General features: G+C 64.5%; 55 protein-coding genes and 1 riboswitch (2 of these 56 only partly in view). Of the genes, 33 read left to right on the top strand and 22 right to left on the bottom strand.

Annotated elements, in window-relative coordinates:
- Together BM374_RS11095 and cobJ are read left to right on the top strand one after the other, a co-directional pair.
- Window positions 1–420, top strand: the 3' portion of a protein-coding gene (locus BM374_RS11095; RefSeq protein WP_092291776.1) for a precorrin-2 C(20)-methyltransferase. It extends 312 nt beyond the left edge of the window; the window shows 420 of its 732 coding nt (coding positions 313–732); its start codon lies off the left edge, out of view; the stop codon is at window positions 418–420.
- Window positions 417–1,151: a precorrin-3B C(17)-methyltransferase gene (gene cobJ, locus BM374_RS11090; RefSeq protein ID WP_092291774.1), complete on the top strand. Its 735-nt coding sequence runs from the start codon at window positions 417–419 to the stop codon at window positions 1,149–1,151. Before BM374_RS11095 ends, cobJ begins: the two co-directional genes overlap by 4 nt.
- Here cobJ and BM374_RS11085 read toward each other — a convergent pair.
- Complete coding sequence (locus tag BM374_RS11085) at window positions 1,127–1,873, bottom strand: cobalt-precorrin-6A reductase (RefSeq protein ID WP_092291772.1); 747 nt, start codon at window positions 1,871–1,873, stop codon at window positions 1,127–1,129. The two genes, cobJ and BM374_RS11085, sit on opposite strands and share 25 nt — an antisense overlap.
- On the opposite strand from BM374_RS11085, the gene cbiE reads away from it, so the two are divergent.
- The 7 genes from cbiE to cobT are packed head-to-tail and all read left to right on the top strand — an operon-like array spanning window position 1,872 to window position 8,044.
- Window positions 1,872–3,053, top strand: a complete 1,182-nt coding sequence (gene cbiE, locus BM374_RS11080; RefSeq protein ID WP_092291770.1) for a precorrin-6y C5,15-methyltransferase (decarboxylating) subunit CbiE — start codon at window positions 1,872–1,874, stop codon at window positions 3,051–3,053. The genes BM374_RS11085 and cbiE overlap by 2 nt on opposite strands.
- Window positions 3,050–3,418, top strand: a complete 369-nt coding sequence (locus tag BM374_RS11075; RefSeq protein WP_177248217.1) for a cobalamin biosynthesis protein — start codon at window positions 3,050–3,052, stop codon at window positions 3,416–3,418. The genes cbiE and BM374_RS11075 overlap by 4 nt, the downstream gene beginning before the upstream one ends.
- On the top strand, window positions 3,415–4,197 hold the full coding sequence (gene cobM / locus BM374_RS11070; RefSeq protein ID WP_092291766.1) for a precorrin-4 C(11)-methyltransferase: 783 nt from the start codon (window positions 3,415–3,417) through the stop codon (window positions 4,195–4,197). The genes BM374_RS11075 and cobM overlap by 4 nt, the downstream gene beginning before the upstream one ends.
- Window positions 4,197–5,507: a cobyrinic acid a,c-diamide synthase CobB gene (locus tag BM374_RS11065; RefSeq protein ID WP_092291764.1), complete on the top strand. Its 1,311-nt coding sequence runs from the start codon at window positions 4,197–4,199 to the stop codon at window positions 5,505–5,507. The genes cobM and BM374_RS11065 overlap by 1 nt, the downstream gene beginning before the upstream one ends.
- Window positions 5,504–6,235 carry a uroporphyrinogen-III C-methyltransferase gene (gene cobA / locus BM374_RS11060; RefSeq protein WP_092291762.1) on the top strand — a complete coding sequence of 244 codons (732 nt, stop codon included), beginning with the start codon at window positions 5,504–5,506 and terminating at the stop codon, window positions 6,233–6,235. Before BM374_RS11065 ends, cobA begins: the two co-directional genes overlap by 4 nt.
- Entirely contained in the window at window positions 6,232–6,981 is a 750-nt protein-coding gene (gene cobF, locus BM374_RS11055; RefSeq protein ID WP_092291760.1) for a precorrin-6A synthase (deacetylating), read from the top strand. Before cobA ends, cobF begins: the two co-directional genes overlap by 4 nt.
- Window positions 6,982–6,991: 10 nt before the next feature.
- Window positions 6,992–8,044, top strand: a complete 1,053-nt coding sequence (gene cobT, locus BM374_RS11050) for a nicotinate-nucleotide--dimethylbenzimidazole phosphoribosyltransferase (RefSeq protein WP_092291758.1) — start codon at window positions 6,992–6,994, stop codon at window positions 8,042–8,044.
- Here the strand turns inward: cobT and BM374_RS11045 are convergent.
- Complete coding sequence (locus BM374_RS11045; protein ID WP_092291755.1) at window positions 8,037–8,609, bottom strand: histidine phosphatase family protein; 573 nt, start codon at window positions 8,607–8,609, stop codon at window positions 8,037–8,039. The genes cobT and BM374_RS11045 overlap by 8 nt on opposite strands.
- A 72-nt stretch (window positions 8,610–8,681) precedes the next feature.
- Window positions 8,682–8,882, top strand: a riboswitch (cobalamin riboswitch).
- Window positions 8,883–8,995: 113 nt separating this feature from the next.
- On the opposite strand from BM374_RS11045, the gene BM374_RS38535 reads away from it, so the two are divergent.
- The 3 genes from BM374_RS38535 to BM374_RS11030 all read left to right on the top strand — a co-directional run bounded on the left by BM374_RS38535 (window position 8,996) and on the right by BM374_RS11030 (window position 14,361).
- Window positions 8,996–11,347, top strand: a complete 2,352-nt coding sequence (locus BM374_RS38535) for a TonB-dependent receptor (RefSeq protein ID WP_177248216.1) — start codon at window positions 8,996–8,998, stop codon at window positions 11,345–11,347.
- 10 nt (window positions 11,348–11,357) lie between these two features.
- Window positions 11,358–12,791, top strand: coding sequence for a PepSY domain-containing protein (locus tag BM374_RS11035; RefSeq protein WP_092291753.1), 1,434 nt, complete (start codon window positions 11,358–11,360; stop codon window positions 12,789–12,791).
- A gap of 136 nt (window positions 12,792–12,927) precedes the next feature.
- A complete protein-coding gene (locus BM374_RS11030; RefSeq protein ID WP_092291751.1) occupies window positions 12,928–14,361 on the top strand; it encodes an NAD-dependent succinate-semialdehyde dehydrogenase in 1,434 nt (477 codons plus the stop codon).
- Between the two features lie 54 nt (window positions 14,362–14,415).
- Here BM374_RS11030 and BM374_RS11025 read toward each other — a convergent pair whose 3' ends face one another.
- Window positions 14,416–15,549, bottom strand: a complete 1,134-nt coding sequence (locus BM374_RS11025; protein WP_092291748.1) for an MFS transporter — start codon at window positions 15,547–15,549, stop codon at window positions 14,416–14,418.
- Between the two features lie 388 nt (window positions 15,550–15,937).
- Here BM374_RS11025 and BM374_RS11020 point away from each other — a divergent pair, with 388 nt between their 5' ends.
- From BM374_RS11020 to BM374_RS10985, 8 genes are all read left to right on the top strand, one after another.
- Entirely contained in the window at window positions 15,938–16,870 is a 933-nt protein-coding gene (locus BM374_RS11020) for an N-carbamoyl-D-amino-acid hydrolase (protein WP_092291745.1), read from the top strand.
- A 60-nt stretch (window positions 16,871–16,930) separates the two neighbouring features.
- Window positions 16,931–18,400 (top strand): dihydropyrimidinase, encoded by a 1,470-nt coding sequence (hydA, locus tag BM374_RS11015; protein WP_092291968.1) that lies wholly within the window; start codon window positions 16,931–16,933, stop codon window positions 18,398–18,400.
- Window positions 18,401–18,630: 230 nt separating this feature from the next.
- On the top strand, window positions 18,631–20,232 hold the full coding sequence (locus tag BM374_RS11010; RefSeq protein ID WP_092291743.1) for an ABC transporter substrate-binding protein: 1,602 nt from the start codon (window positions 18,631–18,633) through the stop codon (window positions 20,230–20,232).
- A gap of 17 nt (window positions 20,233–20,249) precedes the next feature.
- The gene (locus tag BM374_RS11005; RefSeq protein ID WP_092291741.1) at window positions 20,250–21,191 is read left to right on the top strand and encodes an ABC transporter permease; all 942 of its coding nucleotides are present in this window, start codon (window positions 20,250–20,252) and stop codon (window positions 21,189–21,191) included.
- Window positions 21,188–22,111, top strand: coding sequence for an ABC transporter permease (locus BM374_RS11000; protein WP_092291739.1), 924 nt, complete (start codon window positions 21,188–21,190; stop codon window positions 22,109–22,111). Before BM374_RS11005 ends, BM374_RS11000 begins: the two co-directional genes overlap by 4 nt.
- A gap of 19 nt (window positions 22,112–22,130) precedes the next feature.
- Entirely contained in the window at window positions 22,131–23,120 is a 990-nt protein-coding gene (locus BM374_RS10995; protein ID WP_177248215.1) for an ABC transporter ATP-binding protein, read from the top strand.
- Window positions 23,117–24,100 carry an ABC transporter ATP-binding protein gene (locus BM374_RS10990; RefSeq protein ID WP_092291737.1) on the top strand — a complete coding sequence of 328 codons (984 nt, stop codon included), beginning with the start codon at window positions 23,117–23,119 and terminating at the stop codon, window positions 24,098–24,100. The genes BM374_RS10995 and BM374_RS10990 overlap by 4 nt, the downstream gene beginning before the upstream one ends.
- Window positions 24,101–24,208: 108 nt before the next feature.
- Window positions 24,209–24,664 carry an RbsD/FucU family protein gene (locus BM374_RS10985; protein ID WP_092291735.1) on the top strand — a complete coding sequence of 152 codons (456 nt, stop codon included), beginning with the start codon at window positions 24,209–24,211 and terminating at the stop codon, window positions 24,662–24,664.
- Window positions 24,665–24,675: 11 nt separating this feature from the next.
- Here the strand turns inward: BM374_RS10985 and BM374_RS10980 are convergent, their stop codons facing one another.
- The 5 genes from BM374_RS10980 to BM374_RS10960 form a co-directional block, all read right to left on the bottom strand.
- A complete protein-coding gene (locus BM374_RS10980; RefSeq protein WP_349509988.1) occupies window positions 24,676–25,734 on the bottom strand; it encodes a DUF305 domain-containing protein in 1,059 nt (352 codons plus the stop codon).
- 107 nt (window positions 25,735–25,841) lie between these two features.
- Window positions 25,842–26,021: a CsbD family protein gene (locus BM374_RS10975; RefSeq protein ID WP_092291731.1), complete on the bottom strand. Its 180-nt coding sequence runs from the start codon at window positions 26,019–26,021 to the stop codon at window positions 25,842–25,844.
- Window positions 26,022–26,165: 144 nt separating this feature from the next.
- Window positions 26,166–27,770 carry an alpha-amylase family glycosyl hydrolase gene (locus BM374_RS10970; protein WP_092291729.1) on the bottom strand — a complete coding sequence of 535 codons (1,605 nt, stop codon included), beginning with the start codon at window positions 27,768–27,770 and terminating at the stop codon, window positions 26,166–26,168.
- 31 nt (window positions 27,771–27,801) lie between these two features.
- Window positions 27,802–28,335 (bottom strand): hypothetical protein, encoded by a 534-nt coding sequence (locus BM374_RS10965; RefSeq protein ID WP_092291727.1) that lies wholly within the window; start codon window positions 28,333–28,335, stop codon window positions 27,802–27,804.
- A gap of 11 nt (window positions 28,336–28,346) precedes the next feature.
- On the bottom strand, window positions 28,347–29,522 hold the full coding sequence (locus tag BM374_RS10960) for a zinc-dependent alcohol dehydrogenase (RefSeq protein ID WP_092291725.1): 1,176 nt from the start codon (window positions 29,520–29,522) through the stop codon (window positions 28,347–28,349).
- Between the two features lie 162 nt (window positions 29,523–29,684).
- Between BM374_RS10960 and BM374_RS10955 the strand changes: the two genes are divergently transcribed.
- Window positions 29,685–30,467 (top strand): SDR family NAD(P)-dependent oxidoreductase, encoded by a 783-nt coding sequence (locus BM374_RS10955; protein WP_092291723.1) that lies wholly within the window; start codon window positions 29,685–29,687, stop codon window positions 30,465–30,467.
- 59 nt (window positions 30,468–30,526) lie between these two features.
- On the opposite strand, the gene BM374_RS10950 is transcribed toward BM374_RS10955, so the two are convergent.
- From BM374_RS10950 to BM374_RS10930, 5 genes are all read right to left on the bottom strand, one after another.
- Window positions 30,527–31,087 (bottom strand): TIGR02281 family clan AA aspartic protease, encoded by a 561-nt coding sequence (locus BM374_RS10950; RefSeq protein ID WP_092291720.1) that lies wholly within the window; start codon window positions 31,085–31,087, stop codon window positions 30,527–30,529.
- Window positions 31,088–31,115: 28 nt separating this feature from the next.
- Complete coding sequence (locus BM374_RS10945; protein ID WP_092291719.1) at window positions 31,116–31,319, bottom strand: DUF1289 domain-containing protein; 204 nt, start codon at window positions 31,317–31,319, stop codon at window positions 31,116–31,118.
- A gap of 44 nt (window positions 31,320–31,363) precedes the next feature.
- Window positions 31,364–32,959 (bottom strand): sensor histidine kinase, encoded by a 1,596-nt coding sequence (locus BM374_RS10940; RefSeq protein WP_092291717.1) that lies wholly within the window; start codon window positions 32,957–32,959, stop codon window positions 31,364–31,366.
- 140 nt (window positions 32,960–33,099) lie between these two features.
- Window positions 33,100–34,377: a sodium:proton antiporter NhaD gene (gene nhaD / locus BM374_RS10935; protein WP_092291715.1), complete on the bottom strand. Its 1,278-nt coding sequence runs from the start codon at window positions 34,375–34,377 to the stop codon at window positions 33,100–33,102.
- A 23-nt stretch (window positions 34,378–34,400) separates the two neighbouring features.
- On the bottom strand, window positions 34,401–35,333 hold the full coding sequence (locus BM374_RS10930; protein WP_283807077.1) for an NAD(P)-dependent oxidoreductase: 933 nt from the start codon (window positions 35,331–35,333) through the stop codon (window positions 34,401–34,403).
- Window positions 35,334–35,463: 130 nt separating this feature from the next.
- Between BM374_RS10930 and BM374_RS10925 the strand changes: the two genes are divergently transcribed.
- The 5 genes from BM374_RS10925 (at window position 35,464) to BM374_RS10905 (ending at window position 40,359) form a co-directional block, all read left to right on the top strand.
- The gene (locus BM374_RS10925; RefSeq protein ID WP_092291711.1) at window positions 35,464–35,901 is read left to right on the top strand and encodes a VOC family protein; all 438 of its coding nucleotides are present in this window, start codon (window positions 35,464–35,466) and stop codon (window positions 35,899–35,901) included.
- 109 nt (window positions 35,902–36,010) lie between these two features.
- The gene (locus tag BM374_RS10920; protein WP_177248214.1) at window positions 36,011–37,150 is read left to right on the top strand and encodes an Mrp/NBP35 family ATP-binding protein; all 1,140 of its coding nucleotides are present in this window, start codon (window positions 36,011–36,013) and stop codon (window positions 37,148–37,150) included.
- A 193-nt stretch (window positions 37,151–37,343) separates the two neighbouring features.
- Entirely contained in the window at window positions 37,344–38,435 is a 1,092-nt protein-coding gene (locus BM374_RS10915; RefSeq protein WP_092291707.1) for a TRAP transporter substrate-binding protein, read from the top strand.
- A 403-nt stretch (window positions 38,436–38,838) separates the two neighbouring features.
- Entirely contained in the window at window positions 38,839–39,927 is a 1,089-nt protein-coding gene (locus tag BM374_RS10910; protein WP_092291705.1) for a TRAP transporter substrate-binding protein, read from the top strand.
- Between the two features lie 81 nt (window positions 39,928–40,008).
- On the top strand, window positions 40,009–40,359 hold the full coding sequence (locus tag BM374_RS10905; RefSeq protein WP_092291964.1) for a YunG family protein: 351 nt from the start codon (window positions 40,009–40,011) through the stop codon (window positions 40,357–40,359).
- A 65-nt stretch (window positions 40,360–40,424) separates the two neighbouring features.
- Here the strand turns inward: BM374_RS10905 and BM374_RS10900 are convergent, their stop codons facing one another.
- Window positions 40,425–41,423, bottom strand: a complete 999-nt coding sequence (locus tag BM374_RS10900) for an ABC transporter substrate-binding protein (RefSeq protein WP_177248213.1) — start codon at window positions 41,421–41,423, stop codon at window positions 40,425–40,427.
- Window positions 41,424–41,734: 311 nt separating this feature from the next.
- Between BM374_RS10900 and BM374_RS10895 the strand changes: the two genes are divergently transcribed.
- The 4 genes from BM374_RS10895 (at window position 41,735) to BM374_RS10880 (ending at window position 44,549) form a co-directional block, all read left to right on the top strand.
- Window positions 41,735–41,914, top strand: a complete 180-nt coding sequence (locus BM374_RS10895) for a hypothetical protein (RefSeq protein WP_092291701.1) — start codon at window positions 41,735–41,737, stop codon at window positions 41,912–41,914.
- A gap of 51 nt (window positions 41,915–41,965) precedes the next feature.
- On the top strand, window positions 41,966–42,193 hold the full coding sequence (locus BM374_RS10890; protein WP_092291699.1) for a hypothetical protein: 228 nt from the start codon (window positions 41,966–41,968) through the stop codon (window positions 42,191–42,193).
- A 300-nt stretch (window positions 42,194–42,493) separates the two neighbouring features.
- Window positions 42,494–43,168, top strand: coding sequence for a response regulator transcription factor (locus BM374_RS10885; RefSeq protein WP_092291962.1), 675 nt, complete (start codon window positions 42,494–42,496; stop codon window positions 43,166–43,168).
- A 1-nt stretch (window position 43,169) separates the two neighbouring features.
- On the top strand, window positions 43,170–44,549 hold the full coding sequence (locus tag BM374_RS10880) for a sensor histidine kinase (RefSeq protein WP_177248212.1): 1,380 nt from the start codon (window positions 43,170–43,172) through the stop codon (window positions 44,547–44,549).
- A 3-nt stretch (window positions 44,550–44,552) separates the two neighbouring features.
- On the opposite strand, the gene BM374_RS10875 is transcribed toward BM374_RS10880, so the two are convergent.
- The 6 genes from BM374_RS10875 to BM374_RS10850 form a co-directional block, all read right to left on the bottom strand.
- The gene (locus BM374_RS10875; protein ID WP_502689423.1) at window positions 44,553–45,842 is read right to left on the bottom strand and encodes a M20/M25/M40 family metallo-hydrolase; all 1,290 of its coding nucleotides are present in this window, start codon (window positions 45,840–45,842) and stop codon (window positions 44,553–44,555) included.
- Between the two features lie 242 nt (window positions 45,843–46,084).
- Window positions 46,085–47,740: a TRAP transporter large permease gene (locus BM374_RS10870; protein ID WP_092291694.1), complete on the bottom strand. Its 1,656-nt coding sequence runs from the start codon at window positions 47,738–47,740 to the stop codon at window positions 46,085–46,087.
- A 26-nt stretch (window positions 47,741–47,766) separates the two neighbouring features.
- A complete protein-coding gene (locus tag BM374_RS10865; protein ID WP_092291693.1) occupies window positions 47,767–48,348 on the bottom strand; it encodes a TRAP transporter small permease subunit in 582 nt (193 codons plus the stop codon).
- A gap of 169 nt (window positions 48,349–48,517) precedes the next feature.
- Entirely contained in the window at window positions 48,518–49,552 is a 1,035-nt protein-coding gene (gene moaA / locus BM374_RS10860; RefSeq protein WP_092291691.1) for a GTP 3',8-cyclase MoaA, read from the bottom strand.
- A gap of 108 nt (window positions 49,553–49,660) precedes the next feature.
- On the bottom strand, window positions 49,661–50,143 hold the full coding sequence (locus tag BM374_RS10855) for a hypothetical protein (protein WP_092291960.1): 483 nt from the start codon (window positions 50,141–50,143) through the stop codon (window positions 49,661–49,663).
- 155 nt (window positions 50,144–50,298) lie between these two features.
- On the bottom strand, window positions 50,299–50,973 hold the full coding sequence (locus BM374_RS10850) for an HAD family hydrolase (RefSeq protein ID WP_092291689.1): 675 nt from the start codon (window positions 50,971–50,973) through the stop codon (window positions 50,299–50,301).
- 163 nt (window positions 50,974–51,136) lie between these two features.
- Between BM374_RS10850 and rpiA the strand changes: the two genes are divergently transcribed.
- The 3 genes from rpiA to gor are packed head-to-tail and all read left to right on the top strand — an operon-like array spanning window position 51,137 to window position 53,810.
- Window positions 51,137–51,850 (top strand): ribose-5-phosphate isomerase RpiA, encoded by a 714-nt coding sequence (gene rpiA, locus BM374_RS10845; RefSeq protein WP_092291687.1) that lies wholly within the window; start codon window positions 51,137–51,139, stop codon window positions 51,848–51,850.
- Window positions 51,851–51,852: 2 nt separating this feature from the next.
- A complete protein-coding gene (locus BM374_RS10840) occupies window positions 51,853–52,374 on the top strand; it encodes a DUF2059 domain-containing protein (protein WP_092291685.1) in 522 nt (173 codons plus the stop codon).
- Between the two features lie 47 nt (window positions 52,375–52,421).
- Window positions 52,422–53,810: a glutathione-disulfide reductase gene (gene gor / locus BM374_RS10835; RefSeq protein ID WP_092291683.1), complete on the top strand. Its 1,389-nt coding sequence runs from the start codon at window positions 52,422–52,424 to the stop codon at window positions 53,808–53,810.
- Window positions 53,811–53,858: 48 nt separating this feature from the next.
- On the opposite strand, the gene BM374_RS10830 is transcribed toward gor, so the two are convergent.
- Entirely contained in the window at window positions 53,859–55,493 is a 1,635-nt protein-coding gene (locus tag BM374_RS10830) for a porin (RefSeq protein ID WP_092291681.1), read from the bottom strand.
- Between the two features lie 227 nt (window positions 55,494–55,720).
- A protein-coding gene (locus BM374_RS39175) for a hypothetical protein (protein ID WP_143270171.1) crosses the window boundary here: on the bottom strand, window positions 55,721–55,815 show its 3' portion. The gene runs 139 nt beyond the window's last position; the window shows 95 of its 234 coding nt (coding positions 140–234); the start codon falls outside the window, past its right edge; its stop codon occupies window positions 55,721–55,723.

Below are 55,815 nucleotides of genomic sequence, written 5' to 3'. Positions count from 1 at the left end.
GGCGATCCCTATTTCTACGGCTCCTTCATGCATCTGCACGCGCGCCTGCAGGGTCGCGTCGAGATCGAGGTGATCGCCGGCATTCCCGGCATGGTCGGCTGCTGGAACGGCGTCGGCCAGCCGATCGCGCTCGGCGACGACGTCACGACGGTGCTGATGGGCACGCTTCCCGAAGCCGAGCTCGAACGCCGCATGCGCGATTCCGATGCGCTCGTCGTCATGAAGACCGGCCGCAATCTCGCAAAAGTGCGCCGCGCGCTCGCATCCGCAGACCGGCTCGACGATGCCTGGCTGGTCGAGCGCGGCACCATGCCGGGCGAGCGCGTGGCGCGGCTCGCCGAGATCGATGCCGCCGATTGTCCCTATTTTGCGATCGTGCTGGTTCACGGCAAGGGCCGGCATCCGGGCGCTGCCGAATGACGGGCACGCTGACCATCGCGGGCCTCGGCCCGGGTAGCGAGGCGCTGGTGACGCCGGAGGTTTCCGTCGCGTTGGCCGCTGCGACCGATATCCTGGGCTATGCGCCTTATGTGGCACGCATCGCGCCGCGGCCGGAACTCACGCTGCATCCGTCCGACAATCGCGAGGAGTTGCAGCGCGCGCGTGAGGCGCTGCGCCTAGCCGCCGAAGGCGGGCAGGTTGTGGTCGTCTCTTCCGGCGATCCCGGCGTCTTCGCCATGGCGTCGGCCGTGTTCGAGGCGCTCGAACAGGCGCCGCATCTTCAGGACCTGCCGATCCGCGTGCTGCCTGGCATCACCGCGATGCTGGCCGCCGCCGCGCGCGCCGGTGCGCCGCTCGGCCATGACTTCTGCGCCATCAATCTCTCCGACAATCTCAAGCCGTGGGCGGTGATCGAGAAGCGCCTGCGGCTCGCGGCGGAAGCGGATTTTTCGATTGCGATGTACAATCCACGTTCGGCGAGCCGGCCGGAGGGATTTGGCCGCGCGCTTGCGGTATTGAAGGAAGCCGGCTGCGGCGAACGGCTCGTGATCTTCGCCCGTGCCGTCAGCGCTGCCGACGAGAAGATCGTCAGCGTGAGGCTGAACGAAGCGGCGCCCGAGATGGCCGACATGCGCACGCTGGTGATCGTCGGCAATTCGCAGACGCGCCGCGTCGGTCGTTGGGTTTACGCACCGAGGCAGGTCCGATGACCGAGCCACTGCATCACCTCAGTGACGCTCTCCACGCGCGGCCTTTCGGGCAGCTCTGGCCGGGAGATCATGATCACTGGCAGGCCGAGCAGGCGAGCAGCATCGATCTTGGCGCGCGCGCCGTCGCCGCCGGAATTGCGGGCCACGATCCAGGCGATCTTGCGCGCGCGCAGCATCTCCAGTTCGCCGTCGAGCGTGAACGGCCCGCGCGAAACGATGACATCGGCGGCGAAGGGCAGCGCCCCTTCAGGCGGATCGACGAACCGCAGCGTGTAGGCATGTTGCGGCCTGCTTGCGAACGGCGCGATGTGCTGGCGGCCAATGGCGAGGAACACGTTCGCGGGCGCTTCGGACAGCGCGGCGGCCGCTGCGTCGACATCAGCCGCGTCGATCCAGCTATCGCCGGGCGCCTTTGTCCAAGGCGCGCGCTCCAGCGCGATCAGCGGCGTGCCGGTTTGGGCGCAGGCCTCGATCGCGTTGCGGCTCATCTCGACCGCAAAAGGATGAGTCGCGTCGATCACATGCGTGATGCCGTCGCGCCTGATGGTATCGGCAAGCCCGCTCACGCCGCCGAAGCCGCCGCTACGCGTCGGCAGCGGTTGATCGGCAGGAGCGCGGGTACGGCCGCCATAGGAATAGACGGCATCGATGCCTGCGCGCGCGATCTCCACGGCGAGCACGTTCGCGTCGGCAATTCCGCCCAGAATGAGGGCGCGCATCATGTCTGATCCCTGGCTGACCATCATCGGTATCGGCGAAGATGGCCTTGCCGGGCTGTCGGACGCAAGCCGAAAGGCGCTCGCCAATGCGGAAACCGTCTTCGGCGGCGAGCGGCATCTCGCGCTTGCAGACGTCGGAAGCCGTGGCCGGGCGTGGCCCGTCCCGTTCGATGCTGAAATCGTGTTGAGCTGCCGCGGACGACCGACGGCGGTGCTCGCCTCCGGCGATCCGTTCTGGCACGGCGCCGGTGCAGGTCTTGCCGAGAAGCTGGGTGGCGGCGAGTGGATCGCGTATCCCGCGCCATCGGCCTTCTCACTCGCTGCGGGGCGGCTTGGCTGGCGGCTCGAAGCAACCACATGCCTTGGCCTCCATGCCGCACCATTCGAGCGTCTCGTCCCCCATCTGGCGCAAGATGCGCGCATCATTTGCCTGCTGCGCGACGGGAAGGCCGCCGGCGATCTCGCCAAATGGCTGACGCAGCGCGGATGGGGTGCCTCCCTCGTGTGGACTCTCGAGGCGCTTGGCGGGCCGCGCGAATATATTGATCAGCACCGCGCCGATCTGTTTGCTCAGGATATTGCCGGGAAGCTGGTTGCGGTGGCGGTGCAGGCGCGGGGAGGCCAGGGTATTCCCCGAAGCTCCGGATTGCCGGACGATCTCTTCGTTCATGACGGCCAGATCACCAAGCGGCCGGTGCGCGCGCTCGCGCTCTCGGCACTCGCGCCGCGTCCGGGCGAACGGTTGTGGGATATCGGTGCCGGTTCGGGCTCGATCTCGGTAGAGTGGGCGCTCTGCGGGGGAACTGCGATCGCGGTCGAGGCGCGCGAGGATCGCGCTGCGAACATCCACAGCAATGCGGCGGCGTTCGGGTCGGCGCACCGGATCATTGTCGTCACAGGACAAGCGCCGGAAGCGCTGGCGACGTTGGATTTGCCTGACGCGGTCTTCATCGGTGGCGGCCTCGATCGTGCGATGTTCGATGCGATCTGGTCGCGCCTGTCGCCGGGCGCGCGACTGGTCGCGCATTCCGTGACGCTGGAGACGGAAGGATTGCTCGCCGAATTGCATCGGCAGCACGGCGGCGATCTGCTTCGGGTGGAGATCGCGCATGCCGCCCCGCTCGGCCGTTACCGCTCGTGGGAGCCGGTGCGGCCGGTGGTGCAGTGGAGTGTGGTCCGATGAAGGTCGCCGGGCTCGGATTCAGAAAAGACGTGACGCTCGCCTCGTTGCGAGAGGCGCTTGCAGCTGCCGGCGGTCCGGAGGGCCTTGGGGCCGTTGCTACGGTCAGCGACAAGGCCGATGCGGAGGCGCTGCAGCAGCTCGCGCGCGAGTGCGGCGTGCCGATCAGGGCGGTATCGGCCGATGAACTCGCGCGGATCGACACGCCGACGCAGTCGGAGCTCGTCGTCGGAAAGTACTGCACCGGCTCCGTTGCCGAAGCGGCGGCGCTTGCAGCAGCCGGCGCTCGTGCGCGGATCATCGCGACGCGTGTGGTCTCGCAGGATCGCACCGCGACCGCGGCAATCGCCGAAGGAGATGGCCCATGACGGTGCATTTCATCGGCGCCGGGCCCGGCGCACCTGACTTGCTGACCTTGCGCGGGCGCGATTTGATCGCCGCTTGCCCGGTCTGTCTCTATGCGGGATCGTTGGTGCCCGAAGGCGTGTTGGCGCATTGTCCGCCGGGTGCGCGCATCGTCAACACCGCGCCGCTGTCGCTTGACGAAATCATCGCGGAGATTGCCGCCGCGCATGCCGAGGGCAAGGACGTCGCGCGGCTGCATTCCGGCGATGTCTCGGTCTGGTCGGCGATGGGCGAGCAGCTTCGCCGCCTGCGCGCGCTCGACATTCGCTTCACGGTGACGCCGGGCGTGCCATCCTTCTCCGCGGCAGCGGCCGCGCTTGAGGCCGAGCTGACATTGCCCGGCCTTGCGCAAACAGTTGTGCTGACGCGCACGCCGGGCCGCGCCAGCGCGATGCCAGAAGGCGAGAAGCTCGCGGCATTCGCCGCGACCGGCGCGGTGCTCGCCATCCATCTGTCGATCCATTTGCTCGACAAGGTCGTCGCCGAGCTCACGCCGCACTATGGCGCGGACTGCCCGGTTGCCATCGTCTGGCGCGCGAGCTGGCCAGACCAGCGCATCGTTCGCGCGACGCTCGGCACTCTCGATGCGGCTGTGGGCAGCGAAATGGAGCGCACCGCGCTGATCCTGGTCGGCAAATCGCTGGACGCTACGGATTTCGACGAGAGCCGACTCTATGCCGCCGACTACGATCGCCGCTACCGGCCTGTTGGTGCCGAGCCGCGTTTTCCGGAGGCATCGTGATGCCGGCAGGCCTCGTCATCTCCGCGCCGGCCTCGGGCGTCGGCAAGACCACGCTGACGCTGGCGCTCGCGCGCGCCTGGCGCAATCGCGGCTTGAACGTGCAGTGCTTCAAGAGCGGCCCCGACTATATCGATCCTGCCTTCCATGCCGCGGCCACGGGGCGCGCTTCGGTCAATGTCGACAGCTGGGCGATGGATCGCGCGACGATCGCGCATCTCATCAGCCGCGGTACGGATGCCGATATCGTGCTGGCCGAGGGCTCGATGGGCCTGTTCGATGGCGTCGCCGCGCGCGGTGTCTCCGGCACCGGTGCGACCGCCGACATTGCAGAGATGCTGGGCTGGCCGGTGGTTCTGGTGATCGATCCCTCCGGGCAGGCGCAGACGGCAGCGGCCATCGCCGCGGGCCTGCGTGATTATCGCGCCGGCGTACGCCTTGCCGGGGTCGTGCTCAACCGCGTCGCCAGCCCACGCCACGAAGACCTGGTGCGGCGTGCGCTCAATGACGCCGGCATTGCCGTGTTCGGCGCGCTGCCGCGCCATGCCGAGATCAGCCTGCCGAAGCGGCATCTCGGTCTGGTGCAGGCCGAGGAGCAGGCCGAGATCGGCAAGCTGATCGACGAGGCCGCGCGCTTTATCGCCGAGCATGTCGATCTCGACGCGGTGCTGCGGGCGGCCGCGACATGGTCGCCGCAAGCTGCGTCGAACGGCCTGAACGTGACGCCGCCCGGCCAGCGCATCGCGTTGGCCCGCGACGCTGCGTTTTCCTTCGTCTATCCTCATATGCTGGAAGCCTGGCGTGCGGCCGGCGCGGAGATCTCGACATTCTCGCCGCTGGCCGATGAGACGCCCGATGCAAGCGCCGATGTGTGCTGGCTGCCCGGCGGCTATCCGGAGCTTCATGCCGGCGGGATCGCCGCGAATGCGCGCTTCCGCAGCGGCCTGCGCGCCTTTGCCGAGAGGCGACCTGTGCACGGCGAATGCGGGGGGTATATGGTGCTGGGCACAGCTTTGATCGACGCCGACGGTATCAGGCACGAGATGACGGGCCTGCTTGGCCTCGAGACCAGCTTTGCCAGGCGTCGCATGCATCTGGGCTATCGTCTCGCCAGGTTGGCTGCGCCGATGCCGGGACACGCGACCGGCGCACGCCTGCGCGGGCATGAGTTTCACTATTCGACCATCGTCGCGCAGCCCGATACGCCGCTGGCGGTCGTGCACGATGCAACGGGCGCGGTCATCGCCGAGACCGGCTCGCGGCGCGGGCACGCCACCGGCACGTTCTTCCATCTGATCGCGGAGGACCGGTGAGCGGTTTTGTCTCCTTCGTCTCCGCCGGCCCCGGCGATCCCGAGCTTCTCACCCTCAAGGGCGCCGCGCGGCTGCGCGAGGCAGACGTCGTGCTGTATGACGATCTCGCCTCAGGTGCGATCCTCGATCTCGCCCGGCCCGGTGCCAATCTCGTCGCTGTCGGGAAACGGGCAGGGCGTCCCTCGACAAAGCAGCACCACGTCAACCGCCTCTTGGTCGACTACGCCACGACGGGCGCGCGGGTCGTGCGGCTGAAGTCGGGCGATGCCGGTATCTTTGGCCGGCTCGAGGAAGAGCTCGAGACGCTGCGCGAAGCCGGCATCGCCTACGAGATCATTCCCGGCGTCACCTCGGCCTGCGTCGCCGCCGCGCAGGCCGGCATCCCGCTGACGCGTCGCCACACCTCGCGCCGGGTGCAATTCGTCACCGGCGCCGATGTCACCGGCGAACTGCCGCCAAATCTAAACTGGACGGCGCTGGCCGATGCCGACGCGACGACGGTGGTCTATATGGGCCGGCGGACGTTTCCGGCGCTCGTCGCCAAACTGATCGAGCACGGTCTCTCACCGGGCACTCCGGCGCTGTTCGCGGAATCCCTCGGCCGTGCCGACGAGCGGCTGGTCCGCACGACGATTGCCGAGCTCGCCGAGCAGGTGGCGCGGGGCGGCGCTGCCTCCACGGCCGCCGTCATCATGTTCGGCGCGCTCGCGGAGGGCGGATCGTCATGATGACGCTTTCCCTGATCGGTATTGGTTGCGGCGATCCGGAGCAGCTGACGCGCGCCGCGGTTCAAGCGATCAATGCCGCTGATCTCGTGCTCATCCCGCGCAAAGGGACGGCAAAATCCGATCTCGCCGATCTCAGGCGGACCATCTGCGCCGATGTGCTGACGAGCAAAAACACGCGCATCGCCGAATTCGATCTTCCGGTGCGCGACGCGGGCGAAGCGGATTATCGCAAGGGCGTGGACGATTGGCACGATGCGGTGGCCGCGGCCTGGTCGCAGGCGATCGCTGACCATATCGGCGGAGAGGGCAAGGTCGCACTTCTGATCTGGGGCGATCCCTCGCTCTACGATTCCTCGCTACGCATCGCGCGGCGGCTCAATCCGCTGCCTGAGATCGAGGTCGTGCCCGGCATCACCTCGATCCAGGCGCTGTGCGCGGCCCATGCGCTGCCGCTCAATGACATCGGGGAGCCCTTCTTGGTCACGACGGGGCGGCGCCTGCGCGAAGGCGGCTGGCCAGAGGGCGTCGATACAGTCGTTGTGATGCTCGACGGCGGCACGGCGTTCCAGTCGCTCGATCCGGAAGGTCTTCACATCTGGTGGGGTGCCTATCTCGGCATGCCAGACCAAGCCATCATGTCAGGGACGCTAGCCGAGCTGGGGCCGCGCATCGTCGCCGCGCGGCAGGACGCACGCGAACGGCACGGCTGGATCATGGACAGTTACATTCTCAAGCGCAGGCCATAAGCGAGGCAGCATGTTCCCTGAATGGGTCACCCAGAAATGCCCGGAGACTTCCGCGGTTCATCACGAAGCAGCAATCGCGCGGCAGGCGCAACTGACAAAGCCGACCGGTGCGCTCGGCCGGCTCGAGCAGCTCGCGATCGAGCTTGCCGGCCTGCAGGCGACCGAACAACCGCGTGCGACACGCGTGCCGATCATCGTCTTCGCCGGCGATCACGGCATCGTCGCACAAGGCGTATCGGCGTATCCACAAGCGGTCACCATCGCGATGATGGCGAATTTTGCTGCCGGCGGTGCTGCGATCTCGGTGCTGGCGCGCCAGCTTGGTTCCACCCTTGAAGTCGTCGACGCTGGAACGCTGGCGCAGGAAGAGATGCCGGGCATTGTCGCGGACAAGCCGCGCCACGGCACGCGCGATTTCAGCATTGAGCCTGCGCTCACACCTGCGGAGCTGGCCTTCGCCTTCGAGGCCGGCCGGCGCGCCGTGACGCGGGCGGAGGCCAACCAGCCCGACCTCCTGATCTTTGGCGAGATGGGCATCGGAAACACCACGACGTCTGCGGCGATCGCGGCAAGCCTGCTCGGTATCAGCGCGGAAGAGATCGCGGGTCATGGCACCGGTGTCGATGCGGCCGGCCGCGCCCACAAGGCGCGTGTGGTGGACGCCGCGATTGGGCGTCACGGCTTGGCGGGTGCTTCACCCGAAAAGATCCTGTGCGCTGTTGGCGGCCTCGAGATCGCGGCCATCTCCGGCGCGATCATCGCGGCTGCGCAGGCGCGCATTCCCGTGCTGATCGACGGTTTCATCGTGTCGGTTGCCGCACTCGCCGCGGTGCGGGTGAACCCATCGTGCCGGCCGTTCTTGCTGCCGTCGCATCAATCGGCGGAGCAGGGGCATCGGCTGGTGCTGCGCGCGCTGAACGTGCAGCCGCTGATCAGCCTCGATCTCAGGCTCGGGGAGGGATCGGGGGCTGCGATCGCGCTGCCGCTGGTGCGGGCGGCCTGCGCCCTTCACAACGAGATGGCGACTTTTGCGCAGGCCAATGTGCCCGACAGACCTAGCTGACCTGCTGATTGACCGACACGACGCGCCAGCCAGTCGCGAGCCGGTCGATCCGGGTCAGCGACAGCGGATCAATGACGAAGCGCAAGGCTACCTGCGGCGTCAGATCGAGCGCGATGCAGAGTGCGGCACGAATGGTGCCGGAATGAACGACGAGCGTTGCTGAGCCCGCACCAATCCGCGCGAGGCCGAGCCTGACGCGCGCGATCTGGTCTTCAAAGCTCTCTCCATCGGGCGGCCGGCCGCGTGCCGGGTCGCTCCAGAATTGCGCATAGGTCTCGCCACCGACCGCGGCGAGCTCGTCATGCCGCCGACCCGTCCAGTCGCCAAAGTCCTGCTCGCCGAATTCGGGCACCAGCCCAGGTTCCAGCCCCAGCGCTCGTGCGGTCTCCACCGTGCGTCGCGACGGGCTGGCATAGCTCGCCGCATCCCGCGGCAAGCGCTGGCGCAGTGCCTCCAGCTGCGTGCGATCGGCAAGATCGGCCGGCGCATCAGCCGCGTGGATGGTGCCCGCGACGCCCTCGACGGGGGCATGCCGTATCAACCAAAGGAAGGTCTCGCCTTCCATGCAGATCTCCCAGGGAAGTTGCCCGCTGTGGCTTATCGCCGCGTCTGGCACATTGACTCCATCTTCGCCGTAATCCTAGATGGCGATGACGGTTTCCCCGAAAGGGGATGAAAAGGGAATGCGGTGCGGGGATGTTTCCCCAATGCCGTAGCTGCCCCCGCAACTGTGAGCGGTGAATCCTTCGTCACAAGCCACTGGGTCCTCGGTCCCGGGAAGGCGACGAAGTGGTCACGACCCGCGAGCCAGGAGACCTGCCGTCAGCCGTGGTCACACGCGAAGATGTCGGTCGGGGAGTACAGACATTCGGCTTCATCGGACGGCTGACAGCCTGATGATGGACCTCGGTTCGCGGTGACGTGCCACTGACGTCACACCGAGGTCTAACCGTGTTTTCCGCTCGTATTCTACGACCACGCCGCCTTCTGCTGGCGTCCGCCGCCCTCATATTGCTTCCAGTGTTCGACGTGCCGGCTGCGTTGGCGCAGCAGGCCCGCGAGGCGCTGCCGCCCGTGGAAGTGTCGGCGCCGCCATCGCGCAAGCAGGCAAAACCGGCCGGCCGGGACGCGGCGAGCGCACGAGGCGCAGCAGCGCGCAGGCCTGCCGCGATGGCGGCCGCGTCCAAGCCAGTCATGCCGAATGCTCAGACCCCTCTCAACAGCAACGCCGTCGCCGAGAGCGCCTCGCGCCTCGGCCTGACTGTGCGCGAGACACCGGCCACGGTCGAGGTGATCTCCGCCGAGACCATCCGCGAGCAGGGCTACCGCACGGTCTCCGACGTGGCGCAGGGCGCTGTCGGCGTCACCGCCGGCGATAATCCCGCCGAGCCGTCGGCGTTCTCGATCCGCGGCTTCACCAACAGCCAGATCAACACGCTCTACAACGGCATCAAGATCGGGCCGCAGAACATGACCTCGCGGATCATGGACACCGCCAATCTCGAGGCTGTGGAAATCCTCAAAGGCCCGGCCTCGCTGATCTCGGGCGAGGGTGCCGCCGGCGGCGCGATCAATTTTGTCACCAAGCAGCCGCACTCCGGGCTGGTTCGGAACGAAGCAGAGTTCTCGTATGACTTCCTGAATTCGTTCCGCGCCCATTACGGCTCGGGCGGCAGCACCAATGTCCAGGGGCTGGACTATCGCTTCGACGTCAGCCGTTCCTCGCTCAACGGCTTCGCCGACGACACCAACACCAAAACGCTCGACGTCTCCGGCCAGCTCAATTACCGCATCTCCGACAGCCTCGAGGTCTGGGGCGCCGTCGAATATCGCGAGGATCGCGGCAAGGCCTATTGGGGCGCGCCACTGGTGCCCGTCGCGTTCAGTGGCTCGCATGCGACAGCGGGCATCGTCTCCGGAAGTTACGTCTCGAACTTCAACGGGACCAGTCTCGGGCCGGTAACCATTGACGATCGCACCTTCAACACCAACTACAACGTCCTGGATAACAGCAACGTGGCGCAGGAACTCTGGCTGCGCGGCGGCTTCGAGCTCAAGCTGGCGCCCGACCTGACGCTGAAAAGCCAGGCTTATGCATATGGAGCCGAGCGCAGCTGGTTCAATAACGAGATCGAGGCGTTCAATACGGCCACGAACACGGTCGATCGCAGCCGCTTCTACGTCGCGCACAGCCAGCGCTTGGTCGGCAACATCACCGATCTGACGTGGGATGCCGACATCGCGGGCTTCGACAACAGGCTCGTTACGACGCTGTCGTCGAGCTATCTCGATTTTGTCCGGCCGGGCGCCGCCAATTTCCCCGGCGATTCCGTTGATCTCGTCAATCCCGACCGCGGCTTCTACGGCCTGCTCACGACCAGGCAGCAGACCGCGCGGATCGACAACGAGGCGCTGTCGTTCGAGGACCGGCTGAAGCTGACGCGGACGTTTGCGCTGATTGGCGGCCTGCGCATCGAGCATATCGGGCTCGACCGCAATTCGACCGACGTCAATGGCCTCGAGAAGGCGAACTTCCCCTTCACGAAAGACTGGGCGCCGGTCACGGGGCGGATCGGCTACACCTGGGAAGCCGTGCCCGGTTTGACATTCTTCAGCCAGTGCGCCACCGGCGCCGATGTCTCGGCCAACAACGTCTTCCTGCTGGCGCCGACCCAGAAGCTGGATCTGACCACGGCGCGCACTTATGAGACGGGCGTCAAGCACGTGCTATGGGACAACAGGGCGGAGTGGTCGTTTTCGGCTTACGATATCCTGCGCAAGAACGTCTATGCGGCGGCGGGTGGCCAGACCCTCAACGTGGCGGGGCGGCAGGAGTCCAGGGGCATCGAGCTTGCCGGCTCGATCCGACCGATCGAGCCGCTGCGGCTATGGGGCAACATCGCCTATGTCGATGCGCGCTATGCCGATTATGATTTCGTCGGCGGTTCCTTCTCGGGCAACACGCCGCCGAACGTGCCGCGTGTCGTCGCCAATGCCGGTGCATCCTGGCACTTCTTCACGCCCTGGCCGGTCGAGATCGGCATCACCGGCCGCCATGTCGGCGACCGCTACAACAGTGACGCCAACACCGTGACGATGAACGCCTACACCGTCGGTGATCTCTATGCCTTCGTCGACGTCCCCAAGACGGTCTTCAATGCGGTTGACCAGGCGCGCCTGACGTTCCGGGTGCGTAACTTCACCGACAAGCGCTACGCGATCTGGGGCGATCCGTTCTATCCCGACCAGATCCTCTTGGGCTCGCCGCGGACCTACGAGATCTCGGCCGCGTTCAAATGGTAGGGAGTGCTCCATGATGGGCGCGCTCGTCCTCCTGCACCGCTGGCTTGGAATCGCGTTCTGTCTCCTGTTCGCCATGTGGTTCGCGAGTGGAATCGTGATGCACTTCGTCCCGTTTCCGTCGTTGACGGAAGCGGAGCGCTTTGCCGGGCTCGCACCGGTGCAGCCCGGAGAGGCGATCATCGCGGTCGGCGACGCGATGGTCGCGAGCGGGATCCCCGACGCCACGCGCGCTCGCCTGATCCAGCGCAGCGACGGGCCGGTCTATGTCGTGTCGGGATCGTCGCGTATGCGGGCGGTCCATGCATCAGACGGGGCTGACGCATCGGTGCAATCGGCCGAAGTCGTGCTCGCCATTGCGCGGGCGCATGCCGATCGCCGCGGACTCGATGCCGTACGTGCCACGATCGTTGCGCGCGCCGATTACGATCAATGGGGCGTGCCGGATGGCTTTGATCGCCATCGGCCTCTTTTTCGTGTGGCGCTCGGCGATGCGGCTGGGACGGAAGTCTATGTTTCGTCGCGCACGGGCGAGGTGGTTCTGGATACGACGCGGTCGGAGCGGGGCTGGAATCTCGCCGGCAGCGTGCTGCACTGGATCTATCCGACGGTCCTAAGAAGCAACTGGGCGCTGTGGGATCGGGTGGTCTGGACGCTTTCGCTGCTGGCGCTGGTCGCAGCGGTGATGGGCGCGGTGCTCGGAATTGTGCGGATCAGACGGCGAGGAGGGCTGATCGGCTCGCCCTATCGCGGCTGGCATGCTCTGCATCACATCATCGGTCTCGGATCGACTGTCATCGTGCTGACCTGGATCTTCAGCGGCTGGCTCTCCATGGACCACGGCAGGTTGTTCTCGCGCGGGCAACTCACGGCGGCAGAAGCGGGCGTTACCAATGCCGTGCCGGACTGGCGCGGTGTCCCGCCGCTGAACGAGCAGTCGCTTTCGACCGGAGCCCGGGAAGTTGAATGGTTTGCTTTCAACGGGAGTGCCTACCGGCGCGACAGGACCGGTCTTGACAGCCAGACCTTGACTAGGGCGGGCGAACCGGCGCGAGATCGTCGGATGATGTTCCTGGACGCGCAGGACGTCATCAGCCTCACCACGCGCCTTGGGGGCCGCTGTGACGCAGCCTCCGTCCTCGCCGACAGCGATGAATATCCCGCTCGCTCCAGCGTCCCCGGGGCACCGGTGTATCGCTCGCGCTGCGATGACGTCTGGTTCGATATCGATGCCGCCGGCGGCAGCGTGCTGCAACGGCTGGATTCGTCGCGGCGAGCCTATCGCTGGGCCTACAGCGCGTTGCACACGCTCGATGTCCTGGTCCTGATGGCGCATCCGCGCCTGCGCGATGTCCTGATCGTTGGGTTCTGCGCGCTCGGGCTGGTGTTCTCCGTCACCGGCATCGTGATCGGCTGGCGGCGCCTGCAATCGAAATTTGCAACCTGAGCCTCGGGAAGGTCAGCGATGCGCCCCTGGGGCGGCTTTGATCTCTTTCCGCCGGCCGCCTTTCAGTGTAGCTCTGCACCCACCTAAGCGGCGGCCGAAAGTCGGGCCGCCGAAATCATGTAAGGAGGCAATCAGGATGTATCCGAAAGTTCAGATGTTCATCGCCGGCGAGTGGACCGACGGCACCTCCGGCAAGTCGGAGGACATCCTCAATCCAGCAACCGGCCAGCCGATCGGCAAGACCCCGCACGCCTCGAAGGCGGACCTCGACCGGGCGCTGGAGGCTGCCAGGGCCGGCTTCGAGGTCTGGCGCAAGACCTCGCCGTTCGACCGCTATAAGCTGATGCGGAAAGCGGCCGACATTGTCCGCTCGCGCGCCGCCGAGATCGCGCCTGTCATGACGATGGAGCAGGGCAAGCCGGTCGTGGAAGCCCAGGGCGAGACCATGCTGGCCGGCGACCTCATCGACTGGTTTTCGGAGGAGGCCCGCCGCGCCTATGGCCGCATCGTGCCGCCGCGGATGGGCAACGTGTCCCAGCTCGTGACCAAGGAGCCGGTGGGCCCGGTTGCCGCATTCACGCCCTGGAATTTCCCGATCAACCAGGCGGTGCGCAAGATCTCGGCCGCGCTCGCCGCCGGCTGCTCGATTATCGTGAAGGGGCCGGAAGAAACGCCCGCCAGCTGCATGGAGCTGGTGCGCGCCTACGCCGACGCGGGCATTCCGCCCGGCGTCGTCCAGCTGGTGTTCGGCGTGCCGTCGGAGGTGTCGGAATATCTCATTCCGCATCCGATCATCCGCAAGATCAGCTTTACGGGTTCGACGGCGGTCGGCAAGCATCTGGCTGCGCTCGCCGGCCTGCATATGAAGCGCGTCACCATGGAGCTCGGCGGCCATGCGCCGGCGATCGTGTTCGCGGACGCCGACCTCGATAACGCCGCGAAGATTCTCTCGGCCAACAAGTTCCGCAATGCCGGCCAGGTCTGCGTCTCGCCGACGCGGTTCCTGGTGCACGAGAGCGTCTACCAGCCATTCGTCGACAAGTTCGTTGCGGCCGCCAAGAGCCTCAAGGTCGGCAATGGACTGGACAAGGACACCCGCATGGGCCCGCTGGCCAACCCGCGCCGTGTCGACGCGATGGAAGGTCTTGTCTCCGACGCGGTCCAGCGCGGCGCCAAGATCCAGGCCGGCGGCAAGCGTATCGGCAACGAGGGCTTCTTCTTCGAGCCGACCGTCATCACCGACGTGCCGCGCGAGGCCCGCATCATGAACGAGGAGCCGTTCGGCCCGCTGGCGCCGATCACGTCCTTCCGCAGCTATGACGAGGTCGTGGCCGAGGCCAATCGTCTGCCTTATGGCCTTGCGGCTTATGCCTACACCACGTCGACCAAGACGATGCAGGCGATCGGCGCCGACATCGAGAGCGGCATGGTGTCGATCAACCACCACGGTCTCGCACTGCCGGAGGTGCCGTTCGGCGGTATCAAGGATTCCGGCTACGGCTCCGAAGGCGGCCTCGAGGCGATCGAAGGCTATCTCAACACCAAGTTCGTGACCCAGGCGAGCGCGTAAAAACCGCATCATGTCCATTGGAGGGCGCGTCACGGCACGCCGTGGCGCGCCTTGCTATTTTCTCGTTACGGCACGCGCGGACAGCGTGACGATGCACATCATCGCGGCGAGCACCCAGAATGCCGTTGGCAGCCCGACAGCGTGAGCGACGAAGCCGATGCCGGCAGGGCCAACCAGAACACCGGCGTAGCCGGCGGTGGTGATCGAGGCCACTGCGAGCCCCGTCGGCATCGCGGTCTGCGTGGCGGCGCCACGGAACAGCACCGGGACGAGGTTCGAGGCGCCAAGGCCGATGAGCAGGAAACCGGCGATGGCAATTGGAGCGTTCGGTGCGAGCAACAGCACTGCAAGGCCGGTGACGGCGAGCAGGCTTCCCCCGACCAGCGTTGCGCGATCGCCGACACGCGCCACCACGGCGTCGCCCCCGAGCCGGCCGGCGGTCATCGCGATCGAGAATACGATGTAGCCGAGCCCGCCGCGCGCCTCGCTGACGAGGCCCTTGCCGATGACGAGCAGCGCGCCCCAGTCGAGCATGGCGCCTTCGATCAGGAAGGTGATGGCCGCCAGCAGCGCCAACAGCAGCACGATGCCATGCGGCAACACGAACAGCGGTCCCTCCTGCACTTGCGCCCTGCGCAGCAGGCGCGGCCAGGTCAGCGCCATCGCGAGCAGCATCAGGACGGAGCAGATCAGAGTGCTCGCGAGCGGTCCGAGATGAAACGACAGCAGCGCCGTCATGACCGCGGATCCGGCGAACCCGCCGATACTGAAGAGCGCATGAAAGCCCGACATCAGCGGCTGTCCTGCCGCGCGTTCGACCTCGACGGCGTGGATGTTCATGGCGACGTCGATGGAGCCGAGCGCAGCGCCGAATGCCAGAAGCGTCAGCGCCAATGTCACGGGCGTGCCGGCGATGACGAGCAGGGGCAAGATCAGTGCGAGACCGATTCCGCCCGCGATGATGATCGGCTTGGTGCCGTGCCGTGCGCTCAAGATGCCGGTGGCGAGCATCGCGACGACCGAACCGATGCCGAGGCTGAGCAGCAGCAAGCCGAGGACCGCATCATCGATCGCGAGCCGCTCCTTCGCGAACGGCACCAGCGGCGCCCAGCAGGCGATGCCGAACCCGGCGATCAGGAACGAGAGGCGCGTGGCCAGCCGTGTCGCCGGCCGGTCGGCTGAGGTCATCGATGAAACTCCGGAAGGGAAATGAAGCGCGCCATCGCGGGCTGGAAGTTAGACCATCAACGAGAAGCGAACGCCAGAGTTCCAGCGCAGCCGTGAGTTGACGAATTGTATCGTGATGATGTCGTTCGATTCGCTTTGCATGTCCTTCGATCCGGCGCGCACTGTTCGCGCTGCCAAGGGAGTCCCAGCAGACCATTTTGCCTAGCTCGACGATCCCGCATGGCCGTTCGGCTTTTTGCGGGATGCCGAGTGGCTCTGTGCGGCATGAAAGCTGCTTAGGTGGAAAACCGGCGAGGCTGCGTTATGCTGCGCGCGCCGACATCCCGGAAGCTACGATTTCCCAGCCTCGCCGAGACATTTGCCACTTGCAAGAATCAGGAGCCCGCTAATGCGCATCGTCAACGTTGCTGCCGCCCAGATGGGGCCGATCCAGAAGGCCGACAGCCGCGAGGCGGTGGTCAAGCGCATGATCGCGCTCATGGACGAGGCGAAAGCAAAGGGCGCCGACCTGATCGTCTATCCGGAGCTGGCGCTGACGACGTTCTTCCCACGCTGGTATGTGGAGGATCGCGCCGAGTTCGACATCTGGTTCGAACGCGAGATGCCGAGCGCCGCGACCAGGCCGTTGTTCGAGCGTGCGGCACGGCACAGAATCGCGATGAATTTCGGCTATGCCGAGCTGACGCCTGACGGCCACCATTTCAACACCGCTGTTCTGACCGACAGGTCCGGGAAGATCGTCGGCAAATACCGCAAGGTCCATCTGCCGGGCCATGCGGACTACGACAGCAAGCGCTCGCACCAGCATCTGGAGAAACGCTATTTCGAGCCGGGTGATCTCGGCTTCAACGTCTGGCGTGAGCTCGGCGGCATCATCGGCATGGCCATCTGCAACGACCGCCGCTGGCCGGAGACCTATCGCGTCATGGGCTTGCAAGGCGTCGAGATGGTGCTGATCGGCTACAACACGCCGTCAGTGAATGCGGAGCGAAGCGAGGAGGGCATCGAGAAGCGCATGTTTCACAACCGTCTCTCGGTGCAGGCCGGCGCATATCAGAATGCGACCTGGGTCGTGGCCGTCGCCAAGGCTGGCGTCGAGGATGGCCATCGGCTGTTCGGCGGCAGCCTGATCGTCGATCCCAACGGCGAGATCGTGGCTGAAGCCAGGACAGAGGACGACGAGCTGCTGGTCCATGCTTGCGACCTCGACGCCACCAGCTTCGGCAAGTCCACGATCTTCAACTTCGCTGCGCATCGCCGCATCGAGCATTATGGCCTGATCACCAGCCGCACCGGCGCGGTGCCGCCGCCGGAGAAGTGATGCCGATGATCCTTCTGCAACTTGGCGATCATCTCGCTCGAGCCAGTCACGGAGTGCCTCATGACTGAACCTCACTACGACCTGATCATCCGCGGCGGACGCGTCGCGACCACGACCGACGTGTTCGAGGCCGATGTCGCGATCTCCGGCGAGACCATCGCAGCCATAGGTCACGGGCTTCCGCCGGGCAGGCGCGAGATCGATGCACGTGGCAAGCTGGTGCTGCCCGGCGGCGTCGATAGCCACGCGCATATCGAGCAGCTGTCGGCAGCCGGCATCATGAATGCCGATACGTTCGAGAGCGCGACCGTCTCCGCAGCTTTCGGCGGCACGACAACGGTGATTCCGTTCGCGGCCCAGCATGTCGGGATGAAGTTGCCGCAGGTGGTGGAGGACTATCACGCGCTCGCAAGGAAAGGCGCCGTGATCGATTACGCCTTTCACATGATCATCGCAGACGCGACGAAGGAGACGATCGAGGAGCACATTCCAGCGCTTGTCAAGCAGGGGCACGCCTCGATCAAGATCTTCATGACTTACGACCGGCTCAAGGTCGATGACGAGCCGCTGCTCGACATCCTTCTGGCCGCGCGCCAGTCCGGCGCGATGTTGTGCGCCCATGCTGAAAATCACGGCATCATCGCCTGGATGGTGAAGCGGCTGCTCGCGCGCGGCTACACGACGCCGAAATACCACGCCGTCAGCCACGCCCGTGTGTCGGAAGCGGAAGCTTTCACCCGGCTGATCGGAATGGCCGCACTGATCGACCAGCCGATCATGATCTTCCACGTCTCGACGGCCGAAGGCACCAAGGTGATCCGTGACGCGCGCGGGCAGGGTCTGAAGGTCTTCGCCGAAACCTGTCCGCAATATCTGTTCCTCACGGCTGATGATCTCGACAAGCCCGGCGTCGAGGGCGCCAAGTGGATGTGCAGCCCGCCGCCGCGCACGCATGCCGACCAGGAGGCGCTGTGGCAGGCGCTATCGCTCGGCGATCTCCAGACCATCTCGTCGGATCACGCGCCCTATCGCTATGACGAGACCGGCAAGCTGCGCGCCGGGCCGAACCCGAATTTCAAGCAGATCGCGAACGGCCTGCCGGGACTGGAGCTGCGGCTGCCGCTGCTGTTCGATGCGATGGTGTCGAAGGGACGGCTGGGGCTCGAAAAGTTCGTCGAGCTGACCGCGACGGCGCCGGCGCAAATCTACAATCTGCATCCGCACAAGGGCTCGATCGCGATCGGCGCAGATGCCGACATCGCGATCTGGGATCCCAATCGCGAGACCACGATCGCGGACGAGATGATGCACGATCTCGCGGGCTACACGCCGTTCGCAGGCCGCAAGCTGAAGGGCTGGCCGGTGTCGGTGCTGTCGCGCGGCCGGTTGATCGTCGACGGAGACAAATGTCTCGCCAGCGCCGGAAGCGGAAAATTCCTGGCGCGCAGCGGCGGCGAGGCGGCGAAGCCGACCGGCCGGCTCGTGGCCGACATGGATCCCGAGCGGAATTTTGGGGCAAGATTGCTGTGATCGCGCGCGATGATGAACAGCGCCCGGGAAGCTCCTCGACCGGACCAACTCCTCACAACGTCTCCAGCGGAGGAGCCTGGCCAATGCTGCCGTGCCGATCAGTCAAAAGTCGATGAGAACCCGCTGGCGAAGGCCCGGTTACTGGCATACCATTTGCACGCTAACGGGCTAGGTTTCACCTGCCCTTGGCCAATGAACGGCCGGCATCACGGCATTACTGGGAGGATTTCATGGATCGCAGGACCGTATTGAAGGGACTGGCCGGCGCGGGCGGCCTGGCATTGACCGGCCTATCGGCCCCGGCGATTGCCCAGGGCGCAGCGGCGCGCACCCTGCGTTTCGTGCCGCAGGCCAATCTCGCCAATTTCGATCCGATCTGGGGCACCCAATATGTCGTGCGCAACGCGGCGGCGCTGGTCTGGGATACGCTTTACGGCGTCGATGCAAAGCTTCAGCCGCAGCGCCAGATGGTCGAATCCGAGGAGACCTCGGACGACGGCAAGATCTGGACGTTCAAGCTGCGGTCGGGACTTAAATTCCACGATGGCGAGCCGGTGCTGAGCAAGGATGTCGTCGCAAGCCTTTCGCGCTGGGCCGCGCGCGATCCGATGGGCCTGATGATCCTTGCAATCCAGCAGGAGTTGAGCGCTGTCGACGACCGCACCTTCAAATGGGTGTTGAAGCAGCCTTTCCCGAAAATGCTCTACGCGCTGGCGAAGAACAATTCGCCCTGCGCCTTCATCATGCCCGAACGCATCGCCAAGACCGATCCGTTCAAGCAGATCTCCGACTATGTCGGCTCCGGGCCGATGAAATTCGTCAAGAGCGAATGGGTGCCCGGCGCCAAATCGGTGTTCGAGAAATTTGCCGATTACGTGCCGCGACAGGAGAAGGCTTCGTGGCTTGCCGGCGGCAAGCAGATCCTGATCGATCGCGTCGAGTGGCTGGTGATGCCGGATCCGGCAACCGCTGCCGCAGCCTTGCAGAACGGGGAGGTCGATTGGTGGGAGAACCCGATCGCCGATCTCGTGCCTGTGCTGAAGAACAACAAGAACATCAGCGTCGATATCGGCGATCCCCTCGGCAATGTCGGCTCGTTCCGCATGAACCATCTGTTCGCCCCGTTCAACGACGTGCGGGCGCGGCGCGCGGTGCTGATGGCGCTGAGCCAGGAAGACTATATGCGCGCGATCGTCGGCGATGACGACGCGCTCTGGAAACCGCTGCCCGGCTTCTTCACGCCCGACACGCCGCTCTACAGCGAAATGGGCGGCGAGATTCTCAAGGGCAAGCGCGATCTGGATGCGGCCAAGAAGCTGCTCGCCGAGAGCGGCTATTCCGGCCAGCCGGTGACCTGCCTCGTGGCGCAGGATCAGCCCATTACCAAGGCGCAGGGCGACGTCACGGCGGATCTGCTCAAGAAGCTCGGGATGAATGTCGATTTCGTCGCCACCGATTGGGGCACGGTCGGCTCGCGTCGCGCACAGAAAACGCCGCCGGGACAGGGCGGCTGGAACATGTTCCACACCTGGCATGCGGGCGCGGACTGCATCAATCCCGCGCCCTATACCGCCATTCGCGCCAATGGCGACAAGGCCTGGTTTGGCTGGCCCAACAGTCCCAATACCGAGAAGGAGGTCACGGCCTGGTTCGACGCCAAGAACCTCGACGAGGAGAAGGCTGCGGTCGGCCGGCTCAACAAGGCGGCGCTCGATGACGTCGTCTACGCGCCGACCGGCTTCTTCCTGACCTACACCGCCTGGCGCAAGAACGTCTCGGGCATCACCAAGGGACCGCTGCCGTTCTTCTGGGGCGTATCGAAGACCGCATGATCTCGCGCTGAGGCCAGATGCTCTCCTATATCCTCCGGCGCATCGTCGCCACCTTGCCGGTGATGGCGATTGTTGCATTGTTCGTGTTCAGCCTGCTCTATATCGCGCCGGGTGATCCCGCCGTGGTGATCGCGGGCGACCAGGCGAGCCCGGAGGATGTGGAGCGCATTCGCCAGAGTCTCGGCCTCGACCGTCCATTCCTGATCCAGTTCGGCAGCTGGGTCTGGCGCATCCTCCACGGCGATCTCGGCACCTCGATCTTCACCAACCTGCCGGTCTCGACGATGATCGGGCAGCGCCTCGGGCCGACGCTGTCGCTGATGATGGTCACGCTGCTGCTGACGATCGTGGTCGCGGTGCCGCTTGGCGTCGTGGCGGCGTGGAAGGCCGGCAGCTTGATCGATCGGGCCATCATGGGCTTCGCCGTGTTCGGCTTCTCGCTGCCGGTCTTCGTCGTCGGCTACATGCTCGCTTATATCTTCGCACTCGAGCTCGAATGGCTTCCGGTGCAGGGCTATACGCCGCTGAGCCAGGGCGTCTGGCCCTGGCTGGAGAATTTGATCCTGCCGGCGATCGCGCTTGGCTGCGTCTATATCGCGCTGGTCGCGCGCATCACCCGCGCGGCCATGCTCGAAGTGCTGCAGCAGGATTATATCCGCACTGCGCGCGCCAAGGGCTTGGGGCAGGGCGGCATCCTGTTCGTTCATGCGCTGAAGAACGCAGCTGTGCCGATCGTGACGGTGATCGGGATCGGCATTGCGCTTCTGATCGGCGGCGCTGTCGTGACGGAGAGCGTGTTCGCGATCCCTGGTCTCGGCCGTCTTACGATCGATGCGATCCTGCGCCGCGACTATCCCGTCATCCAGGGCATCGTGCTGCTGTTCAGCTTCGTCTACGTCCTCGTCAATCTGATGATCGACGTCACCTATACGCTCGTTGACCCGAGGATCCGCTATTGACCGACACGATTGTCAATCCGCAGGCGCTCCCGGCCGGCCTGGTGCTCGCGCCGCAGCTGCCGGACATCCTCCGGCCCGTCACAATCCGGCGCGGCTTCATCGGCTTCCTGCGCGGCCATCCCACCGTTGCGATCGGCGGCGCGCTGTTGCTGGCGCTGGTCTTGATCGCGATCTTTGCGCCGTATCTCTGGACGGTCGATCCGACCGCGCTGGCGCCTGCCAAGCGCACAAGGGCACCATCAGCGGCGTTCTGGTTCGGCACCGACGTGCTGGGCCGCGACATCTACTCCCGCGTGCTGTTCGGCGCGCGGGTCTCGCTTACCGTCGGGCTCTCGGTTGCCATCCTCGCATCCGCCGCGGGTCTCGCCATCGGTATGGTCTCTGGATTCGTCCGCTGGGCCGACGGCATCTTGATGCGGTTCATGGATGGATTGATGTCGATCCCGCCGATCCTGCTGGCGATCGCGCTGATGGCGCTGACGCGCGGCAGCGTCGGCAATGTCATCCTTGCCATCACCGTCGCCGAAATCCCGCGCGTGTCGCGCCTCGTCCGCAGCGTGGTGCTGTCGCTGCGCGAGCAGCCCTATGTGGATGCGGCGGTCGCCTGCGGCACGCGCACGCCGATGATCATCCTGCGCCACATCCTGCCCAACACGGTCGCGCCGATGCTGGTGCAGGCGACTTACATTTGCGCCAGCGCCATGATCACCGAGGCGATCCTGTCCTTCATCGGTGCGGGCACGCCGCCGACCATTCCGTCCTGGGGTAATATCATGGCCGAGGGCCGCGCGCTGTGGCAGGTCAAGCCCTACATCGTGTTCTTCCCGGCGGCGTTCCTCTCCATCACCGTGCTCGCCGTGAACCTGCTCGGCGATGGCCTTCGCGATGCGCTCGATCCGCGCATGGCCAAGCGCCTGTGACGAGCCGAGGCTGATTGCGATGGCGTTGCTCGAAGTCGAAAACCTCCAGACCCACTTCCGCACTCCCAGCGGTATCAACCGCGCGGTGGACGGCGTCTCCTTCCATGTCAACGAGGGCGAGACGCTCGCCATCGTCGGCGAATCCGGCTGCGGCAAATCGGTGACCTCGATGTCGCTGATGCGGCTGATCCCGGAGCCGCCGGGCCGGATCGCCGGCGCGATCCGCTTCGCCGGCAGGGACCTCCTGCGGCTGTCCGACCGCGAGATGCGCGACATCCGCGGCAACGACATCTCGATGATCTTTCAGGAGCCGATGACGAGCCTCAACCCGGTCCTGACCGTCGGCCGCCAGATCCGTGAGACGCTGATGTTGCATCAGGGCCTCGACAAGCAGGCGGCCGAAGCGCGCGCGGTCGAGATGCTGACTTTGGTTGGTATCCCCGAGCCGCGGCGGCGCGTGCGCGAATATCCGCACCAGCTCTCCGGCGGCATGCGCCAACGCGTCATGATCGCGATGGCGCTGGCGTGCAATCCCAAGCTCCTGATCGCGGATGAGCCGACCACCGCGCTCGACGTCACCATCCAGGCGCAGATACTGAAGCTGATGCTCGACCTGAAGCGCCGCGTCGGTGCCGCGATCATCCTGATCACCCACGATCTCGGCGTGGTTGCCGAGATCGCCGAGCGCGTCATGGTGATGTATGCCGGCCGCAAGGTCGAGGAGGCGCCGGTGGCCGAGCTGTTTCGTTCGCCGCGGCATCCTTATACGCAGGGGCTGCTCGGCGCCGTGCCGAAGCTGGGCTCGTCGCTGGCGGGCACCGCGACGCGGCTCGCTGAAATTCCAGGGCAGGTGCCTGATCTGCGCAAGCCGATCACCGGCTGCGTGTTCGCGGGCCGCTGCGCGATCGCGACCGATCTTTGCCGGCAACATGCTCCCGGTCTCGAAGAAAAGGGGCCGCGCCACATCGCGGCCTGCCACTACGCCGCCAAGGGAGCCGTCGCGGCATGAGCACCCCGCTGCTGCAGGTCAACGACCTCAAGAAGCATTTTCCGGTCAAGACCGGCCTGTTCGGCGGCAAGTCCGAGTGGGTTTATGCGGTGGACGGCGTCTCGTTCGAGATCGCGCGTGGCGAGACGCTGTCGCTGGTAGGTGAATCTGGCTGCGGCAAGTCGACCGTCGGCCGCGCGATCCTGCGGCTGTTCGACATCACCGCGGGCCAGGTGATCCTCGACGGCCAGCGCATCGACGATGCGCATCCGAGCACGATGCGCCAGATGCGCCGCCGCGTGCAGGTCGTGTTCCAGGATCCGTTCTCGAGCCTCAATCCGCGCATGCGCGTGCGCGATATCCTGGCCGAGCCAATCCGCAATTTCGGGCTCGCCAAATCCGCAATCGATCTCGAGACGCGCGTGACGGCGCTGATGGACACCGTGCGTTTGCCGCGCGAGGCTCTGAACCGCAGGCCGCACGAGTTCTCCGGCGGGCAGCGTCAGCGCATCGGCATCGCACGAGCGCTCGCGGCCGAGCCCGAGCTGATCGTCTGCGACGAGGCCGTCTCGGCGCTCGACGTCTCGGTCAAGGCACAGATCGTGAACCTGTTGCAGGATCTCCAGCGCGAGTTCGGCCTGGCATTGCTGTTCATCAGCCACGATCTTGCGATCGTCGAGCACATGACTCACCGTGTCGCGGTGATGTATCTCGGCAAGATCGTCGAGGTGGCGCCACGCCGGGAGATCTTTGCCGCGCCAAGACATCCCTACACCAAGGCGCTGCTCTCGGCGGTCCCCTTGCCGGAGCCCGGAGCCAAGCGCAATCCCATCATTCTCGGCGGCGACGTGCCGAGCCCGATCAATCCGCCGAGTGGATGCCGTTTCCACACCCGCTGCCCGTTCGTCTTCGACCGCTGCCGGACGGAAGAGCCGGAGCTTCGATCGACCGAAGGCGAGCAATGGGTGGCGTGCCATCTCGATGCGCTGCCGTCGGGATAGAACTGCGGCCGCCGAATCTCTTGCCGCAGATCTGCGTCAGCTCGCTATGATATGGAGTGCCGGACCATCAGAGTCCGGGCGATTTTAAAGACCAGGGAAGGACACAACATGCTCAAGGGCATCAACCCGCTGCTGAATGCCGACGTGCTCTATGCCTTGCGCGCGATGGGGCACGGAGATCGTCTTGTCGTCTGCGACACCAATTTCCCGGCGGACTCGATCGCGCGCCAGACCGCGTTCGGCGAGCTGCTACGCATCGACAACGTCGGCGCGGCCAAGGCGATCGAAGCCGTTCTCTCCGTGATGCCGCTTGATACTTTCGTGGACGATGCGGCGATCCGAATGGAGATCGTCGGCCAGCCTCACGAGGTGCCGCCGGTGCAGCGCGAGGTGCAGGCCGTGATCGACCGCGCCGAGGGGCGCTCCTGGCCGCTGGTCGGAGTGGAGCGCCATGCCTTCTATGAGAGGGCCAGGACGGCCTACTGCGTGATCGCCACCGGCGAGCGGCGCTTCTACGGCTGCTTCCTGTTCTCCAAGGGCGTGATCGCGCCGGACGCAGAGTAGCAGGCCGCCGTTCAATTGACGTTGTCCCGGAGCATGTTGCGGAAGGCAATTGTGACCGCGGCAACACCGTTCGCGCCGTGCATCAGGGCGATCTCGCCCTGCTGCTCGTGACGGATGGCGTGGGCCATGATGCGCAGGCGCAGATCTCCGTTTCCGTGCCACATCTGATCGGCCATCTTGACCGCGCCTCTGTGGTGCTTGCTCATCGCCTCCACGAAGGCCGTATCGAACTGCTCCGATGGAGCGGTCTTGACCTGATGCATCTCGGCTTGCGTCAGGAAGCCCGGCATCGCGGCACGTTCCTCCGTGCTGCAATCGGGCATCTCGGTGTCGAACCAGCTCAGCCACCAGTTCTCGAAAATGCGGTTCTCGCCGAGCTGGCTCGCGACCATCAGCTGAGCGAGCTTTCGCAGGTGCGGATCCTGCGCACGCTCCGCGGCGATCCGTGCGAGCTCGATGCCCTGGGCGTGATGCGTCGACATGTGACGGAGATAAGCCTGGTCTGCATCCCTGTCGCCGCCGACCCAGGGCAGCTCGTGGCCATGGCTGCCGAACAGCGCGATCGTGCCAAGTGCGGCAATCATGGCCAGCGCGGCCATCATCCAGATGTTGGCGAAATGCACGTCATGCTCCGGCGCATGGCCGCGCGTCCAGCGCAGCCGGACGAACAGCGGATACATCACGGCCGAGGAGCCGTGGACGAGCAGGCCGATCCAGTAGGGCTGTTGCAGCGTGAATAGCGGTTGCCAGAACGGAAGCAATGGCACCAGCACGAACCATTCCATGCTTGACGAGAAGACGGCCCAGGGCAGCGCGAGCAGCAGGATCGTCAGCGGCCGCAAGCCGGTGGTCCAGCGCCCGAGCACGCCGAAGAAGACCAGCGCCCAGGAAAAATCCGCCCATTGGTGGAAGGCGATCCCGGCAAGGATCGCGTTCCACGTCGGTTCTGCGCTGATGGCCCAATCGCGCGCTGGAATTGCGGCGACCGTCATCCAGTCGACCGCGGCGTCACGACCGATGCGGGCAGCGAACAGCTGGCTGACGACGGTCGAGAACGTGCTGCTGACCAGGCCAAGCTCGGCGGCGGCAAGCCAACGTGAACGCCGCCGGCCGGTGGAGGGGGAGGACGGACTCCCGTTGCTGCGTTGAGCGGGGAAGGCCGGTTGCGTGACGGCGTTCACGTGAGCTGTTTGAGCTTCTTCAGCGGATTGAGCTCGCTCGGCTTGTCCCGTTCGTCGCGGCCACGCTGCGCTTGCGCCTTGCCCTCGTCGTGAAGATCCTGGTCGCCGATGATCTCGCCGACAGCCTGCCTCGCCTTGCCGAGGATACGTTGCGCAAGTTCATTCGTCTTGCTCATGGCCTCCTCCTATCTCGCGCCGTCACCCCGACGCCTGACGGGGGGCAGGCGCCGGGGCCGCGGTTTCGTCCAGTCTGCCTCCGGCAGGGGGTATCTCGGAGGCGTGGATCAGACTCCTTTATGCGCGGATGGTTCCAGCCGGTGTCAGCGAGCCTCGATCGCGATGATCACGCCTTCATTGCCGCGGAGCAGGAGGGAAGCTTCCGGCAGCGGTTCGGGCGAGCGGTCGAGATGCGTCGACATTAGCAGGCGGCCGCGACCTAGCCAGTGCCAGTTGCGCGGCTCCGCTGCGATATTGAGTGCGACCAGAATTTCGTTCCGACCCTCGATCCGCCTGAATGCAAGCACGTCACTGCGCGATCGCAGTGCTTTGTAATCGCCCTGACGCAGGCACGCATGCTCCCGCCGCAGTGCTATCAACGCGCGAAACAGCGCAAGGAGCGAACGCTTATCGCGCCGCTGTGCCGCGAGGTTGACGGCTCCATCAGGGCGCTCCAGCGGCAGCCAAGGCTCGCCCGTCGTAAAGCCTCCCCGGGCACTGTCATCCCATCGCATCGGCGCGCGTTCGGGATCTCTGCACAAATCGTAGCCCGGGACGAGCTTTTCGAAGGGGTCGCAGACTCGGTCGGGCGGAATGGGAACGCGTTTGCGGCCGATCTCGTCGCCCATGTAGAGGAACGGTGTTCCCCAAAGCGTCATTAGCAGCATCGCCAGCACGCGCATCTGTGGCTCGCCGATCTTGCTGGCGATCCGCTGCTTGTCGTGGCCGCCGACGACCCATACGGGCCACGCATGCTCCGGAATGGCATTGAAGTAGGCATCGATCGTTGCTTGAAGGGACAGCGCGTCCCATTGTGAATCGAGCAAGGCAAAGTTGAGCGGCAAATGCAGGCGCGGCCGGTCGTTGCCGTAGAAGTGGCCGATCCGATCGGTCTTGCCCTGGACCTCGCCGCAGAGCAGCCGCCCCGGATAGTCATCGATGACGTCCCGGATGAACTCGATGCAGCTCATCGTCTCGGGCCGGTCGTCGGTAAAGACCGGCGTCTGGCGCTGTGGCGGCGGCTTGCCTTCGGCGTCTGGATTTGGCGGATTGTCGCGCAGTAGCTCGTCCTTGATCAGGACCGCGCTGGCGTCGACGCGAAAACCGTCGACGCCGCGATCGAGCCAGAAACGCATGATGTCCGCGATGGCGCCGCGCACCTGCGGGTTACGCCAGTTGAGGTCGGGCTGCTCGGTCAGGAAAGAATGATAGTAGTATTGCCGGCGCGCTTCGCACCATTCCCAACCGCTGCCGCCGAAGCGGCTCAGCCAGTTGTTCGGAGGCCCGCCGTTCTCGGCTGCATCGGCCCAGATGTACCAATCGGATTTCGCACTGTTGCGGGAGCTGGAGCTCTCGACGAACCATTCATGGTCATGGGCGGTGTGATTGGGAACGAGGTCGAGGATCAGCCGGATTTCTTCCGCGTGAAGGGCTTTGACAAGGCGATCGAAATCTTCAAGGCTGCCGAATGCAGGGTCGATCGCACAATAGTCGGAGATGTCGTAGCCGAGGTCGCGGAACGGGCTCTTGTAGATTGGCGTCAACCACACGGCGTCGATGCCGAGCCATTTGAGGTAGTCGATGCGCGATATCAAGCCGGCAAGATCACCCTTGCCGTCGCCGTTGGAGTCCTGGAAGGAGATCAGTGCGACCTCGTAGATGACGGCGGATTCCCACCACGCTGCCTCGTCACGGGACTCGATGCTCATTGCCTTGCTTCACCTCGTCATATCTCTCGCGCTAGGCTTTGGCGTGCGCTGCGATCTGTTTGGCTGCGGTACGGGCGCTCTCGATGCCCTTGGGGAAACCGCTGCGGTTCGGATAGAGCTTGCGCCGCGCATCGCGCGGCGGGCGGCGCGGCTTGGTGTCCTGCGCGGCGCGATAGTCGAGCATCGCTATGCCGCCGACCATCAGCAGTGCCAGGGCGATGTTGCTCTTCTTTGGATTGTCAGCCGTCAGGCCCGACAGCAGGGCAGCGGCATCGAGGCCGTCGCCACCGACGCGGGCCCACAGGCCGGCGTTCTTGTCAACAGACAGCGACATCATCCCCGCCAGGATCTCGCGCAGGCCGAAGGCACGGACGATCGTCTCATGACCTTCCATGCCCAGTGTTTCCGTGACGCGCCGCGGGGCGAACAATTCGACGACACCAAGACCGATGCTGAACCAGCCGAGCGCGCGGGCCAGCTGGTCTGCCGGCCGCTTCAGGCTTCGCCCGCCTTCAATGATCTTCGGGTCGCCGTCGGTGCGCACGATGTTGGAGAAATGAAACATGGCTTGCTCCTTCAGGGCCTCAGCACGACCTTGACGCAGGAATCGCGCTTGTCGCGAAACACCTGGTACATCTCCGGTCCCTGGCTCAGCGGGACGGTATGGGTGATGACGAAGGACGGATCGATCTCGCCTTCCTCGATGCGGCGAAGCAGATCGTCGGTCCAGCGGTTGACGTGGGTCTGGCCGGTCCGCATCGTCAGGCCCTTGTTCATGAAGGCGCCCATCGGAATCTTGTCGGAGAAGCCGCTATAGACGCCGGGAACGGAGATGATGCCGCCGGGCCGGCAGACATAGATCATTTCGCGCAGCACATGCGGCCGGTCGCTTTCCAGCATCACCATCTGCTTGGCGCGATCGAGCAGCGTGTCCGGCTGCGAAGCCATCACATGCGATTCCATGCCGGCGCAGTCGATGCACTTTTCCGGGCCCTTGCCGTCGGTGAGCTCGTTCAGCCGCTCCACCACGCTTTCGGTCTCGAAATTGATGGTGGTGGCGCCGCCGGCTTCCGCCATGCTGAGCCGCTCCGGCAGGCAGTCGATCGCAATCACCTGATTGGCTCCCAGCAGAACGGCGCTGCGGATGGCCATCTGTCCGACGGGGCCGCAGCCCCAGATCGCGACCGTGTCGGTCGGCTCGATGTCGCATTGCACGGCCGCTTGCCAGCCGGTCGGGAAGATGTCGCTGAGGAACAGCAACTGCTCGTCGGGGATGCCGGCGGGAACCTTGATGTGGGTCGCGTCGGCAAAGGGCACGCGGAGATATTCGGCCTGGCCGCCAGGATAGCCGCCGGTCAGATGGGTATAGCCGAACAGGCCGGCGCAGGAATGGCCGAACACTTTCTCGGCGAGGTGCCGTTTGCGGTTGGTGGTCTCGCAGACCGAAAAATTGCCGCGCTTGCACTGGTCGCATTCGCCGCAGATGATCGTAAAGGGCACGACGATGCGGTCGCCCTTCTTCAGCTTGCCATCAACGCCTGAGCCGACCTCGACCACTTCGCCCATGGTCTCGTGGCCCATGATGTCGCCGGGCATCATGCCCGGGATGAAATTATGAAATAAGTGCAGGTCGGAGCCGCAGATGGCGCAGCTCGAGACCTTGATAATGGCATCGCGCGGATCCTGAATCTCCGGGTCGGTGACGGTGTCGCACCTGATATCCTCCTTGCCGTGCCAAACCAGCGCCTTCATCTTCGATCCTCCGGACCTAACAGCTGCCATCCTAAGTCCAGGAATGAACGATGGTTGCTATCGTCGCGCGCAAATTCTTCGCACTGCACCGGATCGCGCAATAGGAACGAGAGCGCAGGGCAGCGATTGGGCGTGATCAGCTCAACCTCGAGGATACGTCCCATGCCCGCCAATCAACTCGCCGTCGTCACCGGCGCCTCCACCGGGATCGGCCTGGAACTCGCAAGATGCTGCGCCCAAGCCGGATTCAACCTTGTCATCGCGGCGGACGAGCCCGCGATCGAGCGGGTCGCCGTCGATCTGCGCAGGCTCGGCGTCAACGTCGAACCGGTCGAGGCCGATCTTGCCACGGCCGAAGGTGTCGACAAGCTCTGCGCCGTGGTCGGGGACCGGCAGATTGATGCTCTGCTGGCCAACGCCGGCGTCGGCCTCGGGAAGGCGTTTCTCGATCAGGACTTCCAGCGCGTCAGGCGCATCATCGACACGAACATCACCGGCACGCTCTATCTGATCCACCGCGCCGGCAACGAGATGCTGCGCCGCCAGTCCGGACGCATCCTGATCACAGGTTCGATCGCGGGCTTCACACCGGGCAGCTTTCAAGCAGTCTACAACGCCAGCAAGGCTTTCCTGGATTCATTCTCGTTCGCGCTCCGCGAGGAACTGCGCGACAGTGGCGTCACCGTGACCTGCCTGATGCCCGGTGCCACCGAAACCGAGTTCTTCCGCCGCGCCGAGATGATGGACACCAAGGTCGGCACCGAGAAGAAGGACGGCGCCTACGATGTCGCCAAGGCCGGCTTCGATGCGATGCAGCGTGGGGACGCCGACATCGTCACCGGGCTCAAGAACAAGATCCAGACTGCGGTCGCCAACGTTACGCCGAACGAGATGCTGGCCAAGCAGCACCGCAAGATGGCGGAGCCTGGCACGGCAAACCACTAGCACTGGCGATAGACGGTTGCTGGAAGCGGACCGCTAACCTTCGACCGACCGCTCGCGCCTCAATCGACGGCCGTACGCGAGCGGCGATGGCTGCTCTGGAGCTCGGGATAGCCTGTGAGCATCAGCGTGTCCGAGCGCACGCCCCAGCTCTCCAGGCGATCGAGGAAGCTCATGCCGAGCAGATTGGTCTTCATCTGCCCGCGCTGGACGACGAGCGCCGGTACTGATTTCTCGACGAGATGACCGACCGCGAGACGATCGAGTGTGAGCCGCGCCGCCTTGGTATGGCCGCCGGCAGTTTCGAGATCGACGTCGTATTCCAGCATCTCCAGCGGCAACCCGATCGCCTTCGCGGTTTCCCACGTCAGCACGACGGAGGTGGCGCCGGTGTCGATCACCATGGGCGCCGTGACGCCGTTGATCTTGGCACGCAGCGCGAACTCGCCACCCTGGCCGCGCTGGATCTGCACGGCTGGAGCCGGCGCAGGCGATGCAGCCGGTCCACGCAGCATGTGCGAGACCTTGTGGCTGGCGCGCGCGATTTGGTCGGGATCGCCGTAGGCGACAACGGCGCCTGCCGTACCCGCAAGTATGGAGAGAACGAGCAGGAAGCGGATCATTGTTCGCCTCCGATTGCAAGCTTGGAGGTTAGAGGCGTTTCGGCGATCCCGCGACCGGCTGCAAGCCTGCGTCCGCCATGCGCGCAGCGAGCTGCGCCATGACGGAGAGCCGTTCCGCGCTCTCCATTGCGTGCCAGCGCGCGATCTCCGGCAACGTGCGGCCGCAGCCGAAGCAAAGCTTGGTTCTGGGGTCGATCATGCAGACGGCGACGCACGGCGTTTCTTTGCTCATACGGACATAGTGAGGGATCGTCGGGCATATCTGCAAGCATCTCGTTAAGAGCCGGTACCCGCGCTCATGATCGGCTTGTGGCGCGGCCTGCGCTTCTCCTCGGGTACGATGGAACTCTCCGGCTGCAGCGGCGGCGAATCCTCCGATAGCGGCGCCAGCGCGCTCATCACACGCTCGGGCGGGAAGGTGACGATCACCTCGGTGCCGATGCGCAGCTTCGATTTCAGCGTGAACGTGCCGCCATGCAGGTCGATCAGGTTCTTGGCGATGGGCAGGCCCAATCCGGCACCCTGTTCGGCCGATTTGATCGAGTTGGAGCCCTGGCCGAAGGAGGCGAGCACGACCGGGATCTCGTCTTCGGGGATGCCTGAGCCGGTATCCTTCACCGAGAGGTATTGGCCGCCTGAGGCGGTCCAGCCCGCCTTGAGCCAGATCTCGCCGCCTTGCGGGGTGAACTTGATCGAATTGGAGAGCAGGTTGAGCACGACCTGGCGGATCGCGCGCTCGTCGGCCCAGAGCCGCGGCATCGCCTGCTCGAACACTTCGTGGATGGTGATGCCGCGGCTCGAAGCGCGCAGCTTCATCAGATGGTGGCAGTCGGCGACGATGCCGACCAGCGAGACCGCCTCCTCGTTCAATTCGTAGCGGCCGGCCTCGATCCGCGACAGATCGAGGATCTCGTTGATGAGGTTGAGCAGGTGCACGCCGGAATTGTGGATGTCTGCCGAATATTCCTTGTAGACCGGCACCGCGTGCGCGCCGAAAATCTCGCTCTTCATCACCTCCGAGAAGCCGAGGATGGCGTTGAGCGGCGTGCGCAGCTCATGGCTCATCTGCGCCAGGAAGCGCGATTTGGCGACGTTGGCGGCTTCTGCGCGGTGACGCGCTTCGTCCGAGATCGCTTTGGCCTGTTCAAGCTCGCCGATCAGCGCATCCTTCTCGGCGCGCGCCTCCAGCGTGGCAAAGGTCGAAGAGTGCAGGCGATGTGCCAGCAGCACGAAATAGCCTTCGGCCGCGAGCGCGAGCGCGGCCAGGATGTAGTTGTCCAGTGAGCCGGTCATCGCAAAGCTCAGCGCCATTGCGACAGCGACCGGCGCTGTCGCGGCGAGGGCCGCGATCGGCAGGTTGGCGGCGAGCATGCTCGACACTGCGATCACCAGCAGCATCAGGAACATCATCAGCGTTTCCGTGACCGTATCGAGCACGGGATGAATCAGGATCGCCACCCAGCACAATCCGTAGAGCAGGTCGAGCACGACGAAGCGCGTCCGCCAGGTGCGCGTCGCGGTGGGCGAAGCAGGCTGGGCCAGGAAGCGGCGGCAGCTGCGGGTCATGGCGACATGGATGCAGAGCATGCCGGTGGTCCAGAGCGCGGCCGGGATCGGCTGCATCCACAATCCGAACAGCACGCCGGTGACAACCACCAGCAGCATCACGACATAGGAGGCGGAGAGCCGCGTCTGGGCATATTGGCGCAGCAGCTCGGCATCGAAGGCCGGCCGGGTTCCGCTGGTCGACGTTAACCTATCGCGCGCCTCGCGCACCCGCTGCGCGGCAGCCCGTCGGCTGCTCGGTGATGGAGCGCTGACCGGCTCGGCCGGAAGCTGCACTACCTCAGGCTTTTCAGCGGGGTTACTCATCAGGCAACAACGATTCCTGCCCACGTCGGACGCGGGCCTTCTGCATTGTCTATCTCTGGCAAGAAATCCTTAAGAGGTGACTTAAGGAGCTAAAAAATTACGTTAACCGGGCGTTAATCCGGCGCTGCGCACGCCGGTGCTCAGTGCATCCACGCATGCTGCGCGACGTAGACCACGGCACCCGCCAGGTACCCCGCGAGCGCCGGCACTGCGATGCGGCGGGCGTACCAGAGGAAGTCGATCCGCTCGAGCCCCATGGCGGCGACGCCTGCGGCCGATCCGATGATCAGGATCGAGCCGCCGGTGCCGGCGCAATAGGCAATGAATTCCCAGATGAAGCTGTCCGGCGGATAATGCCCGAGGTCGTACATTCCCATGGTTGCGGCGACCAGCGGTACGTTGTCGATGACGGCGCTGAGCAGGCCGAGCACGACGACGATGACGTCCTGCCGGCCGATCACGGCATCCAGCCAGCGCGCCAGCATCGACAGCAGGCCGGCATGTTCGAGGCAGGCGACCGCGAGCAGGATGCCGACGAAGAACACCACCGAGCCCATGTCGATCCGCGTCAGCGCGTGCACCAGCGTGAGCGGCTGGCGTACATGCTCGTCCTTGTGGCGATGCATGATCTCGCCGACCAGCCACAGCACGCCGAGCCCGAACAGGATGCCCATGAAGGGCGCCAGATGCGTCGCCGCCTTGAACGCGGGCACCGCGATCAACGTGCCGAGGCCGAGATAGAACATCAAATTGCGCTCGAACCGGTCGACGGCCAGCAGTCCATCGTCCTTCGGCGGCGCTGCGATGGTCTTGCCCTTGAGCGAGAAGCTGACGAAGACGAGCGGAACGAGCAGATTGAGCAGCGAAGGCAGGAACACGGCGCCCATGATCTTCACCGGCGAGATATTGCCGCCGATCCACAGCATGGTCGTGGTGACGTCGCCGATCACGGTCCACGCGCCGCCCGCATTGGCGGCGATCACGATCAGGGAGGCGAACAGCAGCCGGTCCTCGCGACGGGCGATCAGCTTCTGGATCAGTGCGACCATGACGATGGTGGTCGTCAGATTGTCCAGGATCGAGCTCAGGAAGAACGTCACGAAGCCGATCAGCCAGATCAGTGCCACCTGGCTCGTGGTGCGGATCAGGGAAGTGATGACTTCGAAGCCGTCATGGGCGTCGATCACCTCGACGATGGTCATCGCCCCGATCAGGAAGAACACGATCTGCGCGGTGGCGCCGACCGATTCGTCGAGCTGGCGCCCGACGAGAGCGTGGTCGCCGGTCGCGACCGCATAGACGGTCCAGAGCAGGCCTGCGGCGAGCAGCGCGGAGGCGCTCTTGTTGACCCCGATGGGGTGTTCGAGCGCGATCGCCGCGTAGGCGAGGACGAAGATTGCGGCGATCGCGATCAGCACGGCAGCAACGGCTTGGTCAGACGTCAGCGCGACAGACGCGCGAGCAGGCTGGAGGTGTCCCAGCGCTTGCCGCCCATCTTCTCGACCTCGGAATAGAACTGATCGACCAGCGCGGTCACGGGCAGGTTAGCGCCATTGCGGCGGGCTTCGGCCAGTGAGATCGAGAGATCCTTGCGCATCCATTCGACGGCGAAGCCGAAATCGTACTTGCCCTCGTTCATGGTCTTGTAGCGGTTCTCCATCTGCCACGACTGCGCAGCGCCCTTGGAGATGGTTTCGATCACGGCGGCGACGTCGAGGCCGCTCTTCTGGGCGAAATGGATACCCTCGGACAGGCCCTGCACGAGGCCGGCGATGCAGATCTGATTGACCATCTTGGTCAGCTGGCCGCTTCCGGCAGGCCCAAGCAATTTGCACATCCGCGCATAGGCGCCCGTGATGATCGGCTCGGCGCCGGCATAGGCGTCCTGCGCACCGCCGCACATCACTGTCAGCACGCCGTTCTCGGCGCCGGCCTGGCCGCCGGAGACGGGCGCGTCGACGAACCTGAAGCCGCCCTTGGTCGCGGCCGCGTCCAGTTCGCGCGCGACTTCGGCGGAAGCGGTCGTGTGGTCGACGAAGGTCGCACCCTTCTTCATGCCGGCAAAGGCGCCGTCGGGGCCGATCGTGACCGCGCGCAAATCGTTGTCATTGCCAACGCAGCACATCACGAAATCCTGGCCTTCGGCAGCGGCCTTCGGGGTGGCCGCTGTCTTGCCGCCGAACTTGTCCGCCCATTCCTTCGCCTTGGCCGCGGTGCGGTTGTAGACGGTGACCTCATGGCCCCCTTTTTTCACGAGGTGTCCGGCCATGGGGAAGCCCATGACACCGAGACCGAGGAAAGCGACTTTAGCCATGTCTGTGTCCGTAGCTTGAGTTTTACGGTTGCAGCCGGGCGAGGGGCGCCCAGCCGGGATATTTAGGGTTCCGCCGGGAGCGGACGGGCGCACCATAAACCCTTGAGAGCGGAGGGCAACGGCTTCGTTTGGCGGCCCCCTGTGCTAGGATGGCCGACTTCAAGGACTTCAAAACAAGGGAGCAAAGGCGATGGGCGGCGTGAGTGTCGGTGTGCTCGATCATTTCAACATCCGGACCCGGAAACTGGCCGAGACGGTCCGCTTCTACGAGGACGTGCTGGGCCTGGAAAAAGGTGCCCGGCCGAATTTCGCCTTCCCGGGGGCCTGGATGTACAGCGAGGGCAAGCCGGTGGTTCACCTCGTCGATATTTCTCCGACCTCCGAGCCACAAAAGCCGGATTCCGGCGTTGTCCACCACGTCGCCTTCGTCAGCCGCGGCTTCGAGGGCATGAAGCAGCGGCTGGCGTCCAAAGGCATGACATTCGACTCCCGACAGGTGCCTGGCGGGGACCTCTGGCAGATCTTCGTCCACGATCCCAACGGGGTCATGATCGAGCTCAATTACGAAGCAGCCCAGGAGCAGGGGGCGGCGCCCGCGGAGATGGCTGACGATATCGGCAGGCAGTAGCCTTTTGGCCGTTTCCGCTCTAATGGGGCATCCTCAAGTCTTGAGCATGATCTGACCGGAAGACCGCACCACATTTTTCCGGATCATGCTCTACTCCAGGAGATGCGCTTTGAGCGTGACGCAGCAACAGGTTCTCGACAGCCTCGCCAAAATCAAGTCGCCCCGTGGGGTCGCGCTCACCAACGCCAACGTGCTGAGCGCGATCAGCGCCTCCGATGGCAAGGTCTTCTTCTCGATCAATGTCGATGCCGCCGAGGCGCGGGCCTGGGAGTCGGTCCGCGCCGAGGCTGAGACCGCCGTGCGCGCGATTCCTGGCGTCACCACGGCGATGGTGGCCCTGACGGCCGAGCGCAAGCCGGGCTCCGCGCCGCCGCCCCCGCAACCAAGCCGCGGCACGCCCGGCGTGCAGCCGGCCCATGCCCACAAGCCGCCGGCGCAGGGCGGCGCCCAATCGCCGATGGCGCGGCAGTCCGAAATTCCTGGCGTCGCCGCCGTCATCGCGGTGGCTTCGGGCAAAGGCGGGGTCGGCAAGTCGACCACTGCGCTCAATCTGGCATTGGGGCTGCGCGACCTCGGCCTCAAGGTCGGGCTGCTCGATGCCGACATCTACGGTCCCTCCGTACCGCGGCTGACCGGCCTGCATGAGAAGCCGGAGCTGGACGGCGAGCGAAAAATGATTCCGCTCCGGCGTTTCGGCCTCGCCATCATGTCGATCGGCTTCCTGGTCGAGGAAGAGACCGCGATGATCTGGCGCGGCCCGATGGTGATGTCGGCGGTGACGCAGATGCTGCGCGACGTCGCGTGGGGCACGCTCGACGTGCTCGTCGTGGACATGCCGCCGGGCACCGGCGATGCCCAGCTCACGCTGGCGCAAAACGTGCCGCTGAAGGGCGCCGTCATCGTCTCGACCCCGCAGGACCTGTCCCTGATCGACGCCCGGCGCGGACTTGCCATGTTCAGGAAGGTCAATGTGCCCGTGCTCGGCATCGTCGAGAACATGAGCTATTTCCAGTGCCCGCATTGCGGCACGAAATCGGACATCTTCGGCCATGGCGGGGCGCGCCACGAGGCCGAAAAGCTCGGAGTCCCGTTCCTGGGTGAAATTCCGCTGCACATGGCGATTCGTGCCACTTCGGACGCCGGCAATCCCGTCGTGGACAGTGAGCCTGATGGCCCCCATGCGGCGATCTATCGCGCCATTGCGGGTCAGGTCCGCGACCAGCTCAAGGGCGTGATCGCAGCAGCTTGAAGCCCAATGTCTGGGGACATGCGACTTTCGTCGACCCCCGTCATGCCATTGTCGCGTTCCGCGCAAGTGGCTTCCGTGTTAAACGCCACGGCAGCGAAGCCCCTTCGGTTTGACGCATCAGGATCGCGTCGCCGGAACGAGCGGCCGTCGAGAGGAAGTTAGGGGAAACACCCCAGCAAGGAGAGACCTGAAGATGAAGCGTCGTGATTTTCTGAAAGTGTCGGCAGCGGGCGCGGCGGCATCAGCCGCGGTGGCCTCGCCGGCGATTGCGCAGTCCTCGCCCGAGATCAAGTGGCGCATGACGTCGAGCTTCCCGAAGTCGCTCGACACCATCTATGGCGGTGGCGAGCAGGTGGCGAAGTACGTCGCCGAGATGACCGACAACAAGTTCCAGATCCAGGTGTTCGCCGGCGGCGAGATCGTTCCGCCGTTGCAGGCGCTCGATGCGACCTCGAACGGCACCGTCGAGATGTGCCACACCGTCTCGTACTACTATGTCGGCAAGGACCCGACCTTCGCGATCTACGCGTCGGTGCCGTTCGGCCTCAACGCGCGCCAGCAGAACTCCTGGTGGTACCAGGGCGGCGGCCAGGAGCTCGGCAACGAGTTCTTCAAGAAGTCGAACGTGATCGGCTTCGCCTGCGGCAATACCGGCACCCAGATGGGCGGCTGGTTCCGCAAGGAGATCAAGACCGTTGCTGATCTGTCCGGCTTGAAATTCCGCATCGGCGGCATCGCCGGTCAGGTGCTTCAGAAGGTCGGCGTGGTGCCGCAGCAGCTCGGCGGCGGCGACATCTATCCGGCGCTGGAAAAGGGCACCATCGACGCGGCCGAGTGGGTCGGCCCCTACGATGACGAGAAGCTCGGCTTCGCCAAGGTTGCGAAGTACTATTACTATCCGGGCTTCTGGGAAGGCGGTCCGATGGTCCATGCCTTCGCCAATCTGGAAAAGTGGAATTCGCTGCCGAAGAACTACCAGGCGATCCTCACCAACGCGACGGCCAACGCCAACAGCTGGATGGCCGCGCGCTACGACATGCAGAACCCGTCGGCGCTGAAGCGCCTGGTCGCCGGCGGCACCCAGCTTCGTCCTTTCACCAACGAAGTTCTGGAAGCCTGCCTCAAGGCGACCAACGAGCTGTGGGGCGAGATCTCGGCCAAGAACGCCGACTTCAAGAAGTCGATCGACGCCATGCAGGCCTACCGCTCCGACGAGTATCTGTGGTGGCAGGTCGCCGAATATACCTACGACAGCTTCATGATCCGCTCGCGCACCCGCGGCTGATCTTCGGCTCACGCCGTCAGACCGAATGGCCCGGCCTCGTTCACGAGGCCGGGCTTTTTCATGAGCGCCGTGACGGGCACATTCAAAATCCGCAAAACAACCCCATGCACAGTAGAGGCAGGCTCTCCCAGGCTCGATTGACACGTCGGGCAAAACAGGGGCATGGTCTCATGATCGCTTAATCCGAAATCCTGTCGCGGCGTAAATCGTTTGACGAAGAGCTTCGGCGCGTACGGGTCTACGGCTTAAGTCGTAGGACGAAATGGCCCGGCCCCGCTCGCGAGGCCGGGCTTTTTCTTTGCCGCAGTGCGATCACGGTGGAAATCCCTGAAACCTTGGGTCATGCTGCGCTCCAAGCCTCGGCAAGAAGGCTCACAATCACAACCCATCAGGGCAGGACATCATGAAGAGAAGAGACTTCATCAAAGTCACAGGACTTGGTGCGGCCGGTGCTGCCACGCTCGCGGCTCCGGCGATCGCGCAATCGATGCCGGAAATCAAATGGCGCATGCCGACGAGCTGGCCGAAATCGCTCGACACGCTCTATGGAGGCGCCGAGATGATGGCCAAGGCTGTGGCCGAGGCGACCGACAACAAATTCCAAATCCAGACCTTCGCCGGTGGCGAAATCGTGCCGGGCCTTCAAGTGCTGGACGCCGTGCAGAACGGCACTTGCGAAATCGGCCACACCGCCTCCTACTACTATTTCGGCAAGGACCCGACCTTCACCTTCGGTTCGTCGGTGCCCTTCGGTCCCAATATGCGTGTCAACCAGGCCTGGTACATGCTGGGCGGCGGCAAGGAAGTCCTCAACGAGTTCTACAAGAGCTACAACGTCACCTCGCTGCTGGCCGGCAACACCGGCTGCCAGATGGGCGGCTGGTTCCGCAAGGAGATCAAGACGGTCAATGACCTGAAGGGACTGAAGTTCCGCATCGGTGGCTTCGCTGGAAAGGTGCTGGCCAAGCTCGGTGCGGTGCCGCAGCAGATCGCCGGCGGCGACATCTATCCCGCGCTCGAAAAGGGTACGATCGACGGCGCTGAGTGGGTCGGCCCCTATGACGACGAGAAGCTCGGCTTCTACAAGGTCGCGCCGCACTACTACTATCCGGGATGGTGGGAGGGCGGTCCGATACTGCTCGCTTTCGTCAATCTCGATAAGTGGAACGCCCTGCCGAAATACTATCAATCGGTTCTCGAGCAGGCTGGCCACATGTCCAACAACTGGATGATGGCCAAGTACGATCAAGCCAATCCGCAGGCGCTGCGCCGCTTGCTCGCTGGCGGTACAAAGCTGCATGCCTTCCCGCCGGAAGTTATGGAGGCCTCGTTCAAGGCGGCGAAGGAGCTGCACAGCGAGATCGCCAGCACCAACCCGAACTTCAAGAAGGTCTACGAGTCGCTGACGACCTTCTCGAACAACGACTATGCGTGGTTCCAGGTGGCCGAGCTCGCCTACGACAGCTTCATGGCGCGTCACGCGCAGAGCTGAGGGCGTCGGTCTCGCGATTTTGGCCCCGGAGCGCAGGCTCCGGGGTTTTGTCATGGCGTACCCCACGGACAGGAAGTGATGATGAGCTTCGATCCCGACGAGGTTCAACGAGTGCTCCGCAAGGCATGGTCGTTGTCGACGGCTAGGCAATGGACACCAGACAATCCAGCGGCCGGACAATGCAACGTCACGGCATTGCTCGTTCACGAACTCTTCGGCGGCGACTTGCTGAAGACACCACTGCCGGCTGGCGATCATTTCTACAATCGGATCGATGGACGGCGATACGACTTTACGGTGAGCCAGTTCGATGAGCCGATTGCTTACATGGACTTGCCGACAAGCCGGGCAGAGGCGGGGCAGGGCGCTACGAGCGAGCAATGCGCTGAGCTGAGAGCCGCTTTTCAGAGGCAGCGTCCCGTGCACGATTAGCGCGGTTAGCATTGCCCCTTTGCTGGGCAACGAGAGACGGACTCAAACAGACATTCCATTTCTGGCTATTCAATCACTTCGTCGGCGCGGGCGAGGAGGGTTGGAGACAATTCGAGACCCAGAGCCTTGGCGATCCGCAGATTGATCCTGAGATCGAACTTGGTGGGCCGTTCGAAAGGCAAGTCGCCTGGCTTTGCGCCTTTCAGAACGCGATCAACTTGTGCAATCAAATGACGCATTGCATCTGCAAAATCGGGCCCAAACGACATGAGGCCGCCATTGGCGACCCAATCCGGCGCAGCAAATATTGCAGGTATTTTGCTGAGGCCAACCACCTCAATGACTTCGGCCATGTGAGCACTGAGTATGACATCCGGAACAAAAACAAGCCCGTCAAATCGGGCGAGGATTTCCGGGCTGAGGATCTTCGCGATATTGGCGGGATCATCGATGTTGATCGCTTCAACCGCGAATCCTAGCTTCCGGCCGGTCTCCAAAACGGGCGTAAGGCTCGTTGCGCCGCTCGTGAGTTTTGTCGTCACAGTTCCAAGGTGAACGGCCCGCGGAAGAACCTCCCGCATTAGCTCGACCCGCTTGACGGTGGTTTCTTCGGAGAAAACGGCAATGCCGGTCACGTTGTGCCCCGGACGAGCGAGGCTCTCCGCCAGTCCGGACGCGACTGGATCAACTGCGGCAAAGGCCACGATAGGAATTGTCTGAGTTGCCTTGTACGCCGCCAGAGCAGCAGGCGTGCTGATCGCGATGATTACGTCCGCTCGGTCCTTTCGCACGATTTCCTCTGCGAGGGCAGGCAGCGCGTCGGCATTCCCAGCCGTGTTGCGAAATTCAAGCTGAATATTCCGCCCTTCAACGTAACCAAGTTCGGCCAGAAGCTCTCTCGTTCTGTCAATCTGTCCAGGAATGTTGACCGGTCCCAATTGGATCACGCGCGGCGTTGCACCCTGCTTTTGGGCGCGGGCAACAAGCGGCCAAGCCAATGCTGCTATAGCAAACCCAACAAATCCGCGTCGTCTCACCGGACCTCGCTGCAGGCTGTCGTGCAATGGCTTGTTTATAGCAATCTACGAGTGCTCGCGAGTGAAAGGACCGCGGGCTCGACCAATCGGGTCAAACTGCGACGAACTCGTCGCAAGTCGTCCGATCCGTTCGCCCCAGGAAGCGGATGCAAATGCATTGTGTCGCCGGTGTGAGCCGATGGCGAAACTGCGCTGTGCCTCCGCAGTGTGACGGGACAACAGCTCAAGAGCCGCTCGTTTGCCTGCGTGATGCGTATCACAGTGCAAACGAACGGCTCACGATACACCTGCGATCACAAGATGAGAGGGGGCGGCCCCTCCCAGAACGGGAGACACACATGACTGAGCAGAGCAATCGGAAGCACAAAGAGCTGGACGAGCGTGAACTGGATGCCGTGTGCGGCGGCTTCATGGACGACGGCGGCTGCATCGGCCCGTGGATTGTGAATGGAAAGATCACCACCCATCAGCCCATGGGCCCGAACCCCTGGCTGCCTGGTGGCATCTATCACGGCTAAGCCCCCCCCAACATTTCTGACACACACACAATCTGAACAGGAGCGACCACAATGCTGAACCTGGAACATGGAAAATCGGACATCATAGAACTGACGGATGCGGAGCTTGAAATGATCGTCGGTGGCAATTGGCTCGGCGACGCCTTCCGCGCCATCGGCAGCGCCATCAAGGGCGCCGTCGAGTGGGTCGGCGGCCTGATCTTTGGTGGCTTGCAGGGCCCTGGCAACCTGCGCGGCCCGTTCGGCCCGGGCTCGGGACCTGGCCAGCCGCCGCTCTGATCCCGTTCTCCAAACTCGCTTGCGACAGGAGAGGCCGCCTCGGTTGGCGGCCTCTTTCATTTTCGGCCCGGCTCGCAGGTTTCCTCTGTTCTCCAGAACAAGGAGCTGATGGTCCGCAAGGCTGCGTGCTGTGGACAGGTGCTCGATCAGGCCAGTCCGGTTGACTTACATGGAGCTGACAACGGCGGGCGAGCATCGGTCGAGCGCTTTTTCGCTGGCGGGGGCACCCCGAATGGTGGAAGAGAGCGCGGATGCGGTCTAAGCCGTAGGATGACACCGGAACATCCGGCCGGGAATGCGATGCGCCTTCTGATCGTCGAAGACAATGCCGAGCTCTCGCGGCTCGTGGCCAGCGGACTGGCGGGGGCGGGCTACGAGAGCGATATCGTTGCCAGCGCCGAGGAGGCGCGCCAGGCGGTGCACAATGTCGGCTATGCCGCGATGATCCTCGACCTCGGCCTGCCCGACGGTGACGGCCTGTCGGTGCTGCGCGAACTGCGACGGCAGATGGAGCCGCTGCCGGTGCTGGTGCTGACCGCGCGCGGCGGGCTGCAGGATCGCGTCAACGGCCTGCGCAGCGGCGCCGACGACTACCTCGCAAAACCGTTCGCCATGGAGGAGCTGGTGGCGCGGCTCGAGGCGATCCTGCGCCGTCCGGGCCAATTGCTCGGCCGATCGCTGCGGCTCGCCAATCTCGTCTACGACACCGAGAGCCGCCAGATCTTCGTCGACGACAAGCCGCGGATCATCTCCTCGCGCGAGGCCTCGGTGCTGGAAATCCTGCTGCGCCGGCAGGGGCGTGTGGTGTCGAAGAAGAACGTCGAAGATCACATCTTCGGGCTCGAGGGCGAGGTCGCCTCCAATGCGGTCGAGGTCTATGTTTCCCGGCTGCGCAAGCAACTCGCTGAACATGGCGCCAAGGTCGTGATCCACACCATCCGCGGCGTCGGCTACATGATGGCCGAGGAGAAATAGCGTGGCCCGAACCGGATCCCAGAACGGATCCCATCGGTGGCCTAGGGTGAGGTCGCCATCGTTCAAATCGCTGATCTCGCGCATCGTGTTCCTGCACATCATCGCGGTCGCGGTGGTTGCGATCTTCCTGCCGCTGGTCCTGTTCTGGCTTTTGAACTCAGAGATCGACCAGCTGCATCGCGCCGCGATGCGAGCCCAGGCCGAGACGCTGGCCGAGCGCATCGCTGTCCGGCCGGACGGCACGGTGACGTTCAATCTGCCCGACAGCCTTCGCGGTCTCTATTCGGAAGCCTATGGCCGCTACCAGTACGACATCCGCGATGCCGACGGTCGGCTGCTGTTCTCGTCGCACAAGAAGACCGGGAGCGTCGAATCAGATTCGATTTCCGGTGCCGGCGTGACCCAGACGATCGGTGACACTACGGTTCGCATTCAAGTGGCGGAAGACCTGTCCCATCGCGACGTCATTACCGACGACATCGTATCGAACTTCTTCCGCCGGGTCGGGTGGATCACTATTCCCATTCTTCTGGTCCTGCTCGCCACCGATATCATCATCTTCCGCCGCGCGATCGCGCCGCTCTGGCAAGCCTCGGAGAAGGCGAGCGCCATCGGCCCTGCTCGCACCGACATTCGCCTGCCGACGGAGCAGATTCCGCGCGAGATCGTGCCGCTCGTCACGGCCGTCAACCAGGCACTCGATCGCCTCGAGGACGGCTTTCGCGTGCAACGCCAGTTCACGGCGGACGCCGCCCATCAATTGCGCACGCCACTCGCGATCCTGCGCACCCGGATCGAAACGCTCGGCGATACTGCCGCGCGGCAGGCGCTGCATGACGATATCGAAGGAATGAGCCGGATCGTCGCCCAGCTCCTGGAGATCGCCGAGCTCGACACGCTTGTGCTCGATCCGGGCGAGACCGCGGACTTGCGCGCCGTCTGTGCCGAGGTGGTCGGGTCGATCGCGCCGCTCGCGATCGCCCAGCACAAGGACATCGCACTCAAGGGTGCCGAGGCCCCGGTGATGATCCATGGCAATTCCGAAATGCTTCAGCGCGCGGTGTTCAACCTCGCCGAAAACGCCGTCAAGTTCACCGCGAGGGACACCTCGGTCGACGTCGAGGTCGGTGAGGACGGTTCGGTGCGCGTGCGCGACTGCGGTCCCGGCGTTGCCGAGGCCGAGCGCGAGCTGATCTTTCAGCGTTTCTGGCGCAGGGATCGCCAGCGCAGCGACGGCGCGGGCCTTGGCCTTTCGATCGTGCGCGGCGTCGCCGACGACCACGCCGCGACGGTTGTGGTGGACAATCTCCCCGGCGGCGGCGCCGAGTTCACGCTGCGGTTCAGGCTGGCGGAGGAGGGCGCCTCCGCTCTTCGAAGCTGATGGCTATTTCAGCTTGCCGGTCGACAAGTCCATGATCATGCGTGTCGTCAGGTAAAGACGCGGCACGATGCTGTTGATCTGGACATATTCGGCGTCGTTGGAGTGGGCGCCGAAGCCCGACAGGCCCATGCCCTCGACCACGGCGCCCTTGGTCTTGAGCGCGGCAAAGGCAGCGTCGGTGCCGCCGCCCGTCGCCTTCTCGGCAACGTTCATGGACATGCCGAGCTCCTGATAGATCGTCTTGCCGTAGGCAGCCACGCGGCGCGAAGCGTCGTTGGCCTCGAGCGGGGGACGGCGCACCTCGAATTTCAGCTCGACCTTGGAATCCGGGAGCAGGTGATTCTTGATCTTGTCCTGCAATGTTTTTTCCAGCGCGTCGAAATCCGACACCTTGAGCGCGCGCGCATCGGCTTGCGCCGTGGCTTCGGCCGGGATCACGTTGCGGTTGGTGCCGGCCTTGGACACCGTCCAGTTCAGCTTCAGGCCCTGCTCGGGCTTGGACAGATCCTTCATCTGCAGCACCTGGTGGGAGAGCTCGTAGAGGGCATTGATGCCGCCCTCCGGCCTTGCGCCGGCATGTGACGATCGGCCGATCACCCTTAGATAGGCCGAGCCGATGCCGCTGGTCGCAAGGCGCAGCGTGCCATCGGTGCCGCCGCCTTCGAACGAGAACACCACGTCCTGGTCTGCAGCGAGTTTGGTGATGGTGCTGCGCCAACCAGGCGAGGAGATCTCTTCGTCGCCATTGGTGAGCACCGTGAGGGTGCCGTAGTCTTTGAAGTTCAGCTTCTGCAGCATCGCCACGGTGTGGAGAATGAGCGCGACGCCCTGCTTGTCGTCGGCAATGCCGAGACCATAGGCCTTGTCCCCGTCGATGCGGAACGGCTGGTCCTTGAGCATGCCCTTCAGATACACGGTGTCCATGTGGGCGATCAGCATGATCTTTGTGCTGCCGGTGCCCTTGAAGGTGGCATGTACGGCCGGGCCGATCTTCTCGGGCGTGTCGTCGAGACGATAGATGTCGGCAGGCTGGAGGATCTCCACCGTGCCGCCGAGTTGCCTGAGCTGGTCGGCGACGCGCCCGGCGATCACGTTCAGGCCCTCGATATCCTTGCTGCCGGATTCGATGCTGACGAGATCGCGCAACGTGTCGAGCAGCGGCTGCTGCTCCTTCTGCGCCAGTGCGTGAACGTCGGCTACCGGCTCGGCGTGGACGACCGTTGCGGCACAGGAGAGCCACAGCGACGCAATCAACGAACCGGCGAGCGATGGAGCAGAGGACAATCGGAGCATGCGCGGCATTCCCAGGATTGAAGGAACGTCCGGTATGCCCGTGTTCGGCGCGCCTGTCACGCGCGTCATGTTTTTCTACCCTCTCCCCTTATGGGAGAGAGTGGCTCGCCGCAATAGCGGCGAGACGGGTGAGGGGTATCTATCGGCGAATCCAACACTCAATCGAATGTGCGGACAGATACCCCTCATCCGGCGCTTCGCGCCACCTTCTCCCACAAGGTGAGAAGGGAAGATGCCAACCGCTACTTCTGCGGCGGACCGAAATCGAGCGGCGGCAGCTCGATCTGCGGCACCTCGATCTTGACGGAGTTCGGGTCGATGTTCGACTGCGCGCCCTTGTAGTGCATGACCATGGACGGGAACGCGATCACCAGAGCGACCATGATGATCTGGATGACGACGAACGGCACCGCGCCCCAATAGATCTGTCCCGTGGTGACCGGGTCCATCCTCTTGCCGGTGACGCGGTCGGTGTATCGCTCCTTGGGCGCGACGGACCTGAGGTAGAACAAGGCGAAGCCGAAGGGCGGATGCATGAACGAGGTCTGCATGTTGACGCCGAGGATGACGCCGAACCAGATCAGGTCGATGCCCAGGTGCTCGGCGGCAGGCCCCAGCAGCGGGATCACGATGAAGGCCAGCTCGAAGAAGTCGAGGAAGAAGGCCAGCACGAACACGAAGGCGTTGACGAAGATCAGGAAGCCGACCTGGCCGCCGGGCAGGGAGGTGAGCAGATGCTCGACCCAGACGTGCCCGCTGACGCCGTAGAACGTAAGCGAGAACACGCGGGCGCCGACCAGGATGAACACGACGAACGCCGACAGCTTGGCGGTCGATTCCGTCGCCTGCCGGATCAGGTCCCAGCTCAGCCGCCGTTTCGCCGCGCCGAGGATGAGGGCGCCGGCAGCGCCCATCGCGCCACCTTCCGTCGGCGTCGCGAGGCCGATGAAGATGGTGCCGAGCACCAGGAAGATCAGGAACAGCGGCGGCACCATGACGAAGGTGGTCTGCTGCGCCATCTTGGAAAGGAAACGGAAGCCGGTGAGCTTGTCCACGATCCAGTTCAGCACCGCGACGACGAACGCGAAGATGATGCCGTTGAACATGCTGAGCACGACGAAGTCGGCACCATGCGTCTCGGAGTTGCGCATCATGAACCAGCCGAACACGCAGCTCGCGATGAAGAGCACGCCGAGGGAGATGAGACCGCGGCTGCCATTCTCTTCGCGGAAGCCGATGGCCTCCTTCGGCAGGCCCGGGGCGGCCTTCGGGAAGATGATGCTGACGAGGAAGGCGTAGGCCGCGTAAAGACCCGCGAGCACCAGACCCGGAATGAAGGCACCCTCGTACATGTCGCCCACGGATTTGCCGAGCTGGTCGGCCATCACGATCAAGACGAGCGAAGGCGGAATGATCTGTGCGAGCGTCCCTGACGCTGCGATGATGCCGGTCGCCATGCGCCGGTCGTAACCGTAGCGCAGCATGATGGGCAGCGAGATCAGCCCCATCGAGATCACGGAAGCGGCGACCACGCCTGTGGTTGCCGCAAGCAGGGCGCCGACGAACACGACCGCGTAGGCGAGACCGCCGCGGATGGTTCCGAACAGCTGTCCGATGGTGTCGAGCAGATCTTCGGCCATGCCCGACCGCTCCAGCACCAGCCCCATGAAGGTGAAGAAGGGAATGGCGAGCAGCGTATCGTTGTTCATCACGCCATAGACGCGCTCGGGAAGCGCGTTGAGGAAGTCGGGGCGGAATTCGCCGAGCTCGATGCCGATCACGGCGTAGAACAGCCCGACGGCGCCGAGCGAAAATGCCGCGGGATAACCGAGGAGCAGCACGACGACGAGCGTCGCGAACATGATGGGCGCCAGATTGGCGATAATGAATGCGGTCATAATTCCCCCTGAACCGTCGCCGTCGGCTATTTCTTCTCGATCGCTTCGACGAGATGCTCGACTTCCGCCTCGATCGCCGAGACCTGGGACTCGTGAGGATCCGGAATCAATCCGCGCATGATCGCGATCCGCTTGATCAACTCGGAGATGGCCTGAACGAGCAGGAACGCGAACCCGATCATGATCAGGGATTTGGTGGGCCATTGCGGCAGGCCGCCGGCGTTGCCCGATTGCTCGTTGATCTCGAACGACCGCTCGAAGAACGGTACGCCGGTGAGGATCATGATGACGCACAGCGGAATGAGGAAGAACAGATGACCGATCACGTCGATCATGCTGCGGACCTTCTTCGGCAACGTGTTGTTCACGATATCGATGCGGATGTGCTCGTTGTCGAGCAGCGTCCAGGGCGAGCAGAGCAGGAATACGATGCTGAAAAGCACCCATTGCAGCTCGAGCCAGGAATTGGAGGACGTGTCGAACAGCTTCCGAACGACCGCATTGAGCGCCGAGACGACGACCGCCAAGACGATCATCCAGGCCAGACGCTTGCCCGTCCAGCGCGTGAACGCGTCGATCCCACGGCTCAGCTTAAGGAGCGCTTGCAAAGATTGGTCCTCCCCCGATGGTGCCCCAGCCGTCTTGACTGCGCCGACGAGGCGCGTGGCTTGTCTCGCCGCGCAGGCATGAGGCTGGCGCACCAAATCAGCGGCCGTGCCGGCAGTCAATCGGAAGTTTGTTGATATCTAAGGGGAATAGGACCGCAGCCGCCCATTCTCAGCCGCCGGTGACGCTCATATGCCTGGAGACGCTGGGGCGGTCATGACGGCGGTCGATGATGAAATCGTGGCCCTTGGGCTTCAGCCCGATGGCGCGGTCGATCGCATCCGCAAGCAGCACATTGTCATCGGATGCACGCAGGGGTTTGCGCAAGTCCGAGGCATCCTCGTGGCCGAGGCAGGTGTGGAGCGTGCCCGTGCAGGTGATGCGCACCCGGTTGCAGGATTCGCAGAAATTGTGGGTCATCGGCGTGATGAAGCCGAGCTTGCCGCCGGTCTCGGCGACGCTGACATAGCGCGCCGGGCCGCCGGTGCTCTCGGCGAGATCCGTCAGCGTGAATTGCTGGGCGAGCCGCGCGCGCACCAAGGACAGCGGCAGATATTGGTCGATGCGGCCCGCGCCGATCTCGCCCATCGGCATCACCTCGATCAGGGTGAGGCCCATGTTCTTGCCATGGGCCCAGCGCATCAAGTCGGGGAGCTCGTCCTCGTTGAGGTTCTTCAGCGCCACCGCGTTGATCTTCACGGCGAGGCCCGCTGCGCGCGCGGCCTCGATGCCTTCGAGCACCTTGTCGATCTCGCCCCAGCGGGTGATCTCGCGAAACTTCTTGGGATCGAGCGTGTCGAGCGAGACGTTGATGCGGCGGACGCCGCAATCGGCAAGCTCTCTGGCATGCTTTGCGAGCTGCGTGCCGTTGGTGGTCAGCGTCAGCTCGTCCAGGGCGCCGCTCGACAGGTGCCGCGACAGCGAGCGCACCAGCGTCATCACGTTGCGCCGGACCAGCGGCTCGCCGCCGGTGAGCCGCAGCTTCTTCACGCCCTTGGCGATGAAGGCCGAGCAGAGCCGGTCGAGTTCCTCGAGGGTCAGCAGGTCGGCCTTGGGCAGGAACGTCATGTCTTCCGACATGCAATAGAAGCAGCGCAGATCACAGCGATCGGTGACGGAGACGCGCAGATAGGAGATCGTCCGCCCGAACGGATCGGTCATCGCGCTCGACAGCGCAGTGCGGGGGCTCGCAGTGGATCCGTTCATAAGAATGCCTTGTCACTTACGGCGACGGGGGCACGATTGCTTCAACGGTGCCTGGCACGCAATCTAAGCATCGGACGCGGCTCAGACAATCGGGTGGTATACGTAAACTCAGCGCTTGCCCGCGTTCGGATCGGGGAACGGCGAGCCGGCTGCGGGCGGTGCAGCATCTGCTGGCGCGGCCTCAGGTGCGGCTGCGGCCGGTTTCGGCTTCCTTGGCCGGTGCGGCTTCTTTTTCACGGGCTTGGGCGGCACCGCCGGCTGAAGCTCCGCGAATACCGGATTCGGATCTGATGTGACCGAGGCCGGAGTGGTGAAATCGCCGGGAGTCTTGATCACGTTCACCGGCACGTTCGCCGGCTGGAATTTCGGCAGGGCGAAAGCAACAGTGAAGGGAGCGTCAGGAGCGGGAACAGAGACCGAGCAGGGGGTCTTGCAGCCCGGCCCGAGCGAGGTCGTCGCGTCAGCCCCCGGAGGATTGGATTCAAGCCGAACCTGGAGGGTCGGCGGGGCTGATTTGAACATGTCCCAAGACATCGAGGAGCAGCCGCCCAGGCTCGCCCCCACCAGCGCAACTACCAAGACACGACGCATGACCATCCACATCTGCTGCGACGAACCGCCACATGACCCCGGCCGGACCTTAGGAGCGTCGTTCCGGGCAAGCAACCGGCGGGCCACGCATAGTTAATTGATGGTTAATGCAGGGGTCCGTGAAATAATGCAGCAGAGTCAGCGGTTTGTGCGACCTAAGTCGTCATCAGGCTGTGCGCGGCAGCCGGCAGGTCCCGCATGTGATGGATCAGCCGGTCCGGTTTCAGCTCGGCAATCGGCACGTCCGTATAGCCGAAACTGACTCCGATCACCGGCACCCCGGCGCGCCGGGCGACGCCGACATCGGTTCCGGCATCGCCGACCATGATGCTGGCTTTGACCTCGCCGCCGGCCCGCGCGACGGTCTGCCGGAAAATGGTCGGATCGGGCTTTTGAACCCCGAACGTATCGGCGCCGCAGATCGCCTCGAATCGCCTGGTGAGGTCGAGCTGGTCCAGGAGCCGCTTCGACAGCCATTCCAGCTTGTTGGTGCAGACCGCCAGCCGATGGCCCTGCGCCGCGAACAGATCGAGCGCCTCCAGCAGCCCCTCGAACGGGCGCGATTCGACGGCAATGTGATCGGCGTAATAGGCGATGAAATCCGCGGTCATCCGGTCCATGTCGGCGGGCGTGACGGTGCGGCCTTCGGCCTCCAGACCCCGCTCGATCAGCTTGCGGGCGCCGGCGCCGATCATGTTGCGGGCAGATTGCATCGGCACCGGCGGCAGGCCTTCGCGGTCGAGCACGTAGTTCAGCGCGGTGATCAGGTCGGGCGCCGTATCCACAAGCGTGCCGTCGAGATCGAAAACGAGGGTATACGGGGAGCTCATGCCAAAGCGCTATCGGTCCGGCCGGACCGGCGCAAGGGGCGGGTCCATAAGATCACCTTATAGACATGTTCCCAGACCCTGTTCTCCCGGGGAAAACGAGGCTACATAAGCCGCCGCAAGCGACACGAGCGGCGGCATTCCTGATTTCAAGACGGGCGCAAACGTGGACATGGACCAGTTGAAGCGGCAGGCGGCGGCGCGCGCGCTTGAGGAGGTGCGTGACGGCATGCAGCTCGGCCTCGGCACCGGCTCGACCGCCAAGCATTTCATCGAGCTGCTGGGCGAGCGTGTGCGCGCCGGCCTCAAGGTGATCGGTGTCCCGACCTCCGAGGCAACCCGCCAAGACGCCATGCGCTGCGGCGTGCCGCTGACGACGCTGGACGAGATCGACCATCTCGACGTCACCATCGACGGAGCCGACGAGATCGACCCTGAGCTCAATCTGATCAAGGGCGGTGGCGGCGCATTGCTGCGCGAGAAGATCGTGGCGGCGGCCTCGGATCGCATGATCGTGATTGCCGACGACAGCAAATGGGTGCCGACGCTCGGTCGCTTTCCGCTGCCGGTCGAGGTCATCCCGTTCGGGCTCGGAGCCACCCGTCGCGCCATCGAGAAGGCATTTGCGGAATGCGGCGTTTCCGGGCAAATGGCGGTCCGCAAGGCGAGGGATGGCCACGTTTTCGTCACCGATGGCGGCCACTGGATCGTCGATGCCCAGCTCGAACGTATCGTGGATCCGCCCGGCCTCGCCAGGGCGTTGAGCACGATCCCCGGCGTGGTCGAGCATGGGTTGTTCATCGGCTTGGCCAGCTCGGCTGTTTTGGCGGGTGGCGAGGGAATCCGCGTGATTGAACGGCGAAAGCCGAAAGGAGACTAGGAATGAAGAGCGTTTTGAAGATCATGCCCGCCGCGTGCCTCGCCTTCGCGCTGGCGCTGGGGGCTGCGCCTGCGATCGCGCAGCAGCAGGCGGCTCCGCAGGCCCCCACTCCGGGCGCGATTGCCGCGGCGAAGGAGATTTTGAAGCTGAAGAATGCGAGCGCGATGTACGCCAACGCCGTGCCCGCGATCGTCGACAAGGTGAAAACCACGCTGATCGGTCAGAACCTCAACTACCAGAAGGATCTCAACGAGCTCGCCCCTGTTGTCGCCAAGCAGCTTGCCGGCCGCGAGCAAGAGATCGGCGACGGGATGGTGGGGGTCTATGCCGGCGAGTTCACCGAGCAGGAGTTGAAGGATCTCGTGACGTTCTACAAGTCGCCGCTCGGTCAGAAGCTCATCACCAACGAGCCCAAGGCCGTCAACCTCAGCGTGCAGGTCATGAACGCCTGGGCGCAGAACTTCTCGGAAGTCGTCGCGGGCGTCTTCCGCGCCGAGATGAAAAAGCGCGGCAAGGACATCTGACGGTACCCTTCTGTCTGGACAATCCTTGAACGAGGTCGGAGTGGACAATGGCTGAATTCGACGTCGACCTCTTTGTCATCGGTGGCGGTTCCGGCGGCGTGCGCGCCGCCCGCATCGCGGCCGGTTACGGCGCCCGCGTGATGATCGCGGAAGAATACCGCATGGGCGGCACCTGCGTGATCCGCGGCTGCGTGCCGAAGAAGCTGTTCGTGATCGGCTCGCATGTCCGCCACGAGCTCGAGGACGCCGCCGGATTCGGCTGGACCGTTCCGCCCGCGACCTTCGACTGGCCGACGCTGATCGCCAACAAGGATAAGGAGATCGCGCGGCTGGAGGCGGCCTACACGACCAATGTCGAGAAGTCAGGCGCGCAGGTCGTCAAGAGCCGCGCGGTGATCGAGGACAAGCACACCGTCCGCCTGCTCGAGAACGACAGGAAGATCACGGCCAAATACATCCTGATCGCCACCGGAGGCGCGCCCAATCATGGCGCCGCGATCCCCGGCATCGAACACGTGATCTCCTCCAACGAGGCGTTTCACCTCAAGAAGCTGCCGAAGCGGATCGTGATCCAGGGCGGCGGCTATATCGCGCTGGAGTTCGCCGGCATCTTCGCCGGCTTCGGCTCCGACGTCACCGTGATCTATCGCGGCGACAACATCTTGCGCGGGTTCGACGAGGATGTGCGCAGCCACGTCCGGGCCGAGATGGAGAAGCAGGGCATCACCATCCTCACCGGCTGCACCGTGTCGAAGGTCGATCGCCATGGCGAGGAGTTCACCACGCATCTGTCGAACGGCTCGAGCATCGCCTCCGAACAGGTGATGTTCGCGATCGGCCGGCATCCCAACGTCGCCAACCTCGGGCTGGAGAAGGCCGGCGTCGCCATCAATCCGAAAAATGGTGGCATCGCGGTGGACCATTTCTCCAGGAGCTCGGTCGACAGCATCTATGCGATCGGCGACGTCACCCATCGCTTCAACCTGACGCCGGTCGCGATTCGCGAAGGCCACGCGTTCGCCGACACCGTGTTCGGCAAACGCGAGGTCCAGGTCGATCATGCGACCATACCGACCGCGGTGTTCTCGCAGCCGGAGGTCGGCACGGTCGGTCTGACCGAAACCGAAGCGCGCGCGCAGTTCAGTCACGTCGACATCTACAAGACTACGTTCCGTCCCATCAAGGCGACCATGTCCGGTCGCGACACCCGTGTGCTGATGAAGCTCGTCGTCGACGGCGCGACCGACCGCGTGCTCGGCTGCCACATCGTCGGTGATGCCGCCGCCGAGATCACGCAAGCCGTCGCGATCGCGGTGAAGATGAAGGCGACGAAAGCCGATTTCGACGCGACCATCGCGCTGCATCCGACCGCGGCCGAAGAGCTGGTGACGATGCGCACGCCGACCGCGCGCCACGTGCGCCAGGCGGCTGAGTAGGGCATTAAACGAGGGGAACCGTGAGGCTCCCCGTCGTTCTCCCCTCCGTCAGAAGTCGAACGTCATGCCGGTCGTGACGGCTTCGGTCTTGTTGCCGGCGACGACGTTGTTGTTGGCGTCGCGTCCGCACACACCGTAGCCGTGTCCGCTGACGCCGAGGCAGTAATGCGCGCCCGGTCCGTTGCGCAAGTAACTGCCGACCAGGTACCAGCTCACGAACGGGCTGAAGTGATACTTCACTCCGAGCGCGTACATGTCAGCACTGGAATCGACGGTGTTGAGCGCGAAGTCCGCCGTGCCGGCGGGCGCAGGCGCCGCCACGGTGTAGGTGTTGTTGGTGCCGGTGCCGGGCGAGCCGGGCGAGGCATTGGCGTGAGCCCACGACGCGCTCACGTCCCACTTGTCGACGGTCTGGGTCGCACTCAGGAAGTAGCCGTCGCGCGCACGCTCGTTGAAGGCGGCCACCGTATGCTCACGGCGCAGCACCTCGTAGATGCCGTAGAGCTGCAGGGTGCCGATCATGTCGTTGAACTTGTAGCCCGCGCCGACCTTGGCAGCCCATTCGTTGGCGATGCCGACCGCACCAGCCGGTACGGTGAATGTCGTGCCGTTGGTCAGCAGAACTGCGCCTTCGTCGCCGGTCCGGTTGGTGCCCTCATGCAGTTCGTAAGCGGCAATACCCGTGAACCCGGCCTGGTTGTAGGTCAGCGACGCGCTGTAGAGATTGCCGTAGGAGCCGTCGGTGCAGCCTTGGGGTGGCGACGTGGCTGGGAAACCCGAACCGCTGCCGCGCGACGAGGTGCCGGGGCAGTTGAAATCGCCCAGTGCGTAGTCGCTGTTGTCCCTCGCCGTATTCTGTCCTGGCGAGACCATGACGGCGGCCTGGAAGCCGTTCCAGATCGGCGATTCATACCAGATCGCGTGCGAGGCACGCCAATCGAACTCGGCCCGTAAGTCGCCGCCGGTGTTGCCCATGATCGAGTTGTAGTCGCCGAGCGTGGCCGAGAACGGATCGAATTTCGAGGTCGCTCTCTTGTAGGGTGTGTCGGCCTTGCCGGCCTTGATCGTGCCCCAGGGGCTTTCCATGCCGAGAAAGCTGTCGCGGGTGCCGAACGCCGCGCGTTCGGTCGGAACGGCTGCGACCTCCACGAGGGATTCGAATTGCGCGATGGCCGCCCAGCCGGGATAGCCATAGGGATCGAGATTGTGCCGCGCGCGAACGCCGAAATAGGTGAGGTTGCTGGAGACGCCGAACTTTGTACCCTGGTCGTAGACGCCGGCGTTGAAGATGTCGCCGGAGAGATCGACGTGGCCGTAGAGCGTCACGGTCGTGTTGTCGATGAACGGATTGCTTCCAGGAGCCTTGCTGTAGAGCGGAGCGCCGCCGATGCTGACGACGGTGTGCTCGGCCACAGGTGCCGGCGAAGGTGCGACCGCCGCATGCAGAACCGCGTTGCCTTTCGGCGAAGCCGGCGCGACGGCGGTCGCCGCGGCCCTGGGCGTGCCCATGTGATTGACGCGGTCACGAAGCAGCGCGTTCTCTTTGGCGAGCTTGGCGTTGCTGCGTTCGAGCGCATCGAGGCGGGCAACAACGTCGTCGATGGTTGCAGCTCGCAAGGGATGACTCATTGTGGTTGCACAAAGGGCCGCAAGCCCCGTGCCGAGCAGAAAGGCCTTCCTCATCTCGTTTCCCCTTTATCGCCGCGGACTCCTGATGGGCCCGGGATAAAGAGGAAGGTAATGTATGCCAGATACCGTATACAAACGGAATGGTGTGATGTTACTCGCTTTCCGGCGGAGTGTGCCTAACGTGCAACTATTCCTGACAAAACGTGTCGCGCGGCGATCTGCCGCATTGCGCGCTGCCACACAAATCAAACCGAAAAAGCCAACAAATCCGGAGGCTTGCTTTAATCGCCCCACGGCGTTTCGCCGCGCCGAAGGCGGTCGGCGATGTCGGTCTGGAACGCCGGCGGCCCGAACGCGAACCACTCATCGCCGATCT

Source organism: Bradyrhizobium sp. Ghvi (assembly GCF_900115265.1).
In the GTDB taxonomy this organism is placed as follows: domain Bacteria; phylum Pseudomonadota; class Alphaproteobacteria; order Rhizobiales; family Xanthobacteraceae; genus Bradyrhizobium.
Note: the sequence above shows the minus strand (reverse complement) of the source record. Positions and strands in the feature narration are given on the sequence as shown.

Excerpts from the sequence above, each read along its gene's own strand:
- cobJ (WP_092291774.1), top strand. The coding sequence starts at position 417 with ATGACGGGCACGCTGACCATCGCGGGCCTCGGCCCGGGTAGCGAGGCG.
- cbiE (WP_092291770.1), top strand. The coding sequence starts at position 1,872 with ATGTCTGATCCCTGGCTGACCATCATCGGTATCGGCGAAGATGGCCTT.
- BM374_RS11085 (WP_092291772.1), bottom strand. The coding sequence starts at position 1,873 with ATGATGCGCGCCCTCATTCTGGGCGGAATTGCCGACGCGAACGTGCTC.
- BM374_RS11075 (WP_177248217.1), top strand. The coding sequence starts at position 3,050 with ATGAAGGTCGCCGGGCTCGGATTCAGAAAAGACGTGACGCTCGCCTCG.
- cobM (WP_092291766.1), top strand. The coding sequence starts at position 3,415 with ATGACGGTGCATTTCATCGGCGCCGGGCCCGGCGCACCTGACTTGCTG.
- BM374_RS11065 (WP_092291764.1), top strand. The coding sequence starts at position 4,197 with ATGCCGGCAGGCCTCGTCATCTCCGCGCCGGCCTCGGGCGTCGGCAAG.
- cobF (WP_092291760.1), top strand. The coding sequence starts at position 6,232 with ATGATGACGCTTTCCCTGATCGGTATTGGTTGCGGCGATCCGGAGCAG.
- cobT (WP_092291758.1), top strand. The coding sequence starts at position 6,992 with ATGTTCCCTGAATGGGTCACCCAGAAATGCCCGGAGACTTCCGCGGTT.
- BM374_RS11045 (WP_092291755.1), bottom strand. The coding sequence starts at position 8,609 with ATGGAAGGCGAGACCTTCCTTTGGTTGATACGGCATGCCCCCGTCGAG.
- BM374_RS11035 (WP_092291753.1), top strand. The coding sequence starts at position 11,358 with ATGATGGGCGCGCTCGTCCTCCTGCACCGCTGGCTTGGAATCGCGTTC.
- BM374_RS11030 (WP_092291751.1), top strand. The coding sequence starts at position 12,928 with ATGTATCCGAAAGTTCAGATGTTCATCGCCGGCGAGTGGACCGACGGC.
- BM374_RS11025 (WP_092291748.1), bottom strand. The coding sequence starts at position 15,549 with ATGACCTCAGCCGACCGGCCGGCGACACGGCTGGCCACGCGCCTCTCG.
- BM374_RS11020 (WP_092291745.1), top strand. The coding sequence starts at position 15,938 with ATGCGCATCGTCAACGTTGCTGCCGCCCAGATGGGGCCGATCCAGAAG.
- hydA (WP_092291968.1), top strand. The coding sequence starts at position 16,931 with ATGACTGAACCTCACTACGACCTGATCATCCGCGGCGGACGCGTCGCG.
- BM374_RS11010 (WP_092291743.1), top strand. The coding sequence starts at position 18,631 with ATGGATCGCAGGACCGTATTGAAGGGACTGGCCGGCGCGGGCGGCCTG.
- BM374_RS11005 (WP_092291741.1), top strand. The coding sequence starts at position 20,250 with ATGCTCTCCTATATCCTCCGGCGCATCGTCGCCACCTTGCCGGTGATG.
- BM374_RS10995 (WP_177248215.1), top strand. The coding sequence starts at position 22,131 with ATGGCGTTGCTCGAAGTCGAAAACCTCCAGACCCACTTCCGCACTCCC.
- BM374_RS10990 (WP_092291737.1), top strand. The coding sequence starts at position 23,117 with ATGAGCACCCCGCTGCTGCAGGTCAACGACCTCAAGAAGCATTTTCCG.
- BM374_RS10985 (WP_092291735.1), top strand. The coding sequence starts at position 24,209 with ATGCTCAAGGGCATCAACCCGCTGCTGAATGCCGACGTGCTCTATGCC.
- BM374_RS10975 (WP_092291731.1), bottom strand. The coding sequence starts at position 26,021 with ATGAGCAAGACGAATGAACTTGCGCAACGTATCCTCGGCAAGGCGAGG.
- BM374_RS10970 (WP_092291729.1), bottom strand. The coding sequence starts at position 27,770 with ATGAGCATCGAGTCCCGTGACGAGGCAGCGTGGTGGGAATCCGCCGTC.
- BM374_RS10965 (WP_092291727.1), bottom strand. The coding sequence starts at position 28,335 with ATGTTTCATTTCTCCAACATCGTGCGCACCGACGGCGACCCGAAGATC.
- BM374_RS10960 (WP_092291725.1), bottom strand. The coding sequence starts at position 29,522 with ATGAAGGCGCTGGTTTGGCACGGCAAGGAGGATATCAGGTGCGACACC.
- BM374_RS10955 (WP_092291723.1), top strand. The coding sequence starts at position 29,685 with ATGCCCGCCAATCAACTCGCCGTCGTCACCGGCGCCTCCACCGGGATC.
- BM374_RS10950 (WP_092291720.1), bottom strand. The coding sequence starts at position 31,087 with ATGATCCGCTTCCTGCTCGTTCTCTCCATACTTGCGGGTACGGCAGGC.
- BM374_RS10945 (WP_092291719.1), bottom strand. The coding sequence starts at position 31,319 with ATGAGCAAAGAAACGCCGTGCGTCGCCGTCTGCATGATCGACCCCAGA.
- BM374_RS10940 (WP_092291717.1), bottom strand. The coding sequence starts at position 32,959 with ATGAGTAACCCCGCTGAAAAGCCTGAGGTAGTGCAGCTTCCGGCCGAG.
- BM374_RS10925 (WP_092291711.1), top strand. The coding sequence starts at position 35,464 with ATGGGCGGCGTGAGTGTCGGTGTGCTCGATCATTTCAACATCCGGACC.
- BM374_RS10915 (WP_092291707.1), top strand. The coding sequence starts at position 37,344 with ATGAAGCGTCGTGATTTTCTGAAAGTGTCGGCAGCGGGCGCGGCGGCA.
- BM374_RS10910 (WP_092291705.1), top strand. The coding sequence starts at position 38,839 with ATGAAGAGAAGAGACTTCATCAAAGTCACAGGACTTGGTGCGGCCGGT.
- BM374_RS10905 (WP_092291964.1), top strand. The coding sequence starts at position 40,009 with ATGAGCTTCGATCCCGACGAGGTTCAACGAGTGCTCCGCAAGGCATGG.
- BM374_RS10895 (WP_092291701.1), top strand. The coding sequence starts at position 41,735 with ATGACTGAGCAGAGCAATCGGAAGCACAAAGAGCTGGACGAGCGTGAA.
- BM374_RS10890 (WP_092291699.1), top strand. The coding sequence starts at position 41,966 with ATGCTGAACCTGGAACATGGAAAATCGGACATCATAGAACTGACGGAT.
- BM374_RS10885 (WP_092291962.1), top strand. The coding sequence starts at position 42,494 with ATGCGCCTTCTGATCGTCGAAGACAATGCCGAGCTCTCGCGGCTCGTG.
- BM374_RS10875 (WP_502689423.1), bottom strand. The coding sequence starts at position 45,842 with ATGCTCCGATTGTCCTCTGCTCCATCGCTCGCCGGTTCGTTGATTGCG.
- BM374_RS10870 (WP_092291694.1), bottom strand. The coding sequence starts at position 47,740 with ATGACCGCATTCATTATCGCCAATCTGGCGCCCATCATGTTCGCGACG.
- moaA (WP_092291691.1), bottom strand. The coding sequence starts at position 49,552 with ATGAACGGATCCACTGCGAGCCCCCGCACTGCGCTGTCGAGCGCGATG.
- BM374_RS10855 (WP_092291960.1), bottom strand. The coding sequence starts at position 50,143 with ATGCGTCGTGTCTTGGTAGTTGCGCTGGTGGGGGCGAGCCTGGGCGGC.
- BM374_RS10850 (WP_092291689.1), bottom strand. The coding sequence starts at position 50,973 with ATGAGCTCCCCGTATACCCTCGTTTTCGATCTCGACGGCACGCTTGTG.
- BM374_RS10840 (WP_092291685.1), top strand. The coding sequence starts at position 51,853 with ATGAAGAGCGTTTTGAAGATCATGCCCGCCGCGTGCCTCGCCTTCGCG.
- gor (WP_092291683.1), top strand. The coding sequence starts at position 52,422 with ATGGCTGAATTCGACGTCGACCTCTTTGTCATCGGTGGCGGTTCCGGC.
- BM374_RS10830 (WP_092291681.1), bottom strand. The coding sequence starts at position 55,493 with ATGAGGAAGGCCTTTCTGCTCGGCACGGGGCTTGCGGCCCTTTGTGCA.